The 56,650-nt window shown below is 72.4% G+C and carries 49 protein-coding genes and 1 pseudogene (2 of these 50 only partly in view); 29 read left to right on the top strand and 21 right to left on the bottom strand.

From position 1 onward, the window contains the following. Positions 1 to 1,043, top strand: partial view of a cysteine desulfurase/sulfurtransferase TusA family protein gene (locus DEJ46_RS29050; protein ID WP_150271051.1) — the 3' portion only. The gene continues 346 nt to the left of window position 1, outside the view; only the last 1,043 of its 1,389 coding nucleotides appear in the window; the start codon falls outside the window, past its left edge; the stop codon is at positions 1,041 to 1,043. Positions 1,044 to 1,065: 22 nt separating this feature from the next. Here DEJ46_RS29050 and DEJ46_RS29045 read toward each other — a convergent pair whose 3' ends face one another. Further along, positions 1,066 to 2,040, bottom strand: coding sequence for a carbohydrate kinase family protein (locus DEJ46_RS29045; RefSeq protein ID WP_150271050.1), 975 nt, complete (start codon positions 2,038 to 2,040; stop codon positions 1,066 to 1,068). 176 nt (positions 2,041 to 2,216) lie between these two features. On the opposite strand from DEJ46_RS29045, the gene DEJ46_RS29040 reads away from it, so the two are divergent. After that, the gene (locus DEJ46_RS29040; protein ID WP_055643988.1) at positions 2,217 to 2,423 is read left to right on the top strand and encodes a hypothetical protein; all 207 of its coding nucleotides are present in this window, start codon (positions 2,217 to 2,219) and stop codon (positions 2,421 to 2,423) included. Positions 2,424 to 2,489: 66 nt separating this feature from the next. Beyond that, a complete protein-coding gene (locus DEJ46_RS29035; protein WP_150271048.1) occupies positions 2,490 to 4,007 on the top strand; it encodes a hypothetical protein in 1,518 nt (505 codons plus the stop codon). An 81-nt stretch (positions 4,008 to 4,088) separates the two neighbouring features. On the opposite strand, the gene DEJ46_RS29030 is transcribed toward DEJ46_RS29035, so the two are convergent. Further along, the gene (locus DEJ46_RS29030; RefSeq protein ID WP_015033024.1) at positions 4,089 to 4,445 is read right to left on the bottom strand and encodes a HesB/IscA family protein; all 357 of its coding nucleotides are present in this window, start codon (positions 4,443 to 4,445) and stop codon (positions 4,089 to 4,091) included. Positions 4,446 to 4,681: 236 nt separating this feature from the next. Between DEJ46_RS29030 and nadA the strand changes: the two genes are divergently transcribed. Then, the gene (nadA, locus tag DEJ46_RS29020; protein WP_150271045.1) at positions 4,682 to 5,863 is read left to right on the top strand and encodes a quinolinate synthase NadA; all 1,182 of its coding nucleotides are present in this window, start codon (positions 4,682 to 4,684) and stop codon (positions 5,861 to 5,863) included. A 74-nt stretch (positions 5,864 to 5,937) separates the two neighbouring features. Here the strand turns inward: nadA and DEJ46_RS29015 are convergent, their stop codons facing one another. From DEJ46_RS29015 to DEJ46_RS28995, 5 genes are all read right to left on the bottom strand, one after another. Then, positions 5,938 to 9,111 carry an efflux RND transporter permease subunit gene (locus DEJ46_RS29015; RefSeq protein ID WP_150271043.1) on the bottom strand — a complete coding sequence of 1,058 codons (3,174 nt, stop codon included), beginning with the start codon at positions 9,109 to 9,111 and terminating at the stop codon, positions 5,938 to 5,940. 180 nt (positions 9,112 to 9,291) lie between these two features. Next, complete coding sequence (locus tag DEJ46_RS29010; RefSeq protein ID WP_150271041.1) at positions 9,292 to 9,978, bottom strand: response regulator; 687 nt, start codon at positions 9,976 to 9,978, stop codon at positions 9,292 to 9,294. Then, positions 9,975 to 11,213, bottom strand: coding sequence for a sensor histidine kinase (locus DEJ46_RS29005; protein ID WP_190622949.1), 1,239 nt, complete (start codon positions 11,211 to 11,213; stop codon positions 9,975 to 9,977). Before DEJ46_RS29005 ends, DEJ46_RS29010 begins: the two co-directional genes overlap by 4 nt. Positions 11,214 to 11,310: 97 nt before the next feature. After that, a complete protein-coding gene (gene pspAA, locus DEJ46_RS29000) occupies positions 11,311 to 11,589 on the bottom strand; it encodes a PspA-associated protein PspAA (RefSeq protein ID WP_150271040.1) in 279 nt (92 codons plus the stop codon). 19 nt (positions 11,590 to 11,608) lie between these two features. After that, positions 11,609 to 12,409 (bottom strand): PspA/IM30 family protein, encoded by an 801-nt coding sequence (locus DEJ46_RS28995; RefSeq protein ID WP_150271038.1) that lies wholly within the window; start codon positions 12,407 to 12,409, stop codon positions 11,609 to 11,611. A gap of 272 nt (positions 12,410 to 12,681) precedes the next feature. Here DEJ46_RS28995 and DEJ46_RS28990 point away from each other — a divergent pair, with 272 nt between their 5' ends. Together DEJ46_RS28990 and DEJ46_RS28985 are read left to right on the top strand one after the other, a co-directional pair. Then, positions 12,682 to 13,287, top strand: a complete 606-nt coding sequence (locus tag DEJ46_RS28990) for a DUF3043 domain-containing protein (RefSeq protein WP_150271036.1) — start codon at positions 12,682 to 12,684, stop codon at positions 13,285 to 13,287. A 68-nt stretch (positions 13,288 to 13,355) separates the two neighbouring features. Next, the gene (locus DEJ46_RS28985) at positions 13,356 to 14,159 is read left to right on the top strand and encodes a class I SAM-dependent methyltransferase (RefSeq protein ID WP_411757789.1); all 804 of its coding nucleotides are present in this window, start codon (positions 13,356 to 13,358) and stop codon (positions 14,157 to 14,159) included. Between the two features lie 146 nt (positions 14,160 to 14,305). Here the strand turns inward: DEJ46_RS28985 and DEJ46_RS28980 are convergent, their stop codons facing one another. After that, positions 14,306 to 14,512: a hypothetical protein gene (locus DEJ46_RS28980; RefSeq protein WP_024758380.1), complete on the bottom strand. Its 207-nt coding sequence runs from the start codon at positions 14,510 to 14,512 to the stop codon at positions 14,306 to 14,308. 91 nt (positions 14,513 to 14,603) lie between these two features. Between DEJ46_RS28980 and DEJ46_RS28975 the strand changes: the two genes are divergently transcribed. The 4 genes from DEJ46_RS28975 to DEJ46_RS39325 all read left to right on the top strand — a co-directional run bounded on the left by DEJ46_RS28975 (position 14,604) and on the right by DEJ46_RS39325 (position 19,552). After that, positions 14,604 to 15,806: a bifunctional adenosylcobinamide kinase/adenosylcobinamide-phosphate guanylyltransferase gene (locus DEJ46_RS28975; protein ID WP_150271034.1), complete on the top strand. Its 1,203-nt coding sequence runs from the start codon at positions 14,604 to 14,606 to the stop codon at positions 15,804 to 15,806. A 46-nt stretch (positions 15,807 to 15,852) separates the two neighbouring features. Then, positions 15,853 to 16,929 (top strand): nicotinate-nucleotide--dimethylbenzimidazole phosphoribosyltransferase, encoded by a 1,077-nt coding sequence (gene cobT / locus DEJ46_RS28970; protein ID WP_150271031.1) that lies wholly within the window; start codon positions 15,853 to 15,855, stop codon positions 16,927 to 16,929. Between the two features lie 113 nt (positions 16,930 to 17,042). After that, positions 17,043 to 18,806: a phosphatidylglycerol lysyltransferase domain-containing protein gene (locus DEJ46_RS28965; protein WP_150271030.1), complete on the top strand. Its 1,764-nt coding sequence runs from the start codon at positions 17,043 to 17,045 to the stop codon at positions 18,804 to 18,806. Beyond that, on the top strand, positions 18,803 to 19,552 hold the full coding sequence (locus DEJ46_RS39325; protein ID WP_190622948.1) for a hypothetical protein: 750 nt from the start codon (positions 18,803 to 18,805) through the stop codon (positions 19,550 to 19,552). The genes DEJ46_RS28965 and DEJ46_RS39325 overlap by 4 nt, the downstream gene beginning before the upstream one ends. Here the strand turns inward: DEJ46_RS39325 and DEJ46_RS28955 are convergent. Then, positions 19,492 to 20,256: a hypothetical protein gene (locus DEJ46_RS28955; RefSeq protein ID WP_150271028.1), complete on the bottom strand. Its 765-nt coding sequence runs from the start codon at positions 20,254 to 20,256 to the stop codon at positions 19,492 to 19,494. The genes DEJ46_RS39325 and DEJ46_RS28955 overlap by 61 nt on opposite strands. 25 nt (positions 20,257 to 20,281) lie before the next feature. Between DEJ46_RS28955 and DEJ46_RS28950 the strand changes: the two genes are divergently transcribed. After that, positions 20,282 to 21,088 (top strand): adenosylcobinamide-GDP ribazoletransferase, encoded by an 807-nt coding sequence (locus tag DEJ46_RS28950; RefSeq protein ID WP_150271026.1) that lies wholly within the window; start codon positions 20,282 to 20,284, stop codon positions 21,086 to 21,088. Between the two features lie 12 nt (positions 21,089 to 21,100). Here DEJ46_RS28950 and DEJ46_RS28945 read toward each other — a convergent pair whose 3' ends face one another. The 5 genes and pseudogenes from DEJ46_RS28945 to DEJ46_RS28925 all read right to left on the bottom strand — a co-directional run bounded on the left by DEJ46_RS28945 (position 21,101) and on the right by DEJ46_RS28925 (position 27,617). Beyond that, entirely contained in the window at positions 21,101 to 21,892 is a 792-nt protein-coding gene (locus tag DEJ46_RS28945; RefSeq protein WP_150274867.1) for an endo alpha-1,4 polygalactosaminidase, read from the bottom strand. Continuing rightward, positions 21,889 to 22,512, bottom strand: a complete 624-nt coding sequence (locus tag DEJ46_RS28940; RefSeq protein WP_150271024.1) for a spherulation-specific family 4 protein — start codon at positions 22,510 to 22,512, stop codon at positions 21,889 to 21,891. The genes DEJ46_RS28945 and DEJ46_RS28940 overlap by 4 nt, the downstream gene beginning before the upstream one ends. Positions 22,513 to 22,515: 3 nt before the next feature. After that, positions 22,516 to 23,949, bottom strand: a complete 1,434-nt coding sequence (locus DEJ46_RS28935) for a hypothetical protein (protein ID WP_150271023.1) — start codon at positions 23,947 to 23,949, stop codon at positions 22,516 to 22,518. A 106-nt stretch (positions 23,950 to 24,055) separates the two neighbouring features. Continuing rightward, a pseudogene (gene pelF, locus DEJ46_RS28930) lies at positions 24,056 to 25,501 on the bottom strand (GT4 family glycosyltransferase PelF); the annotation flags it as partial. 25 nt (positions 25,502 to 25,526) lie between these two features. After that, the gene (locus DEJ46_RS28925; protein ID WP_150271021.1) at positions 25,527 to 27,617 is read right to left on the bottom strand and encodes a hypothetical protein; all 2,091 of its coding nucleotides are present in this window, start codon (positions 27,615 to 27,617) and stop codon (positions 25,527 to 25,529) included. A 314-nt stretch (positions 27,618 to 27,931) separates the two neighbouring features. Here DEJ46_RS28925 and DEJ46_RS28920 point away from each other — a divergent pair, with 314 nt between their 5' ends. From DEJ46_RS28920 to DEJ46_RS28895, 6 genes are all read left to right on the top strand, one after another. Then, the gene (locus DEJ46_RS28920) at positions 27,932 to 29,440 is read left to right on the top strand and encodes a leucyl aminopeptidase (RefSeq protein ID WP_150271019.1); all 1,509 of its coding nucleotides are present in this window, start codon (positions 27,932 to 27,934) and stop codon (positions 29,438 to 29,440) included. Positions 29,441 to 29,739: 299 nt separating this feature from the next. Next, positions 29,740 to 31,128, top strand: a complete 1,389-nt coding sequence (lpdA, locus tag DEJ46_RS28915; RefSeq protein WP_141296013.1) for a dihydrolipoyl dehydrogenase — start codon at positions 29,740 to 29,742, stop codon at positions 31,126 to 31,128. 62 nt (positions 31,129 to 31,190) lie between these two features. Next, positions 31,191 to 32,999, top strand: coding sequence for a 2-oxoglutarate dehydrogenase, E2 component, dihydrolipoamide succinyltransferase (sucB, locus tag DEJ46_RS28910; RefSeq protein ID WP_150271017.1), 1,809 nt, complete (start codon positions 31,191 to 31,193; stop codon positions 32,997 to 32,999). A gap of 128 nt (positions 33,000 to 33,127) precedes the next feature. Further along, positions 33,128 to 33,751 carry a GntR family transcriptional regulator gene (locus DEJ46_RS28905; protein WP_150271015.1) on the top strand — a complete coding sequence of 208 codons (624 nt, stop codon included), beginning with the start codon at positions 33,128 to 33,130 and terminating at the stop codon, positions 33,749 to 33,751. Between the two features lie 317 nt (positions 33,752 to 34,068). Continuing rightward, a complete protein-coding gene (aceE, locus tag DEJ46_RS28900) occupies positions 34,069 to 36,774 on the top strand; it encodes a pyruvate dehydrogenase (acetyl-transferring), homodimeric type (RefSeq protein ID WP_150271013.1) in 2,706 nt (901 codons plus the stop codon). 129 nt (positions 36,775 to 36,903) lie between these two features. Beyond that, positions 36,904 to 37,869: a helix-turn-helix transcriptional regulator gene (locus DEJ46_RS28895; RefSeq protein WP_150271011.1), complete on the top strand. Its 966-nt coding sequence runs from the start codon at positions 36,904 to 36,906 to the stop codon at positions 37,867 to 37,869. 8 nt (positions 37,870 to 37,877) lie between these two features. Here the strand turns inward: DEJ46_RS28895 and DEJ46_RS28890 are convergent, their stop codons facing one another. Then, positions 37,878 to 38,807: an SDR family oxidoreductase gene (locus DEJ46_RS28890; protein ID WP_150271009.1), complete on the bottom strand. Its 930-nt coding sequence runs from the start codon at positions 38,805 to 38,807 to the stop codon at positions 37,878 to 37,880. A gap of 110 nt (positions 38,808 to 38,917) precedes the next feature. Between DEJ46_RS28890 and DEJ46_RS28885 the strand changes: the two genes are divergently transcribed. After that, entirely contained in the window at positions 38,918 to 39,439 is a 522-nt protein-coding gene (locus DEJ46_RS28885) for a DUF4240 domain-containing protein (protein WP_150274865.1), read from the top strand. Positions 39,440 to 39,520: 81 nt separating this feature from the next. Here DEJ46_RS28885 and DEJ46_RS28880 read toward each other — a convergent pair whose 3' ends face one another. Next, entirely contained in the window at positions 39,521 to 40,354 is an 834-nt protein-coding gene (locus DEJ46_RS28880) for an SDR family NAD(P)-dependent oxidoreductase (protein WP_150271007.1), read from the bottom strand. Then, positions 40,354 to 41,148: an SDR family NAD(P)-dependent oxidoreductase gene (locus DEJ46_RS28875; protein WP_150271005.1), complete on the bottom strand. Its 795-nt coding sequence runs from the start codon at positions 41,146 to 41,148 to the stop codon at positions 40,354 to 40,356. The genes DEJ46_RS28880 and DEJ46_RS28875 overlap by 1 nt, the downstream gene beginning before the upstream one ends. Before the next feature lie 120 nt (positions 41,149 to 41,268). On the opposite strand from DEJ46_RS28875, the gene DEJ46_RS28870 reads away from it, so the two are divergent. Then, entirely contained in the window at positions 41,269 to 41,997 is a 729-nt protein-coding gene (locus DEJ46_RS28870; protein WP_223835184.1) for a TetR/AcrR family transcriptional regulator, read from the top strand. On the opposite strand, the gene DEJ46_RS28865 is transcribed toward DEJ46_RS28870, so the two are convergent. Then, positions 41,986 to 42,492 (bottom strand): GNAT family N-acetyltransferase, encoded by a 507-nt coding sequence (locus DEJ46_RS28865; RefSeq protein WP_223835182.1) that lies wholly within the window; start codon positions 42,490 to 42,492, stop codon positions 41,986 to 41,988. The genes DEJ46_RS28870 and DEJ46_RS28865 overlap by 12 nt on opposite strands. A 46-nt stretch (positions 42,493 to 42,538) precedes the next feature. On the opposite strand from DEJ46_RS28865, the gene DEJ46_RS28860 reads away from it, so the two are divergent. Continuing rightward, positions 42,539 to 43,450 (top strand): TIGR01777 family oxidoreductase, encoded by a 912-nt coding sequence (locus tag DEJ46_RS28860; protein WP_150270999.1) that lies wholly within the window; start codon positions 42,539 to 42,541, stop codon positions 43,448 to 43,450. A 211-nt stretch (positions 43,451 to 43,661) separates the two neighbouring features. After that, positions 43,662 to 45,032 (top strand): NAD(P)/FAD-dependent oxidoreductase, encoded by a 1,371-nt coding sequence (locus tag DEJ46_RS28855; RefSeq protein ID WP_150270997.1) that lies wholly within the window; start codon positions 43,662 to 43,664, stop codon positions 45,030 to 45,032. Between the two features lie 351 nt (positions 45,033 to 45,383). On the opposite strand, the gene DEJ46_RS28845 is transcribed toward DEJ46_RS28855, so the two are convergent. Beyond that, positions 45,384 to 46,940, bottom strand: a complete 1,557-nt coding sequence (locus DEJ46_RS28845) for a regulator (protein WP_150270995.1) — start codon at positions 46,938 to 46,940, stop codon at positions 45,384 to 45,386. Positions 46,941 to 47,297: 357 nt separating this feature from the next. On the opposite strand from DEJ46_RS28845, the gene lipB reads away from it, so the two are divergent. The 4 genes from lipB (at position 47,298) to DEJ46_RS28825 (ending at position 50,431) form a co-directional block, all read left to right on the top strand. Then, positions 47,298 to 48,107 (top strand): lipoyl(octanoyl) transferase LipB, encoded by an 810-nt coding sequence (gene lipB, locus DEJ46_RS28840; protein ID WP_150270993.1) that lies wholly within the window; start codon positions 47,298 to 47,300, stop codon positions 48,105 to 48,107. 146 nt (positions 48,108 to 48,253) lie between these two features. Next, positions 48,254 to 49,222: a lipoyl synthase gene (gene lipA / locus DEJ46_RS28835; protein ID WP_150270992.1), complete on the top strand. Its 969-nt coding sequence runs from the start codon at positions 48,254 to 48,256 to the stop codon at positions 49,220 to 49,222. Positions 49,223 to 49,500: 278 nt separating this feature from the next. After that, positions 49,501 to 49,716, top strand: a complete 216-nt coding sequence (locus DEJ46_RS28830) for a hypothetical protein (RefSeq protein ID WP_055643959.1) — start codon at positions 49,501 to 49,503, stop codon at positions 49,714 to 49,716. Between the two features lie 10 nt (positions 49,717 to 49,726). Beyond that, complete coding sequence (locus DEJ46_RS28825; protein ID WP_150270990.1) at positions 49,727 to 50,431, top strand: DUF4191 domain-containing protein; 705 nt, start codon at positions 49,727 to 49,729, stop codon at positions 50,429 to 50,431. Between the two features lie 91 nt (positions 50,432 to 50,522). Here the strand turns inward: DEJ46_RS28825 and DEJ46_RS28820 are convergent, their stop codons facing one another. Continuing rightward, positions 50,523 to 50,990 carry an RDD family protein gene (locus DEJ46_RS28820; protein ID WP_150270988.1) on the bottom strand — a complete coding sequence of 156 codons (468 nt, stop codon included), beginning with the start codon at positions 50,988 to 50,990 and terminating at the stop codon, positions 50,523 to 50,525. Positions 50,991 to 51,211: 221 nt separating this feature from the next. Here DEJ46_RS28820 and glnA point away from each other — a divergent pair, with 221 nt between their 5' ends. Further along, positions 51,212 to 52,636, top strand: coding sequence for a type I glutamate--ammonia ligase (gene glnA / locus DEJ46_RS28815; RefSeq protein WP_150270986.1), 1,425 nt, complete (start codon positions 51,212 to 51,214; stop codon positions 52,634 to 52,636). A 73-nt stretch (positions 52,637 to 52,709) separates the two neighbouring features. Here glnA and DEJ46_RS28810 read toward each other — a convergent pair whose 3' ends face one another. Beyond that, entirely contained in the window at positions 52,710 to 54,053 is a 1,344-nt protein-coding gene (locus DEJ46_RS28810) for a thioester domain-containing protein (protein WP_150270984.1), read from the bottom strand. Positions 54,054 to 54,559: 506 nt separating this feature from the next. On the opposite strand from DEJ46_RS28810, the gene DEJ46_RS28805 reads away from it, so the two are divergent. The 3 genes from DEJ46_RS28805 to DEJ46_RS28795 form a co-directional block, all read left to right on the top strand. Next, complete coding sequence (locus DEJ46_RS28805; protein WP_150270983.1) at positions 54,560 to 55,534, top strand: response regulator transcription factor; 975 nt, start codon at positions 54,560 to 54,562, stop codon at positions 55,532 to 55,534. Positions 55,535 to 55,807: 273 nt separating this feature from the next. Beyond that, positions 55,808 to 56,521, top strand: a complete 714-nt coding sequence (locus DEJ46_RS28800) for a tRNA-dependent cyclodipeptide synthase (RefSeq protein WP_150270981.1) — start codon at positions 55,808 to 55,810, stop codon at positions 56,519 to 56,521. Then, positions 56,518 to 56,650, top strand: partial view of a cytochrome P450 gene (locus DEJ46_RS28795; RefSeq protein ID WP_150270979.1) — the 5' end (the start) only. It continues 1,064 nt past the right edge of the window; 133 of the gene's 1,197 nt are visible here — the first part of the coding sequence; it begins with the start codon at positions 56,518 to 56,520; its stop codon lies off the right edge, out of view. The genes DEJ46_RS28800 and DEJ46_RS28795 overlap by 4 nt, the downstream gene beginning before the upstream one ends.

Raw genomic sequence — 56,650 nt, 5'->3', positions numbered from 1 at the left:
CCGAGGTGCCGGTGGGCCGGTCGGGCGCGGTGGACGCGGAGGTCTTCGCGGCGGCGCTGGACGCCGGGACGGCCCTGGCGTGTCTCCAGTCGGCCAACCACGAGGTGGGGACCGAGCAGCCGGTCGCCGAGGTCGCGGATGCCTGCCGCGCGGTGGGGGTGCCGCTGCTCGTGGACGCGGCCCAGTCGCTGGGCTGGGGTCCGGTGGAGGGCGGCTGGTCGCTGCTCGCGGCGAGCGCGCACAAGTGGGGCGGCCCGGCGGGTGTGGGGCTCCTCGCCGTACGCAAGGGGGTGCGGTTCGCTCCTCAAGGCCCCGCGGACGAAAGGGAGTCGGGGCGGGCGCCCGGCTTCGAGAACCTGCCGGCGATCGTGGCGGCGGCGGCCTCGCTGCGGGCGGTGCGGGCGGAGGCGGCGGCCGAGGCGGCGCGGCTGCGGGGCCTGGTGGCCCGGATCCGGGCGCGGGTGCCGGAGCTGGTGCCGGACGTGGAGGTGGTGGGCGATCCGGTGGCCCGGCTCCCCCATCTGGTCACGTTCTCCTGTCTCTATGTCGACGGAGAGACCTTGCTGCACGAGCTGGACCGGGAGGGTTTCTCCGTTTCGTCCGGTTCGTCGTGCACGAGCTCGACGCTGACGCCCAGCCATGTGCTGCGCGCGATGGGCGTGCTGAGCGAGGGCAACGTCCGGGTGTCGCTGCCGGCCGGCACGCCGGCGGAGGACGTGGACCGCTTCCTCGACGTGCTGCCGGGGGTGGTCGCGGGGGTACGGGAGCGGCTCGGCGCCCCGGCGGCCCAGCCCGCGGCGCCGGCGGCCGGGGCCGGCGCGCTCGTGGTGGACGCGCTAGGCCGGCGCTGCCCGATCCCGGTGATCGAGCTGGCGAAGGTGATCGGCGACGTCCCGGTCGGCGGGACGGTGACCGTCCTCGCCGACGACGAGGCGGCCCGGCTCGACATCCCGGCCTGGTGCGAGATGCGCGGCCAGGAGTATGTGGGCGAGGAGCCGTCGGAACGGGGCGGCGTGGCGTACGTGGTGCGGCGGGTGGCCTGAGCCGCCCGCCGCACACGGGGCGTCAGCCCAGGTGGGACTGGACCTCGGCGGCGGCCTCGTCGCCGTAGGCCTTGGTGAAGCGGTCCATGAAGTTGGCGCGGCGCAGGGTGTACTCCTGCGTGCCCAGGGTCTCGATGACGAGCGTGGCGAGCATGCAGCCGATCTGGGCGGCGCGCTCCAGGCCGACGCCCCAGTGCAGGCCCGTCAGGAAGCCGGCGCGGAAGGCGTCGCCGACGCCGGTCGGGTCGACCTTGGCCGTCTCCTCGGGGCAGCCGACCTCGATCGGGGTCTCGCCGACGCGCTCGATGCGGACGCCGCGCGAGCCGAGGGTGGTGATCCGGTGGCCGACGCGGGAAAGGATCTCCGCCTCGGTCCAGCCCGTCTTGGACTCGATGAGGCCCTTCTCGTACTCGTTGGAGAAGAGGTAGGTGGCCCCGTCGAGGAGCGTGCGGATCTCCTCGCCGTCCATGCGCGCGATCTGCTGCGAGAAGTCGGCGGCGAACGGGATCGACCGGGAGCGGCACTCCTCCGTGTGGCGGAGCATCGCCTCGGGGTCGTCGGCGCCGATGAGGACCAGGTCGAGGCCGCCCACGCGGTCGGCGACGGCCTTGAGCTCGATCAGCCGGGCCTCGCTCATCGCGCCCGTGTAGAAGGAGCCGATCTGGTTGTGGTCCTTGTCCGTGGTGCACACGAAGCGGGCGGTGTGCAGGACCTCGGAGATCCGCACCGAGGAGGTGTCGACGCCGTGGCGGTCGAGCCAGCCGCGGTACTCGTCGAAGTCGAAGCCGGCGGCGCCCACGAGGAGCGGGGTGCTGCCGAGCTGGCCCATGCCGAAACAGATGTTGGCCGCGACGCCTCCCCGGCGCACGTCCAGGTTGTCGACGAGGAACGAGAGGGACACCGTGTGGAGCTGGTCGGCCACGAGCTGGTCGGCGAACCGGCCGGGGAAGGTCATGAGGTGGTCGGTGGCGATGGAGCCGGTGACTGCGATACGCACGGCGGGGTGCTCCTGCGGAAATCGATAGGGCGCGCGAAGCGCTCGACTGAAGGGTGATGGTGGGCGACGGGCGGGCGACAGTTCACGCTACCGGGTGGGGGCGGTCCTGCCGAACAGTGGAAACTACCCCAGAGTAGGCCTTTTCTCCGGAGCCCCCCCGTGCATACGGTGCGCCCATGACCACGTACCCCGCTCCTCGCGAGCGCCACGAGTCCGAGTTGAGCCTCGCCCAGCTGTGCGGCGACGGTGCTCGGATGGCCCCTCACTGGGTGTCCCCGGTCTCCCCCGCACCCGCTCCGGTCTCCCCCGCGCTGATCCACGGGGTCGTCGTCCCGGCGGCCTCCGCGCGGCTGATCGCCGCCACCGCGGAGTACGGCGGCTGACGGACGGAACCGTCCGCCCGTCCGCTCCGTCCCACCCGTGTCCGGTCGATACGAGGGAGCGATGCGGTGAGCGGTACGGAGAACGGCCAGAGGCGGCGGAGGCTGCTCACCGCCTCGGTGGCGGCGGGTGTCCTCCTCGCCGGAGGCGGCGGGGTCTACCTCGCCATGGCGGCGACGGCGCCGGGCGGGGCCACACCGGGCGGGACGGCCGAAACGCCCCGCGCGGCCGCGCCGCCGCTGTTGCGCCTGGAGAGCGGCGCGGACGGCGGTACGGGCATCGCCCCCGGCGAGCCCGACCCCGGAGGCGGTCCGAACGGGACCGTCTACACAGCCAAGGGCCCACTCCCCCACGGGCCCTCCTCGGCCGCGGTCCACCGGCCCGAGGGCCTGGTCACCTCGGCGGAGGTGACCAGGCTGGCCGAAGCGCTGGGCATCCCCGGGAGTCCCGCCCTGGTCGGTGACGTCTGGACGATCCGGCCGGAGAAGGACGGCTCGGGGGCGCGCCTCGACGTGGCGCAAAAGGCGCCGGGGAACTGGACGTACTCCTGGTACGACGGCGGCCCGGCCGGCGACGCCTGTCTCAAGGGCAAGGCCTGCCCGCCGCCGGGCGAGACGAAGCCCTCCCCCGGTGGTTCACCGGTGAGCGAGACGGCGGCGAAGGCCGCGGCGGCGCCGGTGCTGAAGGCGATCGGCCAGGACGACGCCAAGGTGTCGGCGACCCAGGTCATGAACGGCTCGGTCCGGGTGGTCAACGCCGAGCCCGTGGTGGGCGGGCTGCCGACCTACGGCTGGTCGACGGGACTCCACATCGGACCGGACGGCCGGCCGGTCGCCGGGAGCGGGATGCTCAAGGAGCCGGCGAAGGGCGCCACGTACCCCGTGATCGGGGCGGAGAAGGCGCTCGCCGAGCTGAACGAGGCCTCGAAGGGCACCGGCCCGATCGGCATCGGGGGCTGCGCCACGGACCCGCCGGCCGGGGTGCCCGAGGCGGGGAAGCCCGGGACGGCGGTGCCGGACGTCGGCAGGCCGGACCTGGGCGAGCCGGCGACCGGGGCCGGCACGCCGGGCGCGCCCTGCGAGACGATCGTGGACATGGCGCCGCCGGAGCAGGTGCCGGTGACGGGCGCGGTGTTCGGGCTGGCCGCGCAGGACGTGGCCGGCGAGCGGCTGCTCGTACCGGCGTGGCTGTTCACGGCGGACCCCGAGGGCGCGATGCCGTACACGGTGACGCAGACGGCGGTGGCTCCGGAGTTCCTCGCGCCGCCCGTGAAGCCCTCGCCCACGCCGACGCCCACGCCCGACGAGGGCACCTCTCCGGCGCGGCAGATCGAGTCGTACCGGACCGAGGGGGACGGCCGGAAGCTGACCGTCACCTTCTGGGGCGGGGTGTGCAGTGAGTACACGGTGACGGCGGCGGAGAGCGCGGACCGGGTCACGGTGCGGGTGAAGGAGACGCCCATCGACCCGGGCAGGGCGTGCATCGCCATCGCGGTCGAGGTGACGAAGACGGTGACGCTCGACGGGCCGCTGGGCGACCGGCCGGTCGTGGACGGGGCGAGCGGGCAGGCCGTGCCGCGCCGCTGACCACGCAGGGCGCACATGCCGCGAGGGCGGCGGTCCGGGAGTCCCGGACCGCCGCCCTCGCGTTCGTGCTGGTGGTGCGACTTAGCTGAACGAGTCGCCGCAGGCGCAGGAGCCCGTGGCGTTCGGGTTGTCGATCGTGAAGCCCTGCTTCTCGATCGTGTCGACGAAGTCGATCGAGGCGCCGCCGAGGTAGGGGGCGCTCATGCGGTCGGTGACGACCTTGACTCCGTCGAAGTCCTTCACGACATCGCCGTCGAGCGAACGCTCGTCGAAGAACAGCTGGTAACGCAGGCCGGAGCAGCCACCGGGCTGTACGGCGACGCGCAGGGCCAGGTCCTCGCGGCCTTCCTGGTCGAGGAGGGCCTTGACCTTGGCCGCGGCGGCGTCGGACAGGAGGATGCCGTCGCTGACAGTGGTCTTCTCGTCCGATACGGACATCTGCTTCTCTCCCGGTGTGTACGGAGACTGCTTGCCGACGGTTGCAACCGGCGGTGTCCCGGATTCATTCCGGGCCGAGCGGGTCTTTCTCCTTTCATGCTCGCACACCCTGTCCGCGAGTGCGGACGGCGAATTCGTCACATCGACACTATGGACATCGTCAACGTGACGTGAAGCGGTTATGATAGATAGCGTCATTTCGACGAAAAGGCTTGTCCCGAAGACCCGAAGAAAGGGTGCGTGTCGTGACCACCGCCCAGCCCCTGGATGTCCAGCCGACGCCGCTCGCCCTGCTCCTGCTCGGCCGTGAGGCCGACCCGAAGAGCGAGCGCGGCGTGGAGTGCCCGGGCGACCTGCCGTCGCCCTCCGACCCGGACCTCGTGGAGCGCGCCCGCGCTGCCAAGGAGAAGCTCGGGGACAAGGTCTTCGTGCTCGGCCACCACTACCAGCGTGACGAGGTGATCCAGTTCGCCGACGTCACCGGCGACTCGTTCAAGCTCGCGCGCGACGCCGCAGCCAAGCCGGAGGCCGAGTACATCGTCTTCTGCGGTGTGCACTTCATGGCCGAGTCGGCCGACATCCTCACCACCGACGACCAGAAGGTCGTTCTGCCGGACCTGGCGGCCGGCTGCTCGATGGCCGACATGGCCACCGCCGAGCAGGTCGCCGAGTGCTGGGACGTGCTGACCGAGGCCGGCGTGGCCGAGCAGGTCGTGCCCGTCTCGTACATGAACTCCTCGGCCGACATCAAGGCCTTCACCGGCAAGCACGGGGGCACGATCTGCACCTCGTCGAACGCCAAGCGCGCCTTGGACTGGGCCTTCGAGCAGGGCGAGAAGGTTCTTTTCCTGCCGGACCAGCACCTGGGCCGCAACACCGCCGTCCGCGACATGGGCATGTCCCTGGACGACTGCGTGCTCTACAACCCGCACAAGCCCAACGGCGGGCTCACCGTCGAGGAGCTGCGCAGCGCCAAGATGATCCTGTGGCGCGGGCACTGCTCGGTGCACGGCCGCTTCTCGCTGGACTCGGTCAACGACGTCCGCGAGCGCATCCCGGGCGTGAACGTGCTGGTCCACCCGGAGTGCAAGCACGAGGTCGTCGCCGCCGCGGACTACGTGGGCTCGACCGAGTACATCATCAACACCCTGGACGCGGCCCCGGCCGGCTCGAAGTGGGCGATCGGCACCGAGCTGAACCTGGTCCGCCGTGTCGCCAACGCGCACCCGGACAAGGAGATCGTCTTCCTCGACAAGACGGTCTGCTTCTGCTCGACCATGAACCGCATCGACCTGCCGCACCTGGTGTGGACCCTGGAGTCGCTGGCCGAGGGCAACCTCGTCAACCAGATCCAGGTCGACAAGGAGACGGAGAGCTTCGCCAAGCTCGCCCTGGAGCGGATGCTGGCGCTGCCGTAACGGTTCTCCGGTACGTACGCCGAAGGGGCGCCCCGCGAACTCGCGGGGCGCCCCTTCCGTCCGTCACCCGGTGATCAGTCGAGGATGTCCAGCAGGGTGGCGTCCACCGGGGTCACGTCCCCCTGGTCCGGGATCTCCGTCTTCTCGCCCTTCCTGGCCGCCTTGGTCGCCTTCTCGCCCTTCTTCGCCGCCTTCTTCTTCGCGCGGCGCTCCTTGCGGAGCTCCACCATCGCGTAGAGCGTCGGGACGAGAAGCAGGGTCAGCAGCGTCGAGGTGACCAGGCCGCCGATCACGACCACGGCGAGCGGCTGGGCGATGAAGCCGCCCTCGCCGGTGATGCCGAGGGCCATCGGCAGCAGGGCGAAGATCGTCGCCAGGGCGGTCATGAGGATCGGGCGGAGCCGGTGCCGGCCACCCTCGATCACCGCTTCGACGACGCCGAGGCCCTGGGCCCGGTACTGGTTGATCAGGTCGATCAGGACGATCGCGTTGGTCACGACGATGCCGATGAGCATCAGCATGCCGATCATCGCCGGAACGCCCATCGCGGTGTCGGTGACCACGAGCAGACCGATCGCGCCGGTCGCCGCGAAGGGGATCGAGACCAGCAGGATCAGCGGCTGGATCAGCGACCGGAAGGTCGCCACGAGCAGCATGAAGACGATCGCGACGGCCGCGAGCATCGCCAGGAACAGGTTGAGGAAGGCCTCGGACTGGTCCTCGGAGACACCGCCGATGCTGACGCCGGCGCCCTCGGGCAGGTCCAGCGCGTCGATCTTCGACTGGAGCGAGGCGCTGACCGCGCCGGTGTTGTCACCGGTCGGCTTGGCCGTGACCGTCGCCGCGCGGGCGCCGTCGATCCGGGTCATGGAGACCGGGCCGGGGACCAGCTCGACGGTGGCGATGTCGCCCAGCTTCACCGGGCCGAGCGGCAGGGCCTTGAGCTCGGCGAGGGTGGTGGCGGGCTTCGCCGAGGTGATGAGGACGTCCCGCTCGCTGTCGTCGAGGATCGCCTTGGCGGCCGGGGTGCCCCGGACGGCCTGGGCGACCACCATGCCCAGCGTGCCGGTGTCGAAGCCCGCGTCGGCCGCCTTGGCGTTGGCCTTGACGGAGATGCGCGGGACGGACTGCGAGAGGTCGCTCTGGACGTCGGTGACGTCCTTCATCCCGGCGATCGCCGTGCGGACCTGCTCGGAGGCCTGCTCCAGGACCTTCGCGTCGGCGGCCTTGACGACCACGCTCAGGTCCTGGCTGCCGAAGCCGTCGCCGGCCGCGATGGTGGTGTCGCCGATGCCGTCGAGGCCCGCGAGCGCCTTCTCGACGGAGTCGCGGACCTTCTCGTAGGCGTCCGAGCTCTCCAGGCTGACCTTGTACGAGGCCTGGTTGGAGCCGGTGCCGCCGCCGAAGGCCGCCATGAAGCCGGAGGAACCGACGGTGACCTGGTAGTCCTTGACGCCCTCGGTCTCCGCGAGGACCTTCTCGACCTTCTTCGCGGCCTCGTCGGAGGCGCTCAGGCTGGTGCCGGGCGCCAGCTCCTGGCGGATGCTGAGCACCTCCTGCTCGCCCGGGTCGAAGAAGTTCGTCTTCAGGAGGCCGCCCATGCCGAAGGTGAGGACCAGGACGACGAGGGCGATGGCCACGCTGGTGAGCCTGCGCCGGGTCGCGAAGCGCAGGACCGGCACGTACGCGCGCTGGAGCCGGCTCTTCTCCTCCTTCTCCTCGGCCAGTCGACGGGCCTCCTCCGGGTCCTCCGACGTGCCCTTGGGGGCGCGCAGGAACCAGTACGAGAGGACCGGGACCACGGTCAGGGAGACGAGCAGCGAGGCGAGCAGGGCCGCCGTCACCGTCAGCGAGAAGGAGCCGAACAGCTCGCCGACCATGCCCCCGACCAGGCCGATCGGCAGGAAGACGGCGACGGTGGTGAGGGTCGAGGAGGTGACGGCGCCGGCCACCTCGCGGACCGCGGTGACGATCGCGGCCTGGCGCTCCTCGCCGTAGCCCAGGTGGCGCTTGATGTTCTCCAGGACCACGATCGAGTCGTCGACGACCCGGCCGATGGCGATGGTGAGCGCGCCGAGGGTCAGCATGTTGAGCGAGAGGTCGCGGGTCCACAGCACGATCAGGGCCAGGACGACCGACAGCGGGATGGAGACCGCGGTGACCAGGGTCGAGCGGATCGACGTCAGGAAGACCAGGATCACCAGGACGGCCATGACGAGGCCGAGCGCGCCCTCCGTGGTCAGGCCGGAGATCGCCTTGGCGACGGCCGGGCCCTGATCGGAGACGACGGTCAGCTCGGCGCCCGCGCCGAGGTCGCGGCGCAGCTCGGGCAGCTTCTCCTCGACGGCGTCGGAGATGGCGACGGCGCTGCCGTCCTTGTCCATGGTGGCCATGACGGCGAGGCTGGGCTTGCCGTTCGTGCGGGTGAGGGAGACGCGCTGGGACTCCTCCTGGCGGACGGTGGCGACGTCGCCGAGGCGGACCGCCTTGCCCTTGCCGGGGGTGGCCGACGGGATGCGCAGGTCCTCGATCTGCCGCAGGGAGGTGTAGCCGCCGCCGACCTGGATCGTGCGGCTCTTGCCGGCCTCGGAGAAGGAGCCGGCCGGCATCGTGGCGCCGCCGGAGCGGAGCACCTCGGCGAGCTTCATGGTGCTGAGGCCGGCCGCGGCGAGCTTGCGCTCGTCCGGGGTGACCGAGACCTGGAGGTCCTGGACGCCGTCGATCGAGACCTGGCCGACGCCCTCGATGTCCTCCAGGGCGGGGACGACGGTCTTCTGCAGCTGGTCGGCGAGAGCCTGCGGGTCCTTGTCCGAGGAGGCGGCGAGGACGACGGTCGGCATGTCGTCCGTCGAGCCGGCGACGACCTGCGGGTCGACGGAGTCGGGCAGCTGGGCGCGGGCGCGGTTCACCGCCTGCTGGACGTCGGCGACGAGCTGCTTGGTCGACTCGTCGCCGTAGTCGAAGGACGCCATGATGACGGCGCTGCCCTCGGAGGCGGTGGAGGTGACCGACTTCAGACCGTCGACGGCCTTGAGACTGTTCTCCAGCGGCTCGACGACCTGCTTCTCGACCACATCGGGAGAGGCGCCCTGGTACGGGGCGAGGACCGAGACCATGGGGAGCTCGATCGAGGGCAGCAACTGCTGCTTCAGCTGCGGTATCGCGATCGCCCCGAACACGATCGCGACGATGGACATCAGCCCGATCAGGGCCCGTTGCGCGAGGCTGAATCTGGACAGCCAGGACATGGGGTCTCTCTTCTGTGGCGTACTCGTCGGCAGGCGGGAGCAGCCAAGACCCCGGCCGTCAACCGCCGGAGGTGCCCTCCCCGCCTATACGATCTGCCATCCCCCGCCGGAAGTCCTCGGCCCCCGGGTCCACATCCTTGTCCCGCGCATACCGCGTCTGGAGTACGCCGGGGCCTTCGGTCACTCCACCCTCGGACGTACCAGTCCCGATTCGTACGCCGTGACGACCAGCTGGGCGCGGTCGCGGGCGCCGAGCTTGGCCATGGTCCGGTTGACATGCGTCTTCACGGTGAGCGGGCTGACGTCGAGCCGCTCGGCGATCTCGTCGTTGGAGAGGCCGCCGCCGACGAGGACGAGGACCTCGCGCTCGCGGGCGGTGAGCGCGGCGAGCCGCTCGGAGTAGGGCCGGTCGCCCTCGGCGGGTTCGAGCCCGCCGCCCTGGGCGAGGAAGGTGGCGATGAGGCCCTTGGTCGCGGCCGGGGAGAGCAGCGCCTCGCCGGCGTGGGCGATCCGGATCGCGCCGAGCAGCTCCTCCGGTTCGGCGCCCTTGCCGAGGAAGCCGGAGGCCCCGGCGCGCAGGGACTGCACGACGTACTCGTCGACCTCGAAGGTGGTGAGCATGACGATGCGTACGGCCGACAGCTCGGGGTCCGCGGTGATCGCGCGGGTCGCGGCGAGGCCGTCCGTGCCGGGCATCCGGATGTCCATGAGGACGACGTCCGGCCGCTCGGCGCGGGCCAGGTCGACGGCCTGGGCGCCGTCGGCGGCCTCGCCGACCACCTCCATGTCCGGTTCGGAGTCGACCAGGACCTTGAAGGCGCTGCGGAGCAGGGCCTGGTCGTCGGCGAGCAGTACCCGGATCGTCATGCGTCCTCCCCCGTACGGGTCGTCACGGGCAGTATCGCCTGGACGCGGAAGCCGCCGCCGTAGCGGGGTGCGGCGGTCAGGGTGCCGCCGAGGGCGCTGACCCGCTCGCGCATGCCGAGGAGGCCGTGGCCACCGGAGTCGGCGGGGACGCCGGGCTGCGGGGTGCCGTTGTCGAGGACGGTGATCTCGACCGTACGGCCCACCCTGACGACGCTCACCTCCGCCTCGGCGTCCGGTCCCGCGTGCTTGCGGACGTTGGTGAGGGCCTCCTGCACGATCCGGTACGCGGCCAGGTCGACCGTCGCGGGCAGCGCCCCGTCGCCGTCCGCGCGTGCCAGGGCGACCGGAAGGCCGGCCTTGCGGAAGCTGTCGAGGAGCCCGTCGAGGACGGCGAGGCCGGGGGCGGGCTCGGTGGGCGCCTCGGGGTCGCCGGACTGGCGCAGCAGCCCGACGGTGGCGCGGAGCTCGTCGAGGGCGGAGCGGCTGGCCTCGCGGACGTGTGCGAGGGCCTCCTTGGCCTGGTCGGGGCGCTTGTCCATGACGTGGGCGGCGACCCCGGCCTGGACGTTGACCAGGGCGATGTGGTGGGCGACGACGTCGTGGAGGTCGCGGGCGATGCGCAGCCGCTCCTCGGCGACCCGACGGCCCGCCTCCTCCTCGCGGGTGCGTTCGGCCCGCTCGGCCCGCTCGCGGATCGCGTCGACGAAGGCGCGACGGCTGCGGACGGCGTCCCCGGCCGCGGCGGCCATGCCGGTCCAGGCGAAGACGCCGAGGTTCTCCTGCGCGTACCAGCTGGTCGGGCCGAAGATCATGGCGGCGGCGGTGAGGAGCGCCATCGTGACGAGCCCGACGCGCCAGGTGGTGTGGCGGTCGGTGCGGGCGGCGACCGTGTAGAGCGCGACGACGGCGCTCATCGCGATCGGGGCGGGACGGACGTCGTCGACCAGCTCCACGAAGCAGATCGTGACCGTGAAGCAGAGCACCGCGAAGGGGCGCCGGCGGCGCAGCACCAGCGCGGCGGCCCCGATGGCCATGATCAGCACGCTTCCCGCGTCGGGGGCGCGGTCACCGAAGGTCGGCCCCTCCGGGCTGCCGTGCGGGTCGGTGAAAGAGGCGGCGATCATGCAGACGAGCGTGCCGGCGGCGATGGTCGCGTCGAAGGCGAGCGGGTGGGCGCGGAACCAGTCGCGGAGGCGGACGTAGAGGGTGCCGGTGGCAGGGCCGGTGGGGGTCACGTCGAAGAACGGTACGGGGAAAGCGCCCGCGGCGGGAAAGCACGGTGCCCCACCGCCCCGGTGGGGGCGAGGGGGCACCGAAGGCGCGGGGTGGACGTCAGCCCGGGATCAGGCCGTCGTCGCGGAGCATCGCTCGGACCTCGTCGAGGCCCGCGTCCGGAGCCGGGAGGATGAGCTCCGAGGGCTCCAGGGCGTCGTCGGGGAGCGGCTCGCCGATCAGGCGGACGGCGTCGAGAAGGGCGTGCAGCGTGCGCCGGAACCCTTCCTGGTCCCCCGACTCCATCTCTTCGAGCAGCTCGTCGTCGAGCCTGTTCAGCTCCACGAGGTGGCTGTCGGCCAGCTTCCACTGGCCCTCCCCCATGATCCGTACGATCATGACGCGTCCTGTCTGTCGCCTACTTCTCGAAACGCGGGTGGGACTGCTGCTGCGGCGTCTGGTCCTGCGGCGCGGCCGCGCCGCCGCCCTCGATCGCCTGCTTCTGCGCCGAGGGGCCACCGGCCAGCTCGGCCTTCATCCGCTGGAGCTCCAGCTCGACGTCCGTACCGCCCGAGAGCCGGTCCAGCTCCGCCTGGATGTCGTCCTTGGCGAGCCCGGACTGGTCGTCCAGGGCGCCCGAGGCGAGCAGCTCGTCGATCGCGCCCGCGCGCGCCTGGAGCTGGGCGGTCTTGTCCTCGGCCCGCTGGATCGCGAGACCGACGTCGCTCATCTCCTCCGAGATGCCGGAGAACGACTCGGCGATCCGGGTCTGGGCCTGTGCGGCCGTGTAGGTCGCCTTGATCGTCTCCTTCTTCGTGCGGAAGGCGTCGACCTTGGCCTGGAGGCGCTGCGCGGCGAGCGTCAGCTTCTCCTCCTCGCCCTGCAGCGTCTGGTGCTGCACCTCCAGGTCGCTGACCTGCTGCTGGAGCGCGGCCCGCCGGGACAGCGCCTCGCGCGCCAGGTCCTCGCGGCCGAGCGCCAGCGCCTTGCGGCCCTGGTCCTCCAGCTTGGCGGACTGGCCCTGCAACTGGTTCAGCTGGAGTTCGAGCCGCTTGCGGGAGGTGGCGACGTCGGCCACGCCGCGCCGCACCTTCTGCAGCAGCTCCAGCTGCTTCTGATAGGAGTAATCGAGCGTCTCGCGCGGATCCTCGGCCCGGTCAAGGGCCTTGTTCGCCTTCGCGCGGAAGATCATCCCCATACGCTTCATGACACCGCTCATGGGCTTCGCGCGCCCCCTTCTGACGGACTTCGGCTCCAGCTCTCCAACAGGTCCACAGTACGGGCCCTGTCTCCATTACCGCACTGTTCGGAGCGCGATGCGCTCCTCCCCAAGGACGACTACGCACCGGTCTCCCTCCCGCCCAGGGTGTAGACGGATCTAGGGGGAACCCTCGCGCGTCCTCCGTACGTACCGCCGTAGACGCAGTCCGTTAGCGGATCGTTCCCGCCCGGGCTGGGGTCCATGCCCGCCACCCCGTACCCTTGGGTTTTGTGTTCCGTAGCCGTTCGAAGGACGAGAAGGCCCCCACCGACAAGGTGACGGCGGACCTCTCCACCAAGCAGCCCCGCGACCCCGAGGCCCCCAAGGGCCGCCCGACACCGAAGCGGAGCGAAGCGCAGACCCAGCGTCGGCGTGCCGCGACGGTGCCGACCGACCGCAAGGAGGCCGCCAAGCGTCAGCGCGAGGCGCGTCGCTCGGACCTGGCCCGGCAGCGCGAGGCGCTGGCGAGCGGCGACGAGCGTTATCTGCCCGCCCGCGACAAGGGCCCGGTGCGCAGGTTCGTGCGCGATTTCGTCGACTCGCGCTTCGCGATCGCCGAGTTCTTCCTGCCGATGGCCGTGGTGATCCTCGTGCTGTCGCTGTTCGGGAACGCCAACCGCAGCCTGCAGAACATCTCCCTGCTGCTCTGGCTCGGCGTGATCATCCTGATCGTGATCGACTCGGTCGGCATCTGGATCCGGCTGCGCAAGCAGCTGAACGAGCGCTTCCCGAACGAGCCGAAGCGCGGAGCCGTGGCCTACGGCCTCATGCGTACGCTCCAGATGCGCCGACTGCGGCTGCCGAAGCCGCAGGTCAAGCGCGGAGAGCGGCCCTGAGCGCCGACAGCTCGGCCCTCGGCGGGCACGCCTTCGGCGAGCGCGCTGTCGATGACCGTACGTCCGGCATGGACGGGTCGGTGACGGGCGGCGCCGTGCTGCCCGCCGTCGTGCACTGGCCCGCCGGGTACGGCGGGCTGCGCGACACCATCCGGCAGGAGGTCATCGCCCGCCAGCTCGACGAGCAGATATCCGCGCGCTACCCCGTGGGGCAGCGGCTGCGGATCCTCGACGCGGGCATGGGTCAGGGCACGCAGGCACTGCGCCTGGCCCGCGCCGGACACACCGTGACCGGCCTGGAGGCCGATCCCGAGCTGCTGAAGGCGGCGCGCGAGTCGCTCGCCACGGAGCCCGCCGGGATCCGCGAGCGGGTCCGGCTGATCGAGGGCGACGGACGCGAGACCGGCGTCCACTTCCTGCCCGGCAGCTTCGACGTGGTGCTCTGCCACGGCGTCCTCATGTACGCGGACGAGCCGGACGCGCTGCTGGCGGGTCTTGCCCGGATGCTGGCCCCCGGTGGCCTGCTCTCCCTCGTCGTGCGGAACGGCGAGGCGCTCGCCATGCGCCCGGGGCTGGCCGGCGACTGGTCCGGGGCCCTCACGGGCTTCGACACCGATGTCTACACCGACGACAACGGCGTGAAGGTGCGGGCCGACCGGCTCGACGCCCTGACGTCGACGCTCGCGGGGATCGCGGCACCGCTGCACGCCTGGTACGGCGTGCGGGTCTTCACCGACGGCATCCCGGCCGAGACGGGCCTGCCCGCCGCCGAGGAGCTGGACCGGCTGCTCGCCGCCGAGGAGCGCGCGGGCCGCACGGATCCGTACCGGCGGATCGCGGCGCTGCTGCACCTGTGCGGCGTCCGCGGCTGAGCCGGGTCCTGCGAGTGCGCCCCCGCTGTGCCCATCCCCTCCGCTCCGGCGGAAGGCATGACCACAACGGGGGCCGGGCGCTCTAGGGCGTGCCCGGAAAGTCCCGCCTGGCCCGCGGGCAGACGGCGCTACCTTCCGGACACCCCCTAGCCCTCCGCGTCCAGCGGCATCGGGCCGTAGATCTTGGCGCCGTCCTCCGAGAGCGTCACCTGGTCCGCGCCGCCGCCCAGGAGGTCACGCCAGTGCTCGCCGATCCAGCTCTCGGCGTCGCCCTGGGTGGTGAACTCCTCGGGAGTCACCACCGGCTCGACCTCCGTGCCGTCGGACTTCTCGAACCGCCACGTCCATGCCATGTCCGCCTCCAGGCGCTCACCGGATGATCGGTTTCCTGCCCGCAGCGTAGCCGGGCGCGCACGCCTCGCGGCGGCGCGGGAGGATCTGAGGGTGGAACTGACTCTGCTCGGCACCGGCGCCCCCCTCGGGCTCCCCCGCCCCGACTGCCCCTGCGCCGTCTGCGCGCTCTCCCGTGGAACCCGTGTCCGGGCCGCGACCGCGCTGCTCCTGGACGGGGCTCTGCTGCTCGATCTCACCCCGGGGGCCGCGCTCGCGGCGGCCCGTTCGGGCCACTCGCTCGTGGGCGTGCGGCAGGTGCTGCTCACGCATCCGCACGACGGGCCCGCCGTGGAGGTGCCGGCCGGGCTGCCGACGGCGGGCCGGGTGCCGGACGGCAGAGAGTTGACGCTGATCAGCGGGCACCGGGTGCGGGCGGTGCCGATGGACTCCCCCGGCACCGGCTACGAGGTGACCTCCGCGGACGGCGAGCGGCTGCTCTACCTGCCGCCGGGCGGGGCTCCGGCGGGGCTTCCGGAGGACCACGGCCTGCCGTACGACATGGTCGTCGCCGATGTGACGGGCCGTCCGGACGCCATCGCCCGGCTGCGGGCGACCGGGGCGGTCGGCCCGGCCACCGAGGTGATCGCCGTCCATCTGGACCACGACGTGCCGACGGGTGCCGCGCTGGACCGGCGGCTCGCGGCGGCGGGGGCGCGGGCGGTGCCGGACGGGACGACGCTGTACGTCGGCGAGTACCACGAGGTGCCGGACGTGCCCCGGCGGACGCTGGTGACGGGCGGGGCCCGGTCGGGGAAGTCCGTGGAGGCCGAGCGTCGTCTGGAGACCTTCCCCGAGGTGCTGTACGTGGCGACGGGCGGGACCCGGGAGGGCGACCCGGACTGGGCGGAGCGGGTGGGGCTCCACCGGGAGCGTCGGCCGGGTGCGTGGCGTACCGCCGAGACCTGTGACCTTGTACCGCTGCTCGCCGAGGACGGTCCGGCGCTCCTCATCGACTGCCTGTCGCTGTGGCTGACGGACGCCATGGACCGGGTGGGCGCCTGGGACGACGAGCGGTGGGCGGACGGCGGGCAGGCGGCGCTGCGGGAGCGGACGGCGGAGCTGGTCGCGGCGGTGCGGGCGACGCGCCGCACGGTCGTGGCGGTGACCAACGAGACGGGCTCGGGGGTCGTGCCGGGCACGGCGTCGGGGCGGCGGTTCCGGGACGAGCTGGGCCGGCTGAACGCGGCCTTCGCCGAGGAGTGCGAGGAGGTCCTCCTCGTGGTCGCAGGACAGGCTCTGGTGCTGCGCGGGTAGGGTTCCCACACCGATGGCCCTCGCTGATTGTCACAAGGCGGAACCCGTGAACCTGGACGACTTCTCCGATCTGATCGAGCGCCCCGACGGGGGGATCCGGCGGGACGCCGAAGAGCGCCGCGAGCGGCTGACCGTGCCGCCCGGCGCGCTCGGCCGGCTCGACGAGCTCGGTGAGTGGCTCTCGGCCGCGCAGGCCTCGGTCAAGGTGCGGGCGATCGAGCAGCCGAAGGTGCTGCTCTTCGCCGGCGACCACGGGGTGGCCTCGCTGGACGTGTCGGGCCGCGCGCCCGGCTCCGCGCACGAGCTGGTGCGCGCGGTCCTGGACGGGGCGAGCCCGGTCGCCGTCCTGGCCCGCTCGATGAGCGTTCCCGTACGGGTCGTGGACGCGGGTCTGGACTGCGAGCCGGAGCTGCTGCCCGCCGAGGTGGTGCGCCACCGGGTGCGGCGGGGCAGCGGCCGGATCGACGTGGAGAACGCGCTGACGGCCGAGGAGACCGAGGCTGCGGTGCGGCTGGGCATCGCGATCGCCGACGAGGAGGCGGACTCGGGCACCGATCTGGTGGTGCTCGGGGACCTGAGCGTGGGCGGTACGACCCCGGCGTCGACGCTGATCGCGGCGCTGTGCGGGACGGACGCCTCCGTGGTGACGGGCCGGGGCGGCGCCGGGATCGACGACCTCGCGTGGATGCGCAAGTGCGCGGCGGTCCGGGACGCGCTGCGGCGGGCCCGGCCGGTCCTCGGCGACCAGCTGGAGCTGCTCGCGGCGGTCGGCGGCGCGGACCTGGCGGCGATGACGGGCTTCCTGCTGCAGGCCTCGGTGCGGCGGATGCCGGTGATCCTGGACGGTGTGGTGGGGGCGGCCTGCGCGCTGGTGGCGCAGCGGGCGGCGTTCCGCGCGCCGGACTGGTGGCTGGCGGGGCAGGTGAGCGGGGAGCCGGCGCAGGCGAAGGCACTGGACCGGATGGCGCTCAACCCTCTGCTCGATCACGGCGTCCATGTGGGTGAGGGAACCGGGGCATTGCTCGCGCTTCCCCTCGTCCAGGCCGCGGCGGCCTTCGCCGCGGAGCTGCCCGAGCGACCGGATCCGACCACTCCGGACGCCGAGGGCGCTTCCGAGGCCTGACGGGGAGAAGCGGGAAAGACGGATCGTCGACTCCGGGGCGGTCACGCGCGACGCGCGCGTGGCCGCCTCCGGCGTCTCCGCACGACAAGTGATGCCCCATATGATCGCTTTTCATGGGAGAAGTCCGCTTGTCTGCCGAAGCAACACCCCGAGGCTCCACCGTCCGTTCGCGACGCAGTGCCGCGTACGCCGTCTGGTACCTGCGCGTCGTCACGTTCATCAACTTCCTGAGCGCCGTCTGGGTCTCCTTCGGACAGGACCTGCGCCGCCACAACGAGGACGACTACTTCACCCCGTACATGCTCACCGCGGGCTTCGCCTCGGGCGTCTTCACGCTGTTCCTGGCGATCACCATGCGCCGCCGCAAGCGGGCAGCGTGGATCCTCAACATGGTTCTCGCCGGGCTCTTCCTGCTGCTCTTCGCCCTCGTGATGGTCTTCCCGGAGATCCGGCAGCACGCCCAGAACTGGATCTCGCTCGCACTGACCGCCTCCTTCGTCCTGGCGCTGCTGCTCGGCCGCAAGGAGTTCTACGCGAAGGGCGACCGCTCCAACCCGTGGCTCGCCGCGGTCGTCGCGGTCGGCGGACTGCTCGTCACCTCGCTGTTCGCCGCGTTCCTGGTCACCGTCACCAACACCTCGGCCGAGCACTCCACCTTCCTGGAGCGCTGGCGGTACGGCGTGATGCGGCTGGTGACCCTGGCCACCGACGACTCGCGCTTCACCGGGATCACCACCCCCGGCTGGGTCGACGTCACCATCAACGTCCTCTCCACGCTGCTGCTCTTCGCGGTGCTCTTCGCCGCCTTCCGCTCCCGCCGGGCCACCGACCCGCTGACCGAGGAGGACGAGGAGCGGCTGCGGGCCCTGCTCGACAAGCAGGGAGAACGCGACTCGCTCGGCTACTTCGCACTGCGCCGCGAGAAGAGCGTCGTGTGGTCGCCGAGCGAGAAGGCCGCCGTCACCTACCGGGTGGTCGGCGGGGTCTCGCTCGCGTCCGGCGACCCGATCGGCGACCCCGAGGCCTGGCCCGGCGCGATCGAGCCCTGGCTGGCGGAGGCGCGCGAACACGGCTGGATCCCGGCCGTGATGGGCGCGAGCGAGGAGGCCGGGGTCATCTACGCCCGGCACGGTCTCGACGCCCTGGAGCTGGGCGACGAAGCTATCGTCGAGACCGACGAGTTCACCCTGGACGGCCGGGCCATGCGGACGGTCCGGCAGGCCTTCAACCGCGTGAAGCGGGCCGGTTACGAGGTCCGCATCCGGCGCCACGAGGACATCCCGGCCGCGGAGATGGACGAGCTGCTCCGCAAGGCCGACGACTGGCGGGACGGGGCGACCGAGCGCGGCTTCTCGATGGCGCTGGGGCGGCTCGGGGACCCGCACGACGGGCGCTGCGTGATGCTGGAGTGCACCGACGGCGAGGGTGAGCTGCGGGCGGTGCTCTCCTTCGTGCCCTGGGGGCCGAAGGGCCTCTCGCTCGACCTGATGCGCCGTGACCGGGACTCCGAGAACGGTCTGATGGAGTTCATGGTGATCGAGCTGCTCCAGCGCGCGAAGGAGATCGGGATCACCCAGGTCTCGCTGAACTTCGCGATGTTCCGCTCCGTCTTCGAACGTGGCTCGAAGCTCGGGGCGGGACCCGTGCTGCGCATGTGGCGTTCACTGCTCAGCTTCTTCTCCCGCTGGTGGCAGATCGAGTCGCTGTACCGCGCCAACGCCAAGTACCGACCGATCTGGGAGCCCCGATTCATGCTCTTCGAGAAGAGCGCCGACCTGCTGCGCATCGGCCTCGCCGCCGGCCGGGCCGAGGGCTTCCTCGAAGCCCCCGGCCTGCCGAAGTGGCTGCACCGCAAGCACCTGGAGAGCGGGCGTTGAGCGGGTCCGTGACGCGTTTCGCGCACCGCGAGTGGGGGCCGCTGTTCGGCACGGTACGGGCGGGGCTCGTGGCCCGGCGGTGGGGGCACCTCCCTGCTCGAGCGAAGTCGAGAGCTTGGGTGAGCGCGGTCCCGATGACGCTGGCCGCCGTCTGCCTGACGGCCCTGTTCCAGCTCGTACAGAACCAGGACTGGGGGTATCAGCCCGTCCAGGACATCGGTTCCGTACGGGCCGAGGACCCGCTGTGGCTGGCCCTGCTGCGGACCCCGCTCTCGCTCTTCGTCCCGGCGCTCGACCTGCCCGTGTGGGGCGCGCTGGCCCAGGTGCTGCTGGTGTTCGGGATCGCCGAGATCTGTCTCGGGCGGTGGCGGACGCTCGGCGTGGCCTATCTGGCCACGCTCTGCGGCACGCTGTACGCGCGCGCGGGCATCGCCCTCGGGCCGGGGACCCCCTTCGGCCTGCCGGCCTCCGACGCGCAGGTGGTCGACACCGGCCCGTCGGCGGCGGTGGTGGGCCTCGCCGTCTACGTCTGCTGGCGCTACCGGGCCTGGTGGACGGGCGGCGCGGTGGTCCTGGCCATGGTCATCGAGGTGATCGTCAAACCGAACCTGGCGGGCAAGGAGCACCTCGCGGCCATCGCGGGCGTGCTCGTCCTCATCGCCGTCCAGGCCTGGCGCGAACGCACTCAGGACGGCGTGGAGCCCCGGCCCGGGACCCGCTCCTGGAAGCCGCCGATCAGGTCCTGAAGGCGGCGCCGCACCTTGGTCCAGCGCTTGTCGTGGCGGTACGTGCGGATGCGGGAGCGGGCGCGGGCCTTGTGCCGGCGCCCGTAGAACCGCCGGGACCACCAGGAGCCGGGGCGGGCCAGCCGGACGGCGCCGACGATCGCCACGAACGGGATCAGGGTCCCGAGCACGGCCATCCGGAACTTCCCCTTCACCAGCGCGACGAGGACGAAGAGGAAGTTCACCACCAGGGTGAGGATGAACGTGCCCCGGTCCTGGCGCTCGTCCGCCGTCATGTCGTCGACGCCGAGCGGCGAGAAGCCGCTGAGCGTGAGCCCCATCAGCGCCGCGGTGAGGACGACCACCTCGACGCTCTTGCGGCCCTGGTCCGTCCAGTACACGTCGTCGAGGTGGAGGATCAGCGCGAACTCGTCGAGCACCAGCCCCGCGCCGACCCCGAAGACGACGGCGAAGACGCACGCGCCCACGCCGTGCCGGTCGCTGGCCACCGCGCCGAACCCGCCGAGGACGGTGAGGACGACACCGGGCACGACGTGATGGATGTGGAGGCCCCCGGAGGAGACGTTCCGGAAGGGCCCCTTCCCCGCCCGGATGAGCCGGGTCACGGTACGGGTGACCAGGAATGTCAGGACGAAGGAGGTCAGAGCGAGCAGCATCGGGAGCTTGCCCGGCTCGACGATGTTGCGGGAGAACCAGTGACCCATGCCACCCCGTTCCGATTTGCGCGGTATGCGCAATCTACCGTTCGGAGGCGGCGATTACCCTGCCCGGATGGACGGCCTGCGTTTCGCCTTCGGCACCCTCACGGTGTTCCCCGCCCGCATCACCCGCTGGGACCGGGACGCGGCGCGCGCCGGCATGCTCTGCGCCCCCGTGGCCGGACTGGTCGTCGGAGTCTCGGCCGCCGCGCTCGGCGGGACCATCCTGCTGCTCGGGTCGGGCCCGCTGCTCGCGGCGGTGGCCGCCACCGCCGTCCCCGCCGTGCTGACCCGCGGCCTCCACCTCGACGGCCTCGCCGACACGGCCGACGGCCTCGGCAGCGCCAAGCCCGCCGAGGACGCGCTGCGCATCATGAAGCAGTCGGACATCGGGCCGTTCGGCGTCATCACGATCGTCCTCGTCCTGCTCGCCCAGGTCGCCGCCCTCACCCGGCTGTACGAGGAGGGCTGGGCGCACGGCACGGTCGCCGCCGCCCTCGCCGCGACCGTCGCCCGCCTCGCCCTCACCCACGCCTCCCGCCACGGCGTCCCCGCGGCCCGCCCCGAGGGCCTCGGCGCGATCGTCGCGGAGACGGTCCCGGTCCGCTCCGCGACCCTCTCGACCGCCCTCGTCCTGGTGGCGTGCGCGGCCGCGGGCCTCCTCTTCTCTCCGTACGACGCGGTACGGAACGTCCTGGCGGCCGGCGCCGCCCTGTGCGCGGCGGCGCTGCTGCTCCGCCGGTGCGTCCGGCGTTTCGGCGGGGTGACGGGCGACGTGTTCGGCGCGCTGGAGGAGGCGGCGGCGACGGTGGCGCTCATCGCGCTGACCCTGGGGTGACCCGAGCGGCCGTCAGCAGGGCTTGCGCCAGACCCCGAGCTCGTACTTCTTCAGCATCGAGCTGAGGCCCAGCTTCCGCGCCTGCGGGCAGAACTCGCCCGTGTCCAGCTCGTACTCGACGTGGAAGACCGCCTTGCCGGCCGCCACGAACGGCGCCAGGCGGCCGCACTCGTCGTACTCGGCGCACTGTTCGTTGACCGCGAAGTCGAAGTCCGGGAGCAGCCGGGGGATCTGGTCCAGGTCGTTCTTGAGGCCCACCGCGAGGCCCCGGTCGTGGGCCAGGCGGGCGATGAGGCGGTTGTAGCGGAGCTGGTCGGCGGCGGTGAGCGGGAAGCCGGTGCGGTTGCGGTAGCCGTCCATGTTGTCGGGTTCGACGGCGTCGAAGCCCTTGTCACGGCACATGTCGAGCCGCTTCGCCATGAGCGGTTCGAGGACGTCGGTGCGGCGGATGTCGAGCCAGCGCTCGCCGTCCCAGCCGTTGCCCGCACCGAGGACGGACTTCGGGAAGCGGGCGGCGTCCGGGCGGAAGTCCTCCCAGGCTCCGGTGGAGAGGTAGCAGATGACCTTGCGGCCGCGGGCGTGCAGGTCCTTCACCGTGGACGCCGGGTGGTCGAAGCCGTCGATGTCGTACACCGGGACGTCGACCGTCGGGTCGAGCCGGCCGCTGAGCTGCCACTGCCAGGCCAGGCCGGGCTTCGGCCGCCAGCGCTCGTCCGGCGAGGGTTTCGGGTCGGGGCCGGGGGCCGTCGTACAGGCCGTGACCAGGAGCAACAGGCCCGCGAGCAGGGGCAGCAGACGTCTCATCGGGCGGGCTCCAGGAGATGCGGCAGTGTGCCCCAGGGGTGGGCGCCCGTGCCGGGGACGGCGCAGTGCACCGGGGTGGCGGGGCGGACCCCGGGCGGGGCCGCGTAGACGAGGTGGCAGTAGTGCGGGGCGACCGGGAGGTCGAGCGTCCGGTACGTGTCCCAGGGGCCCTCGAAGGTGACGAGGAGGTCGGCGAACTCCTCGTACCCCGGATCCGGGTGGGCGCCGTGGTTGAGGACGAGGGTCGCGGCCCCGGCGGCCCGGGCCGCGACCGCGATCCGCCGGTAGTGGGCGAGGCCGCCGGGCGCGGTCGTCACCTGGTCGAGGAAGGTCCCGTCGGCGCCGTACCAGTCGCGGTGCCGGAGCAGGTCGGTGACGACCTCGGCGTGCGGGCGGCGGCCGTAGTCGGTGTCCACGTACCCGAGGACGGGGACACCGGACTCCCGCAGCCGCGCGGAGACCTCGGCGAAGGCCGGGTCGGGCGCCCTGCCCGCGCCGCTCGCCGGGTTGAGGACGACGCCGTGCAGGGAGGGCGCGGCGGCGACGAGGGCCGACCAGGCCTCGGGGCGGTCGGCGGGGTGCTCGTAGTACGGCACCAGGAGGGACGGCGTCACGGTCATCCCCTACGCGCGGTGGGCGGTCGGTCGTACCAGCAGAACACAGGTGAGGACGGCGAGCAGCGCCGCCGCTCCCCCGGTCGCCGCCGGGCCCGCCGCCGGCTCCACGGTCTGCGCCGCCGCCGCGACCAGGCAGACGGCCGCCGCGCTCGCCACCGCGCCGAAGGCCTGGAGCAGCAGTCCCAGCCAGAGCACGGTCCCGATGAGGAGCAGCGTGACGAGGCGCGGGAGCGTCGGCCAGGGCGCCCCCGGCCAGGCCAGGGTCGCGACGAGGGTGAGGCAGACGAGGACGGTGAGGTAGCCGCCGAGGCAGAGGACGAGGGTGCCGGTGACCGCCCTGCGGAACTCGCGGGCCGTGGCGAGGGTCCGCAGCCGGGTCAGGCTCTCGCCCCGGAATCGGTGCAGCAGCCATTCCGCCGGGCCCATGGAGAGGGTGAGCGCGACGACCGCCCCGGCGCCGCTCACGAGCGTGTCGCCGATGCCCGCGTGGAGGACGAGCAGGCCGCTGCCGAGGCCGAAGAGTCCGTACGGGAGGGAGGCCGCGCGCGGGGGCCCGGCCCGGCCCGCCGCCCCGCGCCGCACGCCCGGCCGGAGCACGAGCGCCGCGAGGGCGACGGCGGCGGTGAGCGAGGTGAGGACGAGCCCGCCGCGCAGGAGGTCGGGCAGGTCCCAGCGGAAGGCGGGGAGCGCTCCGCCGAGCGGCAGCAGGGCGCAGAGCAGGGCCCGTTCGCGGCCGAGGACCAGCAGGACGGTGGCCGCGGCGAGGTAGAGCGACTGTCCGGCGGCGAAGAGGGCCGCCGGGATCTCGCCGGGCCCGGCGGCCGCGAAGGCGACGGCCGATCCGGCGAGGGCGCCGGCCGGGGCGCCGGTGAGCAGTGCGCGGGCGGCGGCGGGCCGGTCGCCGAGGCCGAGCCAGGTGTACGCGCGGTGGGAAAGGGCCTGGTTCCACACCCAGCCGGTGACGGCCCCGGCGAGGAGAGGGATCGTTCCGCCGGGGAGCCCGAACCGGCCGGGGCCCCCGGCGAGGAGCGGCGCGGCCAGGACGTAGGCGAGGCCGGGCAGCGCGAAGACGAGCCCGCGCAGGAGGCAGCCCGCGAGTTCGCTGTGCCAGGGACCGGTGGGCGGTGCCTCCGGTGCGGGGTGGCGCCGTTCCACGCGCGCGTAGAGGTCCTCGGCGAGGGCGAAGGAGTCGGCGCGGCCGTAGGTGAGGCGGATGTGGTCGTCGGTCATGCCGTCGGACTCGAGGAGCGCGGCGATCTCGTCGGGGTGCACGGCCCGGGCGACGAAGTCGTCGAGGCGGGCGGCGAGTTCGTCGACGGGGTCGACGGCGAGGCCGCTGTCGGCGGTGGGGTCCTGGGCCCGTTTCTCCCCGCCGGGGCGGGGGATCGCCGGGAGCGGCGTGACGGTGGCCGGGGGTTTCAGCCAGAGGGAGCCGCTCATGCCGGGGTGCCTCCCGCCACGAGGGGCGCGGGGGCACGGCGGGGGGCGGGGATGCGGATCGTCCACGCCTTCGGGACGGGGAGGGGGAGGGGGCGGCGGGCCGTCCGCCGGCCAGTTCGCGGTAGATCTGGCGGAAGCCGTCGACCGAGCGGTTCAGGGTGAACCGGTCGATGACCCGCTGCCGTGCCAGGCGGCCGAGTTCGGCGCGCCGGGAGCCGTCCCCGAGCAGTTCGGTGACGGCGGCCGCCATGACGGCCGGTTCGCGGGGCGGGACGACGATCCCGGTGTCGTCGACGGCCTCCCGTACGCCTCCGACGTCCGTGGAGACGGTGGCCCGGCCGCAGGACATCGCCTCGATGAGGGAGAAGGGGAAGCCCTCGCTGATGGAGGAGAGCATGACGACGCTGCCGGCCGCGTAGGCGCGCGGCACCTCGGAGACGCGGCCCTCGAAGGTGATGCCGTCGGTGACGCCCAGTTCGGCGGCGAGCTTCTCCAGGCGTGTGCGGTAGTCCTCGTTACCGGCGGGGACCGGGCCGAACAACCGCAGCCGCAGCTCGGGTAGTTCGGCGCGGCAGATCGCGTACGCCCTGATCAGGGTTTCGAGGTCCTTGATGGGGTCGACCCGCCCGCACCAGCTGAGGGTGGGGGTCTCCGGTTCGGGTCCGGCCTCGGGGAAGAGGGCCGGGTCGACGCCGTTGTAGACGGTGCGGATGCGGTCGGCGGGGGCGCCGCCGCGCTCCTCCCAGCGCCGGTTGTACTGGTTGCAGGGGGTGATGAGGTCGGCCTTGCGGTAGCCGAGCGTGTTGAGCTCGCGGTAGAAGCCGAGCATGAGGGCCTTGACGGGCCAGCGCTGCGCGTCGGTGCGGTAGCCGAGGTAGCGCTCGCGGAGGTAGATGCCGTGTTCGGTGAGCAGGAAGGGAACCCCTTCGAAGTGCTGCGCGGCGAGGGCGGGCAGCGTGGCGAGGCCGCTGGAGACGGCGTGGGCCACGCTGCCGGTGGCTATCCGGGCGGCGAGCGGGCGCAGGGCGTGTTCCAGCAGGTCGGTGGCGGTGAGCGCGTCGTGGACGGTGGGCCGGGCCGCGAGCGTCGGCAGGTGCGGCATGGTCCAGATCCACATCAGGGAACGCAGGGCCGGTTCGGAGCGCAGGGCGGAGGTCAGCCGTCCCTGCCGGGCCAGTCCGGCCAGCTCGTACAGGCTCGTGCCGAAGTCGCAGCCCGCGCCCGGGTCGAGGAGGGCGAGGAGCAGGCGTTCGTACGTGTCGAGGAAGCGGCGGCGTTCGCGCCCCCGCAGGGGCCGGCGCGCTCCGGCGAACAGGCCGGGCGTGTCCGGCCCCTGCGGGTGGCCCCAGAGGGGGAACGCGGTGTGCCGGGTGATGTTGGGCGGCAGCTCCCAGGTGACGGGTTCACGGCCGCTGCCCGTGAGGGCGAGGATCTCGAAGTCGACCTCCGGCATGCCGCGGACGAGCTGGTCGCACCAGGTGCTGACGCCGCCGTGGACGTGCGGATAGGTGCCTTCGGTGAGCATGGTGACGTGGCGGCCACTGCTCGGCATGTGCGTTCCCCCCAGGACGTGCTGGTCAGGCGGTCGGGAGCGTGAGTGTGACGGCGGTCTGGAGCGGTTCGGGCGCGGTCCAGGCCGAGCGGGTGCCCGCGTAGCCCGTGCCGAAGACGGTCGAGCCGAGCAGGAGCTGCTTCCGGGTGCCCTCGGGCGCGGTGACGGGCACGGCGAGGCCGGCGGGGGCCTTGACGGTGACCGTGCTGCCGATGCGGTGGGCGGTGACCTTTCCGGTGGCGACGGCCTGGTCCCAGGCGGCACGGCGGCCCAGCTCGGTGCCGACGTCCTTCTGGCGCGGGTTCACCAGGGGCGCGTTGGGCGCGAAGAGGGCCCGGTAGTCGGCGAGCACGCGGTCGAGGACGGGGTAGAGGAGGCGTTCCTCGGCCAGGTTGGACTGGTGGACGTAGTGCGGGCGGGGGTCGTTGCCGAGGACGTGGGAGAGGGCCGTGCGAGCCTCCTGCGGGACGATCCGCTCGGCATAGCCCGTGGTGGTGGGGAGCGGGGCGGGCAGGCAGGTGGAGAGGGGGTTGTCCTCGCAGATGCCGCTGCCGCCGTCGGCGCGGGAGGTGTAGATCCAGTTGTACTCGTCGGCCATCTCGGCGGCGGTGCCCACGTTGTAGTACACGTTCATGGGGTGGCGGGGCACGGTCTTCGCGGCGGCGCCGCCCGTGCCGACGGAACGCTGCTGCGGTTCGCGGGAGTTGTCGCTCGCAGTCCATTTCACGCCGTTGTCGGCGAGGGCGCCGGCGAGGTTCGGATTGTCGACGGGCTGCTGGGGCAGGGTCTTCAGACCGGAGTGCTCGCCGGTGACGAGTTCGGAGCGGTCGACGGAGATGCCCTTGCCGACGGCCCAGTTGTGGTTGTTGCGGATCTGGCCGGAGAGCTCGGAGCGGCTGACCCAGAGGGTGTTGCCCGAGACGTCCTTGGCGCACTGCCAGGGGACGGTGGTGTTGTCCTGGACGCAGCCGAGGAAGGGGTGGGTGTAGGTGTGGTTGATCCACCGGTACTGGGCGCGGTCCGCGAGGAGCTGCGCGGTGAGCGGGTCGCTGCCGCCGTGCTCGGTCTTCCACTGCTCGCCCTGGCCGCCGTTGTAGACCATGTCGAGGGTGAAGCCGGAGGCCTTCTGCCAGGCGGCGGCGTGCCGGGCGTCGGCGGCGGTCATCCGGATGGGGTTCACGCCCTCGCCGTCGTCCTCGACGCAGTCGAAGTCGCCGGGGGTGCAGTTGAGGGCGGTGTCCCAGCGGGCGTCGGGGGCGAAGACGTCGTCGACGTGGACGGAGAGGTAGTTGCGGCTCTGGCCGAGGTGGACGCCCTGGGTGAGCCATTCGACGATGCCGCGCGCGAGGGCCCGGAACTGCCGCTGGTACTGGTTGTAGGCGAAGGTGACGACGAGCTCGCGGCGTCCGTCGGCGGTGTACTCGCCGACGAGGCTGGCCCGGCCGCCGCCGTCGACCGGGATGTCGACGTAGCTGGTGTAGCCGGCGCGGGGGCGGCCCGCGTAGCCGTAACTCTCGGCGATCGACGGGTCGTTGTCCTCGAAGGTGAGCGCCCCGGCGAGGTACTTGAAGGGGCCCGTCTTCCCGGCGGCGGTGACGCCGGCCGTGGTCCCGTCGAGGACGCCGGACCAGCCGCCCTCGTTGGTGTAGTCGAGGCCGACGCCGGGGTGCGACCAGGTGTAGGCGTCGACCTGCGGGATGCCGAAGGTCCGCTCGTAGGCCTGGAGCGCGGTGTGCTCGGCGGAGTCGGGGCCGAAGGCGCTCTCGTGGGGCAGGACGACACCCTGGTACTTGGCGCGGGGGCGGCCGTCGAGCGTGTCGCTGAGGAAGGCCGTGTCGAGGACGGGCCGGTTCGGGTCGTTGAGGTCGATCCTGCGGTACGGGACACCGGAGCCCTTCAGCTCGGCGGTGATCGCCCCGACGGCGCTGCCGCCGTCGTCGACGACGAGGACCGTCAGGTCGACGCGGGGAGCCGGCGCGGCGGCGGCCTGCGCGGACGGCATGACGGTGGCGAGCAGCGCGGCGGCGGCGAGCGCGGCGACCCGGGCGGTACGGGGCGCGGTGCGGGGCTCGGTGGTGCGGGCGCTTCTGGGCGTGCGGATTCGGCCGGAGTCCATCGGTGGTGTCCCCCCTCGGCAGGCCCGTCCGGGCCGGGGCCGGACCGGCGGGACCTGTGGAGATGATGCAGATGGTGCAAAGGCGAGTGCGTTCGCCTTGCGGGATTGAGGCGAGTGTGGACGAGCGCTCCGAGCCTGAACGGTAAACATGAAAGAGACACCACGGATGAGTGAATCACTGCCGCCGTGAGCGAACGCGGTGAGCGAGCGTAGGCTCGTTCTCGGCGCTCTCCGGGCCGAAATACGATGCGGCGGGCACGGTCGGCCCATCCCTCGACCGCCACAGAACTCAATGGAAGCGAGAATTCACCACCGTGACTGCTCTCACTCTCAGCACTGCCGGTGCGGCGACGCTGCGCGCCGACGCCCTCGTGGTCGGCGTCGCGAAGTCCGGGAAGACGCTCGTCGTCGCCCCGGGCGCCGACGCCGTCGACAAGGCCTTCGACGGGCGGCTCGCCGCCGTCCTGGAGACCCTGGGCGCCTCGGGTTCCGAGGGTGAGGCGATCAAGCTGCCCGCGCCCGCCGGCCTCAAGGCCCCCGTCGTCCTGGCCGTCGGCCTGGGCTCCGCCCCCGAGGACGGCGAGTCGTACGGCGCGGAGACCCTGCGCCGCGCCGCCGGCACCGCCGCCCGCACCCTGACCGGCTCGAAGAAGGCCGCCTTCGCGCTGCCGATCGCCTCCGCCGAGGACGCCGCCGCCGTCGCGGAGGGCGCCCTGCTCGGCGCGTACGCCTACACCGCGTACCAGGAGAGCGGCAAGGACGCGAAGAAGCCGCTGGCCGAGGTCGCCCTGCTCGGCGCCAAGCCGCGCGACAAGGCGTACAAGGCCGCCGCCGAGCGCGCCCAGGCCGTGGCCGAGGAGATGAACCGCGCCCGCGACCTGATCAACATGCCGCCGAACGACCTCTACCCCGAGTCGTTCGCCGCCGTCGTCGCGGCCGCCGGCAAGGAGCACGGCCTCAAGGTGCAGGTGCTCGACGAGAAGGCGCTCGAGAAGGGCGGCTACGGCGGCATCCTCGGCGTCGGCAAGGGCGCCGTCCGCGGCCCGCGCCTGGTCCGGATCGCCTACACCCACCCGAAGGCGGAGCGGACCCTCGCCCTCGTCGGCAAGGGCATCACCTACGACTCCGGCGGCATCTCCCTGAAGCCTGCCGGCCACAACGAGACGATGAAGTGCGACATGAGCGGCGCCGCCGCCGTCTTCGCCGCCGTCGTCGCCGCGTCCCGCATCGGGCTCGCCGTCAACGTCACCGGCTGGCTCGCCCTCGCCGAGAACATGCCGTCCGGCTCCGCCACCCGCCCGGGTGACGTGCTGCGCATGTACAGCGGCAAGACCGTCGAGGTCCTCAACACCGACGCCGAGGGCCGGCTCGTCCTCGCCGACGCGCTGACCCGGGCCTCCGAGGAGCACCCGGACGCGATCGTCGACGTGGCGACCCTGACCGGCGCGATGGTCCTGGCGCTGGGCGACCGCACCTTCGGCATCATGGCCAACGACGACGACTACCGGACCGCGATCCACGAGATCGCCGAGGAGGTCGGCGAGCAGTCCTGGCCGATGCCGCTCCCGGCGGACCTGCGCAAGTCCATGGACTCCCCCACCGCCGACATGGCGAACATGGGCGTCCGTATGGGCGGCGGTCTGGTCGCCGGTCTCTTCCTCCAGGAGTTCGTGGGCGAGGGCATCACCTGGGCCCACCTGGACATCGCGGGCCCGGCCTTCCACGAGGGCGCCCCGTACGGGTACACCCCGAAGGGCGGCACCGGCTCCTCGGTGCGCACCCTGGTGAAGCTGGCCGAGCTCACGGCGGCCGGCGAGCTCTGAGCACACCCGTGACAGGGGCGGCCCCGGGTCTCGCGCCCGGGGCCGTCCCTGTCCGCGCCTGTGAGCGTCTGTTCGCCCGCGACGAAATCCGTAGGTTCGTACGCTGCGCCGATCCCTCCGTACGGACGATCGGCCGTCTCACAGCACGGCCCCGCGTCCCGCCATCCGTCAACAAGTGCGAAGATGGGTTCTCGGCAGGACAGGGCCCCCACCACAGGGCCGAAATAAAGCGGCCGAACACCAGCCGCCGCCCGGTCACTGAAGACCGGCGACGAGCGCACATGCATGGAGGACGTGACGTGGCGAACGACGCCAGCACCGTTTTCGACCTAGTGATCCTCGGCGGCGGTAGCGGCGGTTACGCCGCGGCGCTGCGCGGAGCGCAGCTGGGCCTGGACGTCGCACTGATCGAGAAGAACAAGCTCGGCGGCACCTGCCTGCACAACGGCTGCATCCCGACGAAGGCCCTGCTCCACGCCGGCGAGGTCGCCGACCAGGCGCGCGAGGCGGAGCAGTTCGGTGTCAAGGCCTCCTTCGAGGGCATCGACATCAAGGGCGTGCACAAGTACAAGGACGACGTGATCTCGGGCCTGTACAAGGGTCTGCAGGGTCTCGTCGCCTCCCGCAAGGTGACCTACATCGAGGGCACGGGTCGCCTCTCCTCCCCGACCTCCGTCGACGTCGACGGCCGTCGCGTCGAGGGCCGTCACGTGCTCCTCGCCACGGGCTCCGTGCCGAAGTCGCTCCCCGGTCTGGAGATCGACGGCAACCGGATCATCTCCTCGGACCACGCGCTGACCCTGGACCGGGTCCCGGAGTCCGCGATCATCCTGGGCGGCGGCGTCATCGGCGTCGAGTTCGCCTCGGCGTGGAAGTCCTTCGGCACCGACGTGACGGTGATCGAGGGCCTGAAGCACCTCGTCCCGGTCGAGGACGAGAACAGCTCGAAGCTTCTTGAGCGCGCGTTCCGCAAGCGCGGCATCAAGTTCAACCTCGGCACCTTCTTCCAGTCCGCCGAGTACACCGACAGCGGCGTCAAGGTCACCCTGGCCGACGGCAAGACCTTCGAGGCCGAGGTGCTGCTCGTCGCGATCGGCCGCGGCCCGGTCTCCGCCGGTCTCGGCTACGAGGAGCAGGGCGTCGCGATGGACCGCGGCTACGTCCTGGTCGACGAGTACATGCGTACCAACGTGCCGACGATCTCGGCCGTGGGCGACCTCGTCCCGACGCTCCAGCTCGCGCACGTCGGCTTCGCCGAGGGCATCCTCGTCGCGGAGCGCCTGGCCGGCCTGAAGGCCGTGCCGATCGACTACGACGGCGTGCCGCGGGTGACGTACTGCCACCCCGAGGTCGCCTCCGTCGGCATCACCGAGGCCAAGGCCAAGGAGATCTACGGCGCGGACAAGGTCGTCGCCCTGAAGTACAACCTCGCGGGCAACGGCAAGAGCAAGATCCTCAAGACCGCGGGCGAGATCAAGCTCGTCCAGGTCAAGGACGGTGCCGTGGTCGGCGTCCACATGGTCGGTGACCGCATGGGCGAGCAGGTCGGCGAAGCGCAGCTGATCTACAACTGGGAGGCGCTGCCGGCCGAGGTCGCGCAGCTCATCCACGCCCACCCGACGCAGAACGAGGCGCTCGGCGAGGCCCACCTGGCCCTGGCCGGCAAGCCGCTGCACTCCCACGACTGACGCTCACGTCATCACAGGGCGCGACGACCACTTTCCGCAATTCGTTAGGAGCAACTGAAACCATGTCGGTTTCCGTAACCCTGCCGGCGCTCGGCGAGAGCGTCACCGAGGGCACCGTCACCCGCTGGCTCAAGGCCGAGGGTGAGCGTGTCGAGGCCGACGAGCCGCTGCTCGAGGTCTCGACCGACAAGGTCGACACCGAGATCCCCGCCCCCGCCTCGGGCATCCTGGCCTCCATCAAGGTCGCCGAGGACGAGACGGTCGAGGTCGGCGCCGAGCTGGCCATCATCGACGACGGCACGGGTGCCCCGGCCGCGGCTCCGGCCCCGGCCGCCGAGACCGTCGTCCTCCCGGTCCCCGCGGCCGAGGCCCCGGCCGCTCCGGCCGCCCCGGCGCCGGTCGCCGAGGCCCCCGCCGCCGCTCCGGCCGGCGGTGCCTCCGGCACCGACGTCGTGCTGCCCGCGCTGGGCGAGTCCGTCACCGAGGGCACCGTCACCCGCTGGCTGAAGTCGGTCGGCGAGACCGTCGAGGCCGACGAGCCGCTGCTCGAGGTCTCCACGGACAAGGTCGACACCGAGATCCCGGCCCCGGTCTCCGGTGTCCTCCTGGAGATCGTCGTCGCCGAGGACGAGTCCGCCGAGGTCGGCGCCAAGCTGGCCGTCATCGGTGCCGCGGGTGCCGCTCCGGCCGCCCCCGCCGCCCCGGCCCCGGCCGCCCCGGCCGCCGCCCCGGCTCCGGCCGCCCCGGCCGCCGCTCCGGCTCCGGCCGCTCCGGCCGCCGCTCCGGCTCCGGCCGCTCCGGCCGCCGCGCCGGCCCCGGCCGTCCCGGCCCCGGCTCCCGCGCCGGTGGCTCCGGCCGCCCCCGTGGCCGCTCCGGCCCCGGCCGCGCCCGCCGCCCCGTCCATCGCCCCGGCGCTGGTCACCCCGGTCGCCGAGGACGGCGCCTACGTGACCCCGCTGGTCCGCAAGCTCGCCACCGAGAACGGTGTCGACCTGGCGGCCGTCAAGGGCTCGGGCGTCGGCGGTCGTATCCGCAAGCAGGACGTCCTCGCGGCCGCCGAGGCCAAGAAGGCCGCCGCTGCCGCCCCCGTCGCCGCTCCGGCCGCCGCCCCGGCGACCGCGAAGGCTCCGGCCCTCGCGGTCTCCCCGCTGCGCGGTCAGACCGTCAAGATGACCCGCATGCGCAAGGTCATCGGCGACAACATGATGAAGGCGCTGCACGGCCAGGCCCAGCTGACCTCGGTCGTCGAGGTCGACATCACGAAGCTGATGAAGCTGCGCGCCCGTGCCAAGGACGCGTTCGCGGCTCGCGAGGGCGTCAAGCTCTCCCCGATGCCGTTCTTCGTCAAGGCGGCGGCCCAGGCGCTGAAGGCCTTCCCGGTCATCAACGCCCGGATCAACGAGGACGAGGGCACGATCACCTACTTCGACACCGAGAACATCGGTATCGCGGTGGACTCCGAGAAGGGTCTGATGACCCCGGTCATCAAGGGTGCGGGCGACCTCAACATCGCCGGCATCTCGAAGAAGACCGCGGAGCTGGCCGGCGCCGTGCGCGCCAGCAAGATCACGCCGGACGACCTGGCCGGTGCGACCTTCACCATCTCCAACACCGGTTCGCGCGGCGCGCTGTTCGACACGATCATCGTGCCCCCGAACCAGGTCGCCATCCTGGGCATCGGCGCCACCGTGCGCCGTCCGGTCGTCATCAACCACCCGGACCTGGGTGAGACGATCGCGGTCCGCGACATGACGTACGTCGCCCTGTCCTACGACCACCGTCTGGTGGACGGCGCCGACGCCGCCCGCTACCTGACGGCCGTCAAGGCGATCCTCGAGGCCGGCGAGTTCGAGGTCGACCTCGGCCTGTAAGGCCATGTGAGGGTCCGTTGCCCATCGGCAACGTAACGAGCCTCACCTGCGGCGCCCCCGCCCGGAAGTGTTTCCGGACGGGGGCGCCGCCGTATTGTCTAAGGGTCAACACTCCCCGAGGAGCCTTCATGACCGTCCCCGTCGTCCACTCGCTGCGCGAACAGATCCGCGAGCACATCGTGGAGGGGATCGTCAGCGGCCGCTGGAAGCCGGGAGAGCGCATCGTGGAGCGCAGGATCGCGACGGAGCTGGAGGTCAGCCAGACCCCGGTCCGCGAGGCCCTGCGCGAGCTGGAGTCCCTGCGCCTGATCGAGTCGGCTCCCAACAAGGGCGTCCGGGTCCGCAATCTGACCGCGGCCGACCTGGAGGAGAGCTACCCCGTACGGGCCGGTCTGGAGCAGATCGCGGCCGAGCTGGCCGCCGGACGCCTGGCGGCGGACTGCTCGGCCCTGGAGCCGCATGTGGCGGCGCTGTACGAGGCGGACGCGACCGCCGACGGCACGGCGCAGGTGCGGCACACGGTGGCCTTCCACCGGGAGCTGGTGAAGGCCGCGGGGAACGGCGTGCTGCTGCACACCTGGGAGACGCTCGGCATCGAGGTCTTCACGGCCCTGTCGATCCGCTGGCTCGGCACGGTCCAGAAGTCGTACGCGGAGGAGCACCAGGAGCTGGTGGAGGCCTTCCGCAGGGGCGACCCGAACATCGGGGCGCTCGTGAAGGCCCACGTCCTGGGCTGCGCCCCGCGCGCCTGACGCCTCTCCCGTCCGCCGGCGGAACCGAGCGGGTCCACCCTCCGGCGGGCCCGCTCATTCGTGCGAGCGCACCCTCAGACGACCGCTCCCACCTGCGAGAACTAGCCGGAATCAAGGCATTTGCGAGGCACCCGGTGCCCTCCTTCGCGGCACCCTGTGCCGACTTTCTCGATCCGAAGAGGTTTTCCCCTTCAACCCTTTGATCGATCATCGATCGTCGGTTTACAGTCTTCGGCGGGCCGTCACCCGGCCCTTCGCCCTGTCCTGCCAGACAAGGCCCCCTTTTCTCCACCCCACCTGTCCGGAAGGCGGCGATCATGACCGATCCCGTAGGCAAGATTCCGAGCGAGCTCGACCAGCTCCCGGACCGTGACACCGAGGAGACCGCCGAGTGGGCGGCCTCCCTGGACGCCGTCACCAAGGCCGCCGGCCCTCACCGGGCCGCCTACCTGATGCGCCGCACGCTCCAGCACGCCGAGGGCGCGGGCCTCGCCCTGCCCAAGCTGCTGGAGACCGACTACGTCAACACCATCCCCACCTCCGCGGAGCCGTCGATCGCCGAGTTCGGCGGCGACGAGGCGATGGAGCGGAAGATCACCGCCTGGAACCGCTGGAACGCGGCCGCGATGGTCACCCGCGGCTCCAAGTACGGCGTCGGCGGCCACATCGCCACGTTCGCCTCGGCGGCCTGGCTCTACGAGACCGGCTTCAACCACTTCTTCCAGGGCAAGGAAGCCGACGGTTCCGGCGACCAGCTCTTCATCCAGGGCCACGCCTCCCCGGGCATCTACGCCCGCGCCTTCCTCGACGGGCGCCTGAACGAGGCCCACCTCGACAACTTCCGGCAGGAGTCCGGCGGCAACGGCCTGCCCTCCTACCCGCACCCGCGCCGGCTGCCCTGGCTGTGGGAGTTCCCCACCGTCTCCATGGGTCTCGGCCCGCTCTCCGCGATCTACCAGGCGCGCTTCAACCGCTACCTGACGAACCGTTCCATCAAGGACGTCTCCGCGTCCCACGTGTGGGCCTTCCTCGGTGACGGCGAGATGGACGAGCCCGAGTCGACGGCAGCCCTCGCGCTCGCCGCCCGCGAGGGTCTGGACAACCTGACCTTCGTCATCAACTGCAACCTGCAGCGCCTCGACGGCCCGGTCCGCGCCAACTTCAAGATCGTGCAGGAGCTGGAGGCCCAGTTCCGCGGCGCCGGCTGGAACGTCGTGAAGTCGCTGTGGGGCAACGCCTGGGACGAGCTGTTCGCGCTCGACACCACCGGCGCCCTCGTCCGCCGCCTCCGCGAGGTCCCGGACGCGCAGGTCCAGACGTACCAGACCCGCGACGCCGCCTACATCCGCCAGGACTTCTTCGGCAAGGACCCGGCGCTCGTCGCGATGGCGCAGCTGCTGAGCGACGACAAGATCCTCGAGTGCTTCCACCTCTCCCGCGGTGGCCACGAGCCGCGCAAGGTGTTCGCCGCGTACAAGGCCGCCCTGGAGTTCAAGGGCGCGCCGACGGTCATCCTCGCGCAGACCGTCAAGGGCTTCACCCTCGGTGAGGGCTTCGCGTCGAAGAACGCGAACCACCAGATGAAGAAGCTCACGACCGACGAGTTCAAGAACATGCGTGACCTTCTCGAGCTGCCGATCTCGGACGCGCAGTTCGTCGACGGCCAGGTGCCCTACGGCCACCCCGGCGCCGACTCCCCCGAGGTCCGCTACCTCCAGGAGCGCCGCGCGGCGCTCGGCGGCCCGGCCCCGGCCCGCCGCACCCACGCGCTCGCGCCGCTGCCGGCCCCGGCCGAGAAGGCCTTCGCCGCCTTCGACAAGGGCTCCGGCTCGCAGTCGATGGCCACGACGATGGCCTTCGTGCGACTCATCAAGGACCTGATCCGCGACAAGGAGACCGGCAAGCGCTGGGTCCCGATCGTCCCGGACGAGGCCCGTACCTTCGGTATGGAGTCGCTGTTCCCGTCGCTCGGCATCTACTCGCCGAAGGGCCAGACGTACGAGCCGGTCGACCGCGACCAGCTGATGTACTACAAGGAGGCCAAGAACGGCCAGATCCTCAACGAGGGGATCACCGAGGCCGGTTCGATGGCCGACTTCATCGCCGCTTCCACCGCGTACTCCACGCACGGCGAGGCGATGATCCCGTTCTACATCTTCTACTCGATGTTCGGCTGGCAGCGGACCGCCGACCAGATGTGGCAGCTCGGCGACCAGCTCGGCCGCGGCTTCCTCGTCGGCGCGACCGCCGGCCGCACCACCCTGACCGGTGAGGGCCTCCAGCACGCCGACGGCCACTCGCCGGTGATCGCGGCCACGAACCCGGCGGCGCTGACGTACGACCCGGCGTTCGCGTACGAGGTCGCCGTCATCGTCAAGGAGGGTCTGCGCCGGATGTACGGCGAGGCCGCCGAGGGCGAGGACCAGAACGTCTTCTACTACCTGACGGTCTACAACGAGCCGATGCCGCAGCCGGCCAAGCCGTCCGGCATCGACGAGGGCATCATCAAGGGCCTCTACCGCTTCAACACCGCGGAGTCGGCCGGTCTCGACCTGCCGGCGAACGCCTCGCGCATCCAGCTCCTCTCCTCGGGCACGGCGATCCACTGGGCCCTCGAGGCGCAGAAGCTGCTCGCCGCCGAGTGGGGCGTGGCCGGTGACGTGTGGTCCGCGACCTCCTGGACGGAGCTGCGGCGCGACGCCCTGGAGGCGGACGCGGCGCTGCTGCGCGGCGAGGAGCAGGTCCCGTACATCCGTAAGGCCCTGGAGGGCGTCGAGTCCCCGGTCCTCGCGGTCTCCGACTACATGCGCCAGGTCCCGGACCAGATCGCGCAGTGGGTCGAGCAGGACTGGTCCTCGCTCGGCGCGGACGGCTTCGGTCTCTCGGACACCCGTGACGCGGCCCGCCGCCACTTCGGCGTCGACGCCCAGTCGATCGTCGTCGCTGCCCTCGCGCAGCTCGCCCGCCGCGGCGAGGTCCCGGCCTCGGCCGTGAAGGAGGCGCGCGAGCGCTACGGCCTGTAGTCCGGCCGGCCGATCGGTCCCGAGGGGCCGTGTCCGTACGTCTCGTACGGACACGGCCCCTCGGCCTGTCGCCCCGAGGCCGACGGGTGTCCCCGAGCGGGAGGCGAACCGAGCCCTGAAAATGGGCCCATGCGCGCCGCCCGTCTCATCAAGCTGGTCCTGCTGCTCCAGTCCCGTCCGTCGATGACGGCCGCCGAACTGGCCGCCGAGCTGGAGGTGTCGGAGCGGACCATCACCCGGGACGCGCTCGCCCTCGCCGAGGCGGGGGTGCCGGTGTACGCGGACCGGGGCCGCGCGGGCGGCTACCGGCTGGTCGGCGGCTACCGGACGCGGCTCACGGGGCTCGCGCGCGGCGAGGCGGAGGCGCTCTTCCTCTCGGGGCTGCCGGGCGCACTGCGCGACCTGGGGCTCGCGGACGCGGCCTCGGCGGCGCGGCTGAAGGTGTCGGCGGCGCTGCTGCCCTCGCTGCGGGACGCCCCGGACGCGGTGGGCCGCCGCTTCTATCTGTCCGCGCCGGGCTGGTACCAGGAGCCGGAGACCCCGGAGCTGCTCGCCCCGGTCGCGGAGGCCGTCTGGGACGACCGGATGCTCTCCGCGCGCTATCTGCGCGGGGACGGCGAGGAGGTCGAGCGGGTGCTCTGCCCGTACGGCCTCGTCCTGAAGGCCGGTGTCTGGTACGTGTGCGCGCGGGCGGACTCCTCCTACCGCACGTACCGCGTGGACCGGTTCAGGGCGGTCGCCGTGGGCGAGGAGCGGTTCGTCCGGGACGAGGACTTCGACCTGCCGGCGTTCTGGGAGGAGCGGGCGACGGAGTTCGCCCGCTCCCTGCTCCGCACGGAGGTGGAGGTGCGGCTCACGGAGGCGGGTGCGCGGCGGCTGCCGTACGTCACGGACCGCGCGGCCGCCGAGGAGGCCCTGGCGGCGGGCGCCGCGGAGGCCGGCGGCCGGGTGCGGGTCGCCCTGCGGGTGGAGAGCGAGGAGGTCGCCTTCTCCCAGCTGCTCGGCCTGGGCCCGGAGGCCGAGATCCTGTCCCCGCCCGCCCTCCGGACGCGCTTCCGGGAGGCGGCCCGGGGCCTGGCTGAGCTGTACCCGTAGGCGTTGCCCTACCGGTAGTCGTCGATGTCCGGCTCGCCCGTCTCGTCCGCGAACATGTAGCCCCAGGCGTCCGGCTGTGAGCCGTCGGCGTCGGTGAAGCCGTACTCCCGGGCCAACTGGCCGCTGGAGAGCGACCGACCGTTCCAGCGGTGGCGGTCGGCGTCGGCGGCGAGGGCGGCGACGGCCCTGCCGACGTACACCGGGGACTCGGCGACGGCGAACCCGGGGATCCTCTCGACGGCGTCGCGCCAGTTCTCCTCGGTGACGCCGAAGGCGGCGAGCATCTGCTCGGACCTGAGCCAGCCGGGGGTGAGGGCGACCGCCGTGGCGCCGTGCTCCTCCAGTTCCTTTCCGAGGCCGAAGGCCATCCGGAGCGGGGCGTTCTTGGCGAGGTCGTAGAAGAGGTTCTCGCGGAAGCGGGTGCCGTTGTACTCGGTGGTGCCGTCGGTGATCTCGACGACGAGCCCGCCGGGATTCCGGATGAGCAGCGGCAGGGCCGTGTGCGAGGTGATGACGTGCGTCCGGACACCGAGTTCGAGCATCCTGAGGCCGCCGACGAGGTCGTTCTCCCAGGTCTTCTTCCCGAAGACGAGGAGGTGCTCGCCGCCCCACACGTCGTTGACGAGGACGTCGAGCCGTCCCTGCTCCCGGTCGATCCGGTCGACCAGCGCCCGGACCTGGTCCTGCTCCAAATGGTCGGTCGGCACGGCGATGCCCTCGCCACCCGCGGCCGTCACCAGTTCGGCCGTCTCCTCGATGGTCTCGGTGGCGCGGCCGACCTCGCTGACCTTCTCGCGGGTGGTGCGCCCGGTGACGTACACCGTGGCTCCGGCGGCCCCCAGCTGGACGGCGATGCCCCGTCCGGCGCCCCGGGTGGCTCCCGCGACCAGGCAGACGCGTCCCTGCAGCGGCTTCTTCTCGCGTGTCTCTGTCGTCATGAGCACCAGACTGGCAGGAAAGTACGACATCTTCTGTCCGGATTCATTTCCGGAGTTCTTCGGGCATTCCGGGTGCGTCGTGCCCGCCGAGACAGGATGCTGGTCCCGTGATGGACGAGACGGAGTTCTGGGAGATCATCGACGCCACCCGCGAGGCCGCCGAGGGCGACCCCGAGGAACAGGCCGATCTGCTCGTGGAGCGGCTGATCCGGCTGGATCCCGACTCCGTGCTCGACTACGCCCGCCATTTCGAGGCGCGCTACAACCGCGCGTACCTCTGGGATCTGTGGGGCGCGGCGGCCGTGCTCTTCGACGGGGCGGGCGACGAGACCTTCGACGCCTTCCGCTGCTGGCTCATCGGCCAGGGCCGGGAGGTCTTCGAGGGTGCCGTGCACGAGCCGGACTCGCTGGCGGAACTGCTCGGCGACTTCGACGTGGAGATCGACGGGGACGGCGAGGAGATCGGTTTCGCTGCGGACGAGGCGTACGAGCAGCTGACCGGCGCCGAGACCCCGGACCTGGGCATTCCGATGCCGGGCGGGGAGCCGCTGGGCGCGCCCTTCGACCTGGAGAACGACGACGTGCTCGCGGCCCGCTTCCCCCGGCTGTGGGAGCGCTTCGGGGCCACGTAGCGGCAGGCCGGGACGGGAAGAGGTACGGACCCGGGGGCCGTCCCACCCCGGGTCCGTACCGGCTTTCGGTGCCGGCGTCCGTCAGCCCTGCTGGAGCCGCGGGTTCACCTGGCCGAGGATCATGTCCGTGCGCGGCTGGAGCGCCGGGAAGAGCTGCTCCGGCTGCGGGACCGCCCAGTACTTCCCCTCGGCGACCATCTCGAAGACGCGCTCGGCGTGCTCCTCGGGGGTCAGCCCGTGCTCGTCGGCGAGGGTCTGCAGGTGGTCGTTGAAGGCCGCGATCTCGGGCGGGGTGCCCTCGCCGGGCCTGGCCGCCCTGAAGATCTCGCTCTTGACCGAGCCGGGGGTCACCACGGACACCTGGATCGGAGCGCCCTTCATCAGCATCTCGTGGTGGAGCGACTCGGTGAGCGCGAGCGTGCCGAACTTGGTGACGCTGTACGGGGCCATCAGCGGGCTCGGCAGCATGCCGCCGATCGACGACACGTTCACCACCCAGGCCTTCTCGCCGCGCTCCAGCATGCGCGGGACGAAGGCCCGGATGCCGTTGACGTAGCCGCCGATGTTGATCCGCAGCATGGCGTCCCAGCGCTCGGCGGGGATCTCCCAGGAGTAGCCCATGGCCATGATCCCGGCGTTGTTCACCAGCATGTCGACCGTGCCGAAGCGGGTGTACGCGGTGTCCGCGAGGGCCTCGACGGAGGCGGGCACGGCGACGTCGGTCACCACGGCCTCCACCTCGGCGCCGGCGGCCCGCAGCTCCTCCGCGAAGGCGGCGAGACGCTCGGCGGCGATGTCGGCGAGGACCAGCTTCATGCCGAGTCCGGCGGCGTGCCGGGCGAGGCCGGCACCGATGCCGGAGGAGGCGCCGGTGATGACGGCCGTACGGCCGCCGAACACGTCCCGGGCGCTCATCAGAAGTGCGTTCCGCCGTCGACGCGGACCTCGGTGCCGGTGATGAACTTCCCGTCCTCGCTCGCGAGCATCGCGACGACGCCGGCGACGGTCTCGGGGCCGGCGAAGCCCTGGCCGAGGGCGGGGGCGAGCTTCGCGAAGAGGGACCAGTCGGTGTCCTCGGGCAGGCCGGGGCCGATCGACTGCTTGCTGGCGCCGGTGCCGTCGGTCATGCCGGAGGAGATGGAGCCGGGCTGGACGGCGGTGAAGCGGATGCCCTGCTTGGCGTACTCGGCGGCGAGCGCGTGGGTCATGGACTGGATGCCGCCCTTGCTGGCCGCGTAGGCCGCCATGTAGGGGTGGGCGAACATCGCGGAGGTCGAGGAGAAGTTCACGACGGCGGAGCCGTCGCCCTCCAGGAGAGCCGGGATCGACTCGCGGATCATGAGGAAGGTGCCGGTGAGGTTGATCCGGAGCACCTGCTCGAAGGAGTCGAGGCTCGTCTCGTGGGTGTGCGAGGAGCGCAGGATGCCCGCCGCGTTGACCAGGACGTCGAGCCCGCCGAGCGCCTCGACGGCGGCGGCGACGCCGGCCCGGACGGACGCCTCGTCGGCGACGTTCACGACGACGGTGGTGAGGCGGTCGGCGGCCTCGCCGGCCTTGGCGACGGTGTCCTTGAGGCCGTCCTCGCTGATGTCGGCGGCGACGACGCGGCCGCCCTCCGCGAGCACGCGGAGCACGGTGGCCTGGCCGATGCCGGAGCCACCGCCGGTGATGAGGGCGCGGCGTCCTTCGTAACGGGTCAGCTGGTTCATGGCGGCAACCTCTCGATGTCAAGCTTCCGTGGAACGCCTGCCACCGTACGCCCGAGTGGCACGTTTTGCCAGAGTTGCACGTCATGCACTTTCGGCAGGCGCGGGCGTAGTCTTCGTACGGTGAGCACCAAGCCCCCCTCCCTGACGGAGCGCCGCAAGGCCGCGACCCAGCTGGACATCGCCCGCGCCGCCGCCGAGCTCTTCACCGAGCGCGGGCCCGACGGCACGACGGCCGAGGACATCGCCCTGCGGGCCGGGGTCGCCCTGCGCACCTTCTACCGGTACTTCCGCTCCAAGCAGGACGCCGTGGCCCCGCTCCTCGCGGGCGGCGCCGACCGATGGCGCGACCAGCTCGCGGCGGCCGGCCCCGGGGCCCGTCTCCCCGAGGCGCTGGAACGCTCGATCGCCGAGTCGCTGGCCGCGGAGGACGAGGAGGCGGCCGAGGGGGTTCTCTGGACGCGCGGGCTCCTGCGGGCGGCCGCGGAGGACCCCGCCCTGCGGGCCGTCTGGTACCGGGTCAACCAGGAGTCCGAGGAGAAGCTGCGCGAGGTCCTGGCCGGGCTCGCGGGCCCGGAGACCGACCCGCTGGAGATCCGGCTCGCGGCGGCGGCGGCCACGGACGCCATCCGGATCGCACTGGAGACCTGGGCGGAGACGGACGCGCCGGTGCGCGGCGAGGGCTCACCGGCAGCTCTCGCCGTCCGCTGCCTGCGCGAGCTGATGGGCGGGATGCGGCTCCTCGGGGACGCGAGCGCCGGGGCCGGGCCGGACGACGGGTCGGGCGACGGCTCGCGGGACGGGTCGCAGAACGGCTCGGGCGACGGCTCGCGGGCCGGCTCAGTCGAGTAGCGAGCGGCCCATCAGGACGTCGTCCACGTACTCCCCGTCGATCAGGAGCTCGCCCGGCAGGACGCCCTCCACCGCGAACCCCTCGGAGGCGTAGAGCGCGCGGGCCGGTGTGTTGTGCCCGATGACCCGCAGGGTGATCCGGCGGGCACCCTCCGCGCGGGCCCGCTCCGCGGCCGCCCGCAGCAGCGCCCGCGCGACACCCCGGCCACGGACGGACTCGTCGACCACCAGGCCCTGGATCTGGCGCACGTGGGCGGTGGCGGCGAGCGGGGTCGGCAGGGCGAGCCGGATGTAGCCGGCCACGGCGCCGTCCACCACCGCGACGAGGTAGTCCTCGGGCAGGTGCCGTTCGTCGAAGAAGGGCTCGTGCGGCTCCGTCGGCGCGGGCAGCACCGCGTGGAGGGGCGACCAGGCGGCCCGGTCGAGCGCGCCGAGGGCGTCGTCGTCCCCGGCTTCGGCGATACGAATCTGCGTCTGCGTCTGCGGCACGATCATGACGGCCACTGTGTCACGCACGGGACCGGGAGGGCAGGATGGGCCCATGCAGCGTTCCGCCACCCGCAAGCGCGTCGCCGTCACCGGCGCGACCGGACTCATCGGCCGGGCCCTCGTCCGCTCCCTGCGCACCGACGGCCACGACGTCCTCCGCCTCGTCAGACGGCCCGCCGCGACCGCCGACGAGGTCGAGTGGGACCCGAAGCGGCTGTACGTGGACGCCGCCGGACTCGTCGGGGTGGACGCCGTCGTCCACCTGGCGGGCGCCGGCGTCGGCGAACGCCGCTGGACCGAGGCGTACAAGCGGGAGATCCGCGACAGCCGCGTCCTCGGCACCCGGGCGATCGCCGAGGCGCTGGCCTCGCTCGCGGAGCCGCCCGAGGTCCTGGTCTGCGGCACGGCGCTCGGCTACTACGGGGACACCGGAAGCCGCGCTGTCGACGAGAGCGCGCCCGCCGGGACGGGCTTCCTGCCCTCGGTGTGCGTCGAGTGGGAGGCCGCCGCCGCCCCCGCCGAGGAGGCCGGCATCCGCGTCGCCCACGCCCGCACCGGCCTGGTCGTGGCCGCCGAGGGCGGGGCCTGGGGACGGCTCTTCCCGGTCTTCCGCGCCGGGATCGGCGGACGGATGGGCGACGGCCGCCAGTACTGGTCCCACATCTCCCTCCACGACGAGGTGGCCGCCCTGCGCCACCTGGTCGACACCCCGTCCCTGTCGGGCCCGGTGAACCTGACCGCCCCCGAGCCGGTCACCAACCGGGAGGTGACGGCCGCGATGGGCCGGGTCCTGCGGCGGCCGACGCTGTGCACGGTGCCCGCGCCCGCGCTGAAGCTGGTGCTCGGGGACTTCGCCCAGGACGTGCTGGGCAGTCAGCGGGTGCTGCCGGCACGGTTGTTGGAGTCCGGCTTCGACTTCGCCTTCCCGACGATCGACGAGGCGATCAGGGCAGCGGCCCGCTGACCCCCCTCCTCCTCCCCTCCCCCTCCCCCTCCCCCGCGGCTCCCTGCGCTCCCCCGTGCTGCGTGCACCCCGCCGCGCGCGGGCCGACTTCCGCTGGCGCGCTCCCTAGGCTCGATGCCCATTGTTCGATACGACCGCGAACTCGGGCATTCCGGGGGCCTGTTGGGGGCATAAGGCCTCCCACCGGCGGCGCCGACCTGGGGAGGGGCACGTGCTCAGTACCGCAAGTACCGCACAGCGAACGGACGTCGGGGAAACCGTCGACGTCGTCATCGTGGGGGCCGGGATCGCGGGGCTCACGGCCGCCCGCCGGCTGACCGGAGCCGGCCTCTCCGTCGCCGTCCTGGAGGCGGAGCCGCAGGTGGGCGGCCGGATGACCACCGACTCCGTCGACGGCTTCCTGCTCGACCGGGTGGGCCCCCTGCTCACCCTGTCGCCCGAGGAGCTGCGGGCCGTACCGGGGCTCGACGGCCTCGCGCTGCGCCACTTCGCCCCAGGGGTGCTCGTGCACAGCGACGGCCGGTACGCGCGGTGGGGCGCCCCGCACCCGCGCCGGGCGGGTGGCGCGCACCGCGGCGGGGGGCACCGGAGCGTGGGGGGAGCGTTCAGCATGGCGCGCGCCCTCGCGAGCGCCCCCCGGCGGCCGGCGGCCTCGCTCGACCAGGCACGGCTCGGCGCGTCCCTGGTCCGGCTCGCCGCGACCCCGTCGCAGCGGCTGCTGGCCCGCCCCGAGCGGACCGCGCGCGAGGCGCTGACCGCCCGGCTGCCCGCCCGGACCGTGCAGGGCGTGCTGCGGCCGCTGCTCGCCGCGCTCCTCGGCGACCCGGACCTCGGCACATCGAGCCGCCGGGCCGACCTGGCCCTTCGCGCCTTCGCCCGGGGCCGGCTCGCCGTGCCGGAGGGCGGTGCGGCGGCCCTCCCGGAGCGGCTCGCCGCCGTGCTGCCGGCCGGCACGGTCCGTACCGGCGTCCGGGTCACGGAGGCGTCCGTCTCGCGGGTGACGACCGCCGAGCACGGGGTCCTCGGCTGCCGCGCGGTGCTGCTCGCGACGGGGGCGCGGACGGCGGCCGAGCTGCTGCCCGGCCTGCGGACGCCCGCCTTCCACGCGGTGACGCTCCTCCACCACACGGCGCCCGTGGCGCCCACCGGGGACCCGGCGCTGCTCCTGGAGTCCGACCCGGGCGGGCCGGTGGCCCACACGGCGGTGATGAGCGCGGTCGACCCGGTCCGCGCCCCGGAGGGCCGGGCCCTGATCACCTCGACGGTGCTCGGGGCGCCGCCGGACGACACGGAGCGCCGGGTCCGCAAGCACCTCGCCACGCTGTACGGCACGTCGACCGACGAGTGGGAGCTGCTGGCCCTGCACCACACCCGGGAGGCCCTACCGGCGATGCCGCCCCCGTACGACGCCCGCCGCCCGGTCCGGCTGCTCGCGGGCCTGTACGTCTGCGGCGACCACCGGGACGCGGGCACCCCCCAGGGCGCCCTCGCCTCGGGAACCCGCGCGGCCCGCGCCCTCCTCGTCGACCTCGGCTTCCGCCTCCCGAAGGAGGAGGAAGAGACGACGGAGGAGGCCGCGTAACACGCACACGGCCGCAGCCCCGGCCCGGGGCCGGGCGCAGCTCCGGACCCCGAGCTCGGGCGCAGATCCGGCCGGGCCTCGGGCTCAGCTCCGGGCCGGAGCCCGGCTCAGAGGCGGGGGCTCGAGCCTCCGGCCCGGGCTACGGCCCGGGATCCGGCCCGGACTCGGACCTGGGCTCGTGCACGGACACCCGCCGGTGCTCGGACTCCGACCCGGGCCTGTGCGCCCCGGCTCGGGTCCGGGCTCGGGCTCCGGCCCCGGTCCGGGCTCCGACCCGGCCCCGGTCCGGGCTCCAACCCCGGTCCCGGTCCCGACTCCGGCTCCGGCCCCAGCCCCGACCCCGGGTCCGGGTCAGCCGATGGCTGCTACTCGGTCGCGGTACGTGCGGGCCGCCGCGGCGTCGCGGTAGGGCTCCAGGCGGCGTTCGAAGTCACGGACGTACTCGACGGCGCGTGCCGAGCGCATCTCGGAGGCCTGCTGGGCGGCCTCCGCGCCCAGGGCGCATGCCTGGTCGAGTTCGCCGAGGGCGAGGCGCGAGGTGGCGAGGACGACCCGGCAGAAGAGCCGGCTGCGGGCGAAGCCGGGCGCGCGCAGCTGGAGGGCGCGCTCGGCGTGCTGGGCGGCGGGCCGGTACTGCTGGAGGTCGCGGTGGCAGTGCCCGAGCTCGTCGGCGAGCTGGGCCTCGTCGAACATCCTGGCCCAGTAGGGCACCTCGTCGCCCGGCCGGGCCGCTTCGAGGGCCCGCTCGGCCCGGACCAGGGAGGCGCCGCAGACCCGGGCCTCGCCGAGGACGGCGTGCCCGCGGGCCTCGATCGCGTGCAGCATCGCCTGGACGACGGGCGGCGCGGCGGGCCCGACGCCCTGCTGGGCGACCCTGGCGAGCTGCACGGCCTCCCGTCCGTGGCCGAGGTAGACGGCCTGGCAGCTCATGGTGAGGAGCACGTACGAGCCGTAGGCCCGGTCACCGGCGGCCTGAGCGAGACGCAGCGCCTGGACGAAGTAGCGCTGGGCGAGGCCGTGGGCGGCGATGTCGTACGAGGTCCAGCCTGCGAGCCGGGTGAGGTCGGCCGCGGCGGCGAAGAGTCGGCGGCCGACGGACTCGCCGTACGTGCCGCGCAGCATCGGCTCGGCCTCGTGCTCCAGGTAGCGGACGAGGGCCTGGCGCGCGTGCCCGCCGCCGTAGGCGTGGTCGAGGGTGCGGAAGAGCTCGCCGACGGAGCGGAGGGCGGCGACGTCGCCGCTGGAGACCCGCTGGCCCGGCCCACGGTCCGTCCCGCGCTGCCGGGGCACCGAGAAGCGGCCCTGCGCGGGGACGCGCGGGTCGTGCTGTGTCACCCGGGGGTCGTTCGGGACCCGGGGTTCGAGCGGGGAACGCGGTTCGAGCGGGGAACGCGGGTCGCCCGGCGCCCCGGCGGCGTGGGCGCGGGAGGAGGGCGGGCCGGGGGCGAGCTCGCCGCGGGCGACCCGCTCGTCGGCGCGGCCGATGAGCCAGTCCCGGCTGGGCACGACGAGCCCCGCCGGGGTGAAGGCGATCTTGCGGAGTTCGGCGTGGCTGCCGGAGTCCTTGCGCCAGAGCCCGCTGACGATGTCGACGGCCTCCTCGGGGGTCGCCGCGAACTCCAGGCCCGCGTAGACCGGCGCGCAGGCGTCGAGACCGAGGTCCTGCGCGGAGAGCCGGCGGCCGAGGCGCCGGGTGAAGACCTCGGCGATGAGGGCGGGGGTGGTGCCGCGCGGCTGCTGGCCGCGGAGCCAGCGGGTCACGGAGGTCTTGTCGTACCGCAGATCGAGGCCGTGCTCCAGACCGAGCTGGTCCACTCGTCTCGCGAGACCCGCATTGGAGAACCCGGCTTCGGCGATGAGCGCGGCGAGCTGGCGGTTCGGGATGCGCTGCGGTGGTCGTTCCGTCATCAGCTGTGCGGTCTCCTGCCTTCCGGGCCCAGGTGCAGCCCGTTCGGACCCTCATGGAACGGCGTGAATTTAGCGGTCCCCACGGCCCGTACCGCCACCTTCGCCCCACATTCATCCGATCGTGTGAGGATTGACGGCACCGCCGACGTAGCCGTCGCCGTCCAGCTGACGGAGGGGGCACCCCCGCACCGCCCGTAGGGACGCCCCGGCACCGCCCGGGCCGGCCGTCCCGGCACCCCCGTACAGGTGTGCGCGGTGTCGCCGTACAGTGGCATGGGCGCGAATGACGCATGGTGCCGATCCGGCCCGGGATGATCCCCGGTCCCCGGTTCCCGGCACCCAGGAGGAGGCATGGCCGTGAGTGAGCTGCGATTCGTCCGCCTTGGTTTCGGCGCGGAAGCCGTCGAGTACCAGGTGGCGTGGGACAAGCAGCGCGAGGTGCACGCCGCGCGGTTCGCCGACGAGACCCCCGACACCTGTCTGCTCGTGGAGCACCCGCCGGTCTACACGGCCGGCCGGCGCACGGCGGAGAGCGAGCGCCCGCTGGACGGGACGCCCGTCGTGGACGTCGACCGAGGCGGCAAGATCACCTGGCACGGCCCCGGCCAGCTCGTCGGCTACCCGATCATGAAGCTGCCCCGCCCGGTGGACGTCGTCGCACACGTCCGCCGTCTGGAGGAGGCGCTGATCCGGACGGCCGCCGAATTCGGTGTGGAGACGACCCGGATCGAGGGGCGCAGCGGCGTCTGGGTCCTCGGTGACCCGGTCGAGCAGCGGCCGTCGCTCGGCGGGCTCTCCCTCGACTTCGACCCCCGGCTCACCGACGAGGAGTTCGACCCCCGGCTGAACGGCCCCGAGTACGCGCCGTCCAACGCCGGCCAGCGCCGCGAGGACCGCAAGCTCGCCGCCATCGGCATCCGGGTCGCCAAGGGCGTCACCATGCACGGCTTCGCCCTCAACGTGAACCCGGACAACACCTGGTTCGACCGGATCATCCCCTGCGGGATCCGCGACGCGGGCGTCGCCTCGCTGGCGAACGAGCTGGGCCGGGACGTCACGATCGAGGAGGTGCTGCCGGTGGTGGAGCGCCATCTGCGGGAGGTCCTGGAGCAGGCGGAGCTGAAGCCGCGCGAGATCGAGCGTCCGGCGGAGCCGGCGTCCGTCTGAGGCACGGTCCGCTCGGGCAGGGCCTCCACACGGAGGCACGGCCTGAGGAATGCGGGGCTCTGGCCATGGGTTGGCCAGAGGTAAGGCATGGGAAGCAACGGGCGTACCCTGGTGTGCGCCGAAGAATCGAAGCTACAGGAGCCGATGTGTCCGCAGTCGCACCCGACGGACGCAAGATGCTGCGCCTGGAGGTCCGGAACGCCCAGACCCCCATCGAGCGCAAGCCCGAGTGGATCAAGACCCGCGCGAAGATGGGTCCCGAGTACACGAAGATGCAGGGCCTCGTGAAGAGCGAGGGCCTGCACACGGTCTGCCAGGAGGCGGGCTGTCCCAACATCTTCGAGTGCTGGGAGGACCGCGAGGCGACCTTCCTCATCGGCGGCGACCAGTGCACCCGGCGCTGCGACTTCTGCCAGATCGACACGGGCAAGCCCGAGGCGCTGGACCGTGACGAGCCGCGCCGCGTCGGCGAGTCGGTCGTCACGATGGACCTGAACTACGCCACGATCACCGGCGTCGCGCGCGACGACCTGGAGGACGGCGGCGCCTGGCTGTACGCGGAGACCGTGCGCCAGATCCACCAGCAGACGGCGGAGCGCGCCGACGGCCGTACGAAGGTCGAGCTGCTGGCCCCCGACTTCAACGCGGTGCCGGAGCTCCTGAAGGAGGTCTTCGACTCGCGCCCCGAGGTCTTCGCGCACAACGTCGAGACCGTCCCGCGGATCTTCAAGCGGATCCGTCCGGGCTTCCGCTACGAGCGCTCCCTCGACGTCATCACCCAGGCCCGTGACTACGGTCTGGTCACGAAGTCGAACCTGATCCTCGGCATGGGCGAGACCCGCGAGGAGGTCAGCGAGGCGCTCCGGCAGCTGCACGACGCGGGCTGCGAGCTCATCACGATCACGCAGTACCTGCGCCCCTCGGTCCGGCACCACCCCGTCGAGCGCTGGGTGAAGCCGCAGGAGTTCGTCGAGCTGAAGGACGAGGCCGACCAGATCGGTTTCTCCGGTGTGATGTCGGGCCCGCTGGTCCGGTCCTCGTACCGCGCGGGCCGTCTCTTCCAGCAGGCGATCGAGAAGCGCGGCGCGGTCGACAACGCCACCCAGGCGGTCTGACCGCCCCACGGGTTCACCGTGTGAATCCGAGCACAAGCAGTTACCGGTCAGTAATGGCCGGATCAGGCGCGGCCCGTACGCCCCCGCAGCTCAGCGGGGGCGTACGGGCCGCGTCGGCGTTCCCCCGGCGCCCCGACCGGCCGCATCAACGTTTCATCAGTGTTTGACCACCGGGTCACGCCCTGGTAACACCGATCTGTGAGCCTGGATTCACTCACCGCCACCACCCGCTCACACCCCCCGCCTCGTCTCATCCGCAATCGAGGGAGGACCCCGACATGCCGGCCGCATCGACGCACGTCCGCGTCACCGCGATCCCGTCCGTCACCGACGCCCTGAAGGCCGTGGAGGCCCTGCTGCTCGGCGCCGGGCAGCGCACCGCCCGGCGCAACGCCTGGACCTCCGTCCTGGAGGACCGCCGTCACGCCAAGGACCGGGTCGAGGCCCAGATTGTGATGGAGGCCGCGTCCGGCCACGCTTCCCGGGCCACGTAAACTTCAGGACATGGCGAGGAAGGCAAACACGGGCAGCGCTGACGCTGCGAACCAGGGGCGGCTCAAGCAGATCGCCCTCACGTACAAGATGACCCGGAAGGCCGACCCGAAGGTCGGACTTGTCGTCGCAGGCGTGGGCATCGTCGTACTCGGTGTCCTCCTCGCGATCGGCTTCCTCATCGGTCATCCGGTCTACCTGGGCATCCTGGGCTTCGTCCTGGCGCTCCTGGCGGCGGCCATCGTCTTCGGGCGGCGCGCCGAGCGCGCGGCCTTCGGGCAGATGGAGGGCCAGCCGGGCGCGGCGGCGGCGGTGCTGCAGAACGTCGGGCGCGGCTGGACGACGACCCCTGCGGTCGCGATGAACCGCAGCCAGGACGTCGTGCACCGCGCGGTCGGCCGGGCGGGCATCGTGCTGGTGGCGGAGGGCAACCCGAACCGGGTGAAGACTCTGCTGGCGGCCGAGAAGAAGCGGATGAGCCGCGTCGTGCTGGACGTGCCGGTGCACGACCTCATCGTCGGCGACGGCGAGGGCCAGGTGCAGCTGAAGAAGCTGCGCACGACCATGCTCAAGCTGCCCCGCGTGCTCACCGGCCCGCAGGTCACCGCGGCCAACGACCGGCTGCGGGCGATGGGCGACCTGATGAGCAACATGCCACTGCCGAAGGGCCCGATGCCCAAGGGCATGAAGATGCCGCGCGGCGGAAAGATGCGCTGAGCGGAACGACGCGCTGACGCGCCCGACCGAACACAGGAGAAGGGCCCCGGACCACACGGTCCGGGGCCCTTCTCGCTGTGCAGGGGGTCGGTCAGATGCGGACCTGGACCGCACCGGAGAGGCGGTCGTGGAGGCCGCGGCCGTCGCGGTCCCAGATCAGGGCCGGAATGGCGAGGCAGACGAGCACGGAGCGGACGACGACGCGCCAGAGGCTCAGCCGGCCGCCGTTCGCCGAGACGACCACCAGGCCGAAGAGGCGCTTGCCGGGCGTCGAGCCGATGGTGCCGACCGTCAGCACGCTCAGGACGAGCAGGAGGCCGAGCGCCCAGTTGCTGGTCGCCTGGCTGTAGCTGTCGGTGATCAAGCCGTATGCGATCAGAAGGCACAGGGCCCAGTCGACCGCGAGGGCGCCCAGCCGGCGGCCCGGGCGGGCGATCGAGCCGGGTCCCTCCTCGGGGAGTCCCAGCTGCTGACCCCGGTAACCGAAGTCCACGCCTGCTTGCTCCGCCGCGGCACGGGGGCCGGAGAGCCACGATCCGAGTGCTTGCCTGTTGTCCACCCGACCACGGTACTGCGCCCGTTTTCGATCACTTCCGTCCGGGTCGGCGTAGCCACGTCGCAGCGCGCCGCACACCCGCTCCGGTTAACTTCGACGAAACAAATGGGTCATGCTTGAGAAATCCCGTCTGCCTATGGTCGGGTCCAGCGTGTGCCACCGCACTGGCCGCACGACCGAGCTGCAACCCCGCCCCTCCCCGGGCCGGGAGTAGGAGGAGTTGGATGTCCGAGAAGCACGGGTTCCAGAACGCCGACGAGGTCAACAAGTTCATCAAGGACAACGACGTCAAGATGGTCGACGTCCGGTTCTGCGACCTTCCGGGCGTGATGCAGCACTTCACGATCCCGGCGACGGCCTTCGACCCGGCGGAGGAGCTCGCCTTCGACGGCTCGTCGATCCGCGGCTTCCAGGCGATCCACGAGTCCGACATGGCGCTCCGCGCCGACCTGTCGACCGCTCGCGTGGACCCCTTCCGCCGCGACAAGACGCTGAACATCAACTTCTTCATCCACGACCCGATCACGGGCGAGCAGTACAGCCGTGACCCGCGCAACATCGCGAAGAAGGCCGAGGCGTACCTCGCCTCCACCGGCATCGCCGACACCGCGTACTTCGGCCCCGAGGCGGAGTTCTACGTCTTCGACTCGGTGCGCTTCGAGACCTCGGCGAACCAGGGCTTCTACCACATCGACTCCGAGGCCGGCGCCTGGAACACCGGTGCGGAGGAGAACAACCGCGGCTACAAGGTCCGCTACAAGGGCGGCTACTTCCCGGCCCCGCCGGTCGACCACTTCGCCGACCTGCGCTCCGAGATCTCCCTGGAGCTGGAGAACGTCGGCCTTCAGGTCGAGCGCCAGCACCACGAGGTCGGCACCGCCGGCCAGGCCGAGATCAACTACAAGTTCAACACGCTGCTCGCCGCGGCCGACGACCTGATGCTCTTCAAGTACATCGTGAAGAACGTCGCCTGGCGCAACGGCAAGACCGCGACCTTCATGCCGAAGCCGATCTTCGGTGACAACGGCTCGGGCATGCACGTCCACCAGTCGCTGTGGGCCAACGGCGACCCGCTGTTCTACGACGAGACGGGCTACGCCGGCCTCTCGGACACCGCCCGCTACTACATCGGCGGCATCCTCAAGCACGCCCCGTCGCTGCTCGCCTTCACCAACCCGACGGTGAACTCGTACCACCGCCTGGTCCCGGGCTTCGAGGCCCCGGTCAACATGGTGTACTCGCAGCGCAACCGCTCCGCCGCCATGCGCATCCCGATCACGGGCTCGAACCCGAAGGCCAAGCGCGTCGAGTTCCGCGCGCCGGACCCGTCCTCGAACCCGTACCTCGCCTTCTCGGCGCTGCTCCTCGCGGGCCTCGACGGCGTGAAGAACAAGATCGAGCCGGCGGAGCCGATCGACAAGGACCTGTACGAGCTCGCTCCCGAGGAGCACGCGAACGTCCAGCAGGTCCCGACCAACCTGGAGGCCGTGCTCCACGCCCTCGAGGACGACAACGAGTACCTGCAGGCCGGTGGCGTCTTCACCTCCGACCTGATCGAGACCTGGATCGACTACAAGCGCACCCACGAGATCGCCCCGATCCAGCTGCGCCCGCACCCGCACGAGTTCGAGCTCTACTTCGACCTGTAAAGCTCACCTGAGCTGCGGAAACGCACGGAGCGGGCCCCGGTTCGGCATCACGCCGACCCGGGGCCCGCTCGTCTCAGTCCATGGTGCGGTATCGCCGTCGCCACCCGTGGATCAGGACCACGGCAGCGCCGATCACGACCAGCCCTCCTGCTGCCACCGCGGCGAACCCGACGGCACCGGAGCTGCCGGTGGAGGCGAGTCCCGAGCCCCCGGCACGGCCACCGGCGGAGGCGGGTTCCGGTTCCCCGGCGCCGCCCGAGTGCGTGACGCCCGGTGTGGGAGCCTGCCCCGTGGTCCCGCTCGGGTCCGGACTCGCCGAAGCGCCGGGAGAGCCCGGGTCGCTCGGAGCACTCGGGGTACTCGGGGTACTCGGGCTACTCGGGGCGCCCGGCTCGCTCGTGGCGCCCGGTGCGGTCGGGGAAACGGACTGACTCGGGGACGGGCTCGCCGAACCGCTCGGGTCGGCCGTGGGCGACGGCGGGGTGGTGGCGCCGGTCCAGCTCGCCTTCGCGTGCGTGGTGACCGGAACCCGGTCACCGGTCACCAGGGCCAGGGACTGGCTGTCCGCGCTGGCCAGCTTGTGGCCCACGGGGACCGGGACGAGGCCCTGCGCCGAGACGGTCGCGCTGCCCTGCCGCGCACCCGCCGGGACCTTCACGAACAGCGATTCACCGTCCAGGACGGCCTCGATCAGCTTGCCGCTGCCGTCCGAGAGCACGTTTCCCTCCCGGTCGGTCAGCGCCACGCCGGCCGCGACGGCCGCGGGGTCGAGGGAGGCCGTGGTCTTGTCGCCGGTGGTGCCGATCGTGATCGGACCGAGTGTCGCCCCCGCGGGCCCGGTCACCGTGCCGGGATCGAGGACCAGCGAGGGGGCCGGTTCCTCGGCGTCGGCGGCGTGGGCCACGAGGTAGTCGGCGAGATCGGCTCCCGCCGGGTCCCACGGGACCGCCTTGACGTGGTTGGTGAGGCGCCAGATGGCGGCCTGAGTCGCACCGGCAGCCGCCTTCTTGGAGAGCTTGCCGCCGATCAGCTTGCCGAGCACGGCCTCGGAGAACGTCGGGTACCCGTGCCGCAGAATCCAGTCGATCTTCGCTGCGTCCGGGTTGCCCTTCAGCGTGGGCACCTCGGACCGGCCGGCCTCTCGGTAGGCGGCGCCGTCCTTCAGTGCGGTGCCGGCATCGAGGCAGTACGCGAACAGGGTGGCGCCCTCACTGGTCGTCACCTTGATCAGGCCACCGGGCAGTCCGTCGTCCTCTCCCTCGGGTTCCAAAACGTGCGCGATGTAATCGTCCTCGACGATCTCGGCCTTCGTGACGACCAGAACCCCGTCGCCGGTACCTCCGGCACCTGCGTCCGCCGCAACCGCTGTCGCCGCCGCGCCGCTCACCAGCATGCCGCTCGCGAGCACGCCGATCACCGCAACGGTCGTACGTCTCCGCCTCACTGTCGCTCTTCTCCTGTGTGGGCTCCAGGGCTTCTTGGCCCCCTTGATCCGGTGCGACGGCCTCGGAGGCGTCACCACGGACCCGACACAAGCTATGAGCGGCCGGACCCGGTTCGGGGCCGGAAACCGGGGCACTACCTGCGGACCTCGACCGCAGCTTCCTGCAGGCCACACCCTCCCGTCCGTGGACCGGTCTATGACCCCATAGGTCCGCTCTATGGGTCGTCCTGCGGAGCAGGGAGCACCGCACCCGCGGCGATGCGGGGCCGGACGGTGACGAATTCCTCTGGCAGGCAGGCGCATTGGCATCCCGTCGACGTACGTCGCGTCGACGCGATCGGCTCCGGGCCCCCGGAGCCGCGGGGGCGGGTCCGGGGCATTGGTCCTGTCAGGAACGGTCTTAGGTCCCTTGGGAGATGCGCCGGACCTGCTGAAGGATCTCCACCCGGCAGGAAGACCGACAGGAAAATCGGGTGGACATGGACACGGTGGAAGGCAACACGCTCGCGCCCCTCGGAGTGAGCGCGGGCGAGGAGGCGGTCTACCGGGCGACCCTGCGTTCGCCGGGGATCGGAATCGCCGCGATCGCCCTCGAGTGCGGGATCGACCACCAAAGCGCCGGGGCCGCGCTCGGCAGACTCCGGGACCTCGGCATGGTGGCCACGGCCGACCAGCACACGTTCAGCGGTGCGGATCCGGCGTCCGTGGTCGACCGGCTGACGCGGATGCGGATCCATGGGCTGCAGGGCGAGATCCGGCGCGTCGCCTCGTCGCGCCACCTGGTGGACAGTCTGGTCGAGGACAGGCGAATCGGGAAGCGAGGGCAGGTCACCGAGCTGCAATACGTCGAAGGGCTGGACCAAGTGGTGGCCTGCGTGGACGAGTTGTCGTTCTTCGCCCGCGAGGAGCGACTGACCACGCACCCCGGGCCGATCCTCACCGCCGCCTTCGACGCGGTCAGGGGCTCCGACCTCAAGTGCCTGCGACGGGGCTTGCGGATGCGGACCCTCGTGCACACCGGTGCGCTCGGCTCCCCGGAGGTCGGCCGCTTCGTGTCGGAGCTGTCGGAGCAGGGCGCCCAGGTGCGGGGTACGGCCGGACCGCTCGAACGGATGGTGATCTTCGACCGGCGGACCGCCCTTGTGGCGACCGACCCGGCGGACATCACGCGGGGCGCTCTGGTCGTCCGCCAGCCCGGTTTGCTGACCCACCTGTTGTCCCTCTTCGAATCTCGCTGGTCACGGTCCTGCGGGGTCGTGGACGACCTGCCGAGCGACACCGAGCTCCGCATCCTCCGCACCATGGCGCGGGTAAGCAAGGACGAGGCGGGCGCACGTGAGCTCGGCATGTCCCTCCGGACCTACCGGGGCCACGTCGCCGCGCTCATGCGCCGCCTGGGCGCACCGAACCGCTTCAGGGCCGCGCTGGCGGCCCGGGAGCGCAACTGGCTCTGACGGCAGCCCTGTGCGCCTGCCGCGTTCGTGTCGGAAGTCATCGACCTGCTCCGCCGCCTCGATGTCCCCGCCCCGGCCCCGCCGACGCGATCCGCGCCACCCCGGCGCGCGCCCCCGCACGACGAACATATGAAGAGGTGACGAATTCCCACCCCTACCCACGAGTAAACGCCTCGCCCTCCGTGACTGATCGATAGCATGACGTCGTCGCTGCCGCCACACCCGGAGCACGGGGCTCCGCTGGGACTAGCTGGCGCGATGAGGACTGCCTACGTGACTCAGGCGGCATTCGCCCCTGCAGAGACGCTCCGACTCCAGCCGTACACCGATCACTGCCGCGTCATCGCCGACGAGGGCGCGCACGTGGTCATCGGCGTCTCTCCGGGAAACAGTTATTTCACCGCCCAGCGGCTGCGCGAGCTGACGCGCTGGGGCCTGGACCACTTCGATCAGGTCGATCTCGTCTACACCGATCTGCATGTCGCCGACATGTACGAGGCTCTGGGGTACGGGGCCGACGAGGCACGGCGGAAGGCCGTCAAGAACCTGCGGGGGGTACGGGCGAAGGTCGGGGCGGCCGTGGCCGAGGCCGACCCCACGGGGGTACGGGTACGGGCCCGCGGGATGTCGGAGTTCCAGGCCCTGCCCGCGTACCAGGAGCTGCACCGCCAGGTCGTGGCGGCCGTCGACGAGGATCCGTTGGTACGGGAGACCTGCGACGCGCTCACCGGGATCTTCCTGGCCGGGAAGCTGGCGCCGGGGCAGGAGGCGAGCAGGCTCCAGAAGGAGGTGTGCCGGGCGTACATCAGCGCCGAAGTGCCGCTGTTCCTGGACACCCCCGCGATCCTCGGGGTGCCCTCCTCGCTCAACTGCTACCACCAGGCCCTGCCCCTCGCCGATCTGCTCTACGGCCGGGGCACCGGCCTGCGCGCCTCCCGCAACCAGGGGCACGGCATCCTCACGCCTGCCGAAGGAGATTCACGATGACCGCGGTCATGACGAACGAACTGCCCGCGTTCCCCTTCGACTGGGACGGGACCCGGCTGCCCGCCGAGATCGAGGCGCTGCGCGCCGAACCGGTCCGCAAGGTCCGCACGATCGCCGGGGCCGAGGCCT

This window comes from Streptomyces venezuelae, assembly GCF_008642375.1.
GTDB classification, from domain to species: domain Bacteria; phylum Actinomycetota; class Actinomycetes; order Streptomycetales; family Streptomycetaceae; genus Streptomyces; species Streptomyces venezuelae_G.
Note: the sequence above shows the minus strand (reverse complement) of the source record. Positions and strands in the feature narration are given on the sequence as shown.

Bases quoted from the DNA above. Each gene is read 5' to 3' on its own strand.
- DEJ46_RS28895 (WP_150271011.1), top strand. From the start codon at position 36,904: ATGCGCGCCGCCCGTCTCATCAAGCTGGTCCTGCTGCTCCAGTCCCGT.
- DEJ46_RS28935 (WP_150271023.1), bottom strand. From the start codon at position 23,949: ATGAGCGGCTCCCTCTGGCTGAAACCCCCGGCCACCGTCACGCCGCTC.
- DEJ46_RS28955 (WP_150271028.1), bottom strand. From the start codon at position 20,256: ATGGGTCACTGGTTCTCCCGCAACATCGTCGAGCCGGGCAAGCTCCCG.
- DEJ46_RS28950 (WP_150271026.1), top strand. From the start codon at position 20,282: ATGCGCAATCTACCGTTCGGAGGCGGCGATTACCCTGCCCGGATGGAC.
- DEJ46_RS28825 (WP_150270990.1), top strand. From the start codon at position 49,727: ATGGCGAGGAAGGCAAACACGGGCAGCGCTGACGCTGCGAACCAGGGG.
- DEJ46_RS28845 (WP_150270995.1), bottom strand. From the start codon at position 46,940: ATGACGGAACGACCACCGCAGCGCATCCCGAACCGCCAGCTCGCCGCG.
- DEJ46_RS29040 (WP_055643988.1), top strand. From the start codon at position 2,217: ATGACCACGTACCCCGCTCCTCGCGAGCGCCACGAGTCCGAGTTGAGC.
- DEJ46_RS28875 (WP_150271005.1), bottom strand. From the start codon at position 41,148: ATGAACCAGCTGACCCGTTACGAAGGACGCCGCGCCCTCATCACCGGC.
- DEJ46_RS28880 (WP_150271007.1), bottom strand. From the start codon at position 40,354: ATGAGCGCCCGGGACGTGTTCGGCGGCCGTACGGCCGTCATCACCGGC.
- DEJ46_RS28860 (WP_150270999.1), top strand. From the start codon at position 42,539: ATGCAGCGTTCCGCCACCCGCAAGCGCGTCGCCGTCACCGGCGCGACC.
- DEJ46_RS28905 (WP_150271015.1), top strand. From the start codon at position 33,128: ATGACCGTCCCCGTCGTCCACTCGCTGCGCGAACAGATCCGCGAGCAC.
- DEJ46_RS28805 (WP_150270983.1), top strand. From the start codon at position 54,560: ATGGACACGGTGGAAGGCAACACGCTCGCGCCCCTCGGAGTGAGCGCG.
- DEJ46_RS28830 (WP_055643959.1), top strand. From the start codon at position 49,501: ATGCCGGCCGCATCGACGCACGTCCGCGTCACCGCGATCCCGTCCGTC.
- DEJ46_RS28995 (WP_150271038.1), bottom strand. From the start codon at position 12,409: ATGAGCGGTGTCATGAAGCGTATGGGGATGATCTTCCGCGCGAAGGCG.
- pspAA (WP_150271040.1), bottom strand. From the start codon at position 11,589: ATGATCGTACGGATCATGGGGGAGGGCCAGTGGAAGCTGGCCGACAGC.
- DEJ46_RS28945 (WP_150274867.1), bottom strand. From the start codon at position 21,892: ATGAGACGTCTGCTGCCCCTGCTCGCGGGCCTGTTGCTCCTGGTCACG.
- DEJ46_RS28890 (WP_150271009.1), bottom strand. From the start codon at position 38,807: ATGACGACAGAGACACGCGAGAAGAAGCCGCTGCAGGGACGCGTCTGC.
- DEJ46_RS28885 (WP_150274865.1), top strand. From the start codon at position 38,918: ATGGACGAGACGGAGTTCTGGGAGATCATCGACGCCACCCGCGAGGCC.
- aceE (WP_150271013.1), top strand. From the start codon at position 34,069: ATGACCGATCCCGTAGGCAAGATTCCGAGCGAGCTCGACCAGCTCCCG.
- DEJ46_RS29010 (WP_150271041.1), bottom strand. From the start codon at position 9,978: ATGACGATCCGGGTACTGCTCGCCGACGACCAGGCCCTGCTCCGCAGC.
- DEJ46_RS28985 (WP_411757789.1), top strand. From the start codon at position 13,356: ATGGACGGGTCGGTGACGGGCGGCGCCGTGCTGCCCGCCGTCGTGCAC.
- DEJ46_RS28940 (WP_150271024.1), bottom strand. From the start codon at position 22,512: ATGACCGTGACGCCGTCCCTCCTGGTGCCGTACTACGAGCACCCCGCC.
- DEJ46_RS29015 (WP_150271043.1), bottom strand. From the start codon at position 9,111: ATGTCCTGGCTGTCCAGATTCAGCCTCGCGCAACGGGCCCTGATCGGG.
- DEJ46_RS28865 (WP_223835182.1), bottom strand. From the start codon at position 42,492: ATGATCGTGCCGCAGACGCAGACGCAGATTCGTATCGCCGAAGCCGGG.
- DEJ46_RS28980 (WP_024758380.1), bottom strand. From the start codon at position 14,512: ATGGCATGGACGTGGCGGTTCGAGAAGTCCGACGGCACGGAGGTCGAG.
- glnA (WP_150270986.1), top strand. From the start codon at position 51,212: ATGTCCGAGAAGCACGGGTTCCAGAACGCCGACGAGGTCAACAAGTTC.
- DEJ46_RS28925 (WP_150271021.1), bottom strand. From the start codon at position 27,617: ATGGACTCCGGCCGAATCCGCACGCCCAGAAGCGCCCGCACCACCGAG.
- DEJ46_RS28965 (WP_150271030.1), top strand. From the start codon at position 17,043: ATGGGAGAAGTCCGCTTGTCTGCCGAAGCAACACCCCGAGGCTCCACC.
- sucB (WP_150271017.1), top strand. From the start codon at position 31,191: ATGTCGGTTTCCGTAACCCTGCCGGCGCTCGGCGAGAGCGTCACCGAG.
- DEJ46_RS29030 (WP_015033024.1), bottom strand. From the start codon at position 4,445: ATGTCCGTATCGGACGAGAAGACCACTGTCAGCGACGGCATCCTCCTG.